Raw genomic sequence first — 56,966 nt, 5'->3', positions numbered from 1 at the left:
CCTTGATTCCGGAGGAACGGCTGATACCACGCCCGCGAACTCGAAGGACTCGTCCGGATGGAGTGCCCACCGGGATCTTCAGTTTCACTGGCGACTCGAGAGTCGGGACGGTGATGGTGCCACCAAGTGCGAGTTCGCCGAAGCTGACTGGAACTGCCACTTCTAGGTCATCGCCCTTGCGCTTGAAAACCTTGTCGGGTTTCACAGTGACGGTAACGAACAAGTCACCTGCTGGCTTGCCGTTGGGGCCGGCTTCGCCTTGTCCTGCCAGTCGCACCTTTTGACCGTCCTCCACACCCGCAGGAATGCGGACAGTGATGGATCGGGTACGTTGCGCGGTCCCCTTGCCGGAACAGGTCGGGCACGGATCGGTGATGACTCGTCCCGTGCCACCACACTTGGTACACGGAGCCGAGAACCCGAAGGCACCCTTGTTTTCGGAGATGAATCCGGTGCCGTTGCAATCGCCGCACACGGACGGGTTTCCGGAATTGGAGCCCGATCCGTGGCAGTCAGTGCAGGGCGCTTGGCCACTCAGTTGGATGGGAATCGTGGTCCCTTTGGCCGCTTCGCGGAATTCCAAGGTGATGGACGTTTCGACGTCGGCTCCCCGCGATGGCGCAGCTGATGGGCGGCTATGGCCACCGCGGTTGAAAAGGCCACCGAAGATATCCCCAAGGCCACCGTCGCCAGCAAATCCGCGGTCTCGGAGAATGTCCTCGAACCCGTGCGTACCTTGAAACCCGCCCGGGAAGCCGGGCCCTCCCGTTCCAAAGCCTCCGAGTCCGCCGGACTTCAGCATGGCCTTCAGTTCGTCGTACTCCGCGCGCTTCTTTTCGTCGCCAAGCACGTCATATGCTTCGGCGACCTTCTTGAAGCGCTCTTCTGCAACCGTGTCACCTGGATGCTTGTCCGGGTGATTGTCCCGGGCGAGCTGTCGGTACGCCTTTTTGATGTCGGCTTGCGATGCAGACGAGGAGACCCCCAAGTCCGCATAGTAATCTTTCTCCGCCCATTCGCGTTGCGTCATTGGGCATCTCCTCCTTTCTACAATTCGCTTCTCGACGCCACTTGCTAGGCGTCCTTATTGTCCTCGCCGGAGTCCCCTGCGACGGGATCAGCAATGATGACCATCGCGGTGCGCACGAGGCGCTCGCCAACGACATAGCCCTTGCGCAGGACGGTGCCGATGACCTTCTCTTCACCACTGGACAGGTCCTGAACTGCTTCGTGACGCTCGGGATCGAACGCATCACCTTCTTCGCCGTAGGCGACGAGACCTTGGCTAGTGATGACGTTGGTGAACTTGTCCGCGAAAGCCTTGAGTGGGCCTTCGGCGAGGTCGCCGTGCTTTGCAGCCAGATCGAGGTCGTCCAGGATAGGCAGGAACTTTTCGATGACCCCTGCCTTGGTTACCTCAATGGCGACAGAGCGGTCACGCTCGGTGCGCTTGCGGTAGTTGGCATACTCCGCGGTCATGCGGAGCAGGTCTTCGGTGCGTTCGGCCAGCTCGGCCTCGATGGTGGAGACGTTGCCGTCTTCATCAAGGTCGACATCGGCGAGTGCTTCATTGACCTGCGCCTCGAGATCAGCTTCTGCCTGAGCCTCCTCAGCGGCAGCCGCTTCAGCTTCAGCAGCCTCTGGAGAGGTAGCTTCAGGGTCGGTGACCTCTGGATCGCCGGGGTTCTGCGACATGTCGCGATTTGGCTCAGTCATTACTTCTTCTCTTCTTCCTCGTCGATGACCTCTGCGTCAACAACGCCGTCGTCAGCAGCGCCGGTTGCGGCCCCCTCAGCACCAGCCTCAGCGGCCTGCGCCTCGTAGATAGCCTTGCCCAGCTCCTGGGATTCGGTGTTCAGCTTCTCAACAGCGGTCTTGATGGCTTCGATGTCGTCACCCTTAAGTGCCTCATCGACGCCCTTGGCTGCTTCCTCGACCTTGTTGCGGATGTCCTCGGAGACCTTGTCGGTGTTGTCCTCCATGAACTTGCGGGTCTGGTAGGCAAGAGACTCAGCGGAGTTGCGGACTTCCTGCTCTTCGCGGCGCTTCTTGTCCTCTTCTGCGTGTGCCTCAGCGTCCTTGATCATGCGATCGATTTCGTCCTGAGACAGTCCGGAACCATCCTGAATCTTGATGGTGTTTTCCTTGCCGGTGCCCTTGTCCTTAGCGGTGACGTGGACGATGCCGTTAGCGTCGATGTCGAAGGTGACCTCGATCTGTGGCACGCCACGTGGGGCAGGAGCGATGCCACCCAGTTCGAAAGAACCGAGCAGCTTGTTGGCGGAAGCCATCTCACGCTCGCCCTGGAAGACCTGGATCTGTACGGAAGGCTGGTTGTCTTCCGCGGTGGTGAAGGTCTCGGAACGCTTGGTTGGGATGGTGGTGTTGCGCTCGATGAGCTTGGTCATCACGCCACCCTTGGTCTCAATGCCGAGGGAAAGCGGGGTGACGTCGAGAAGCAGCACGTCCTTAACCTCACCGCGGAGCACACCGGCCTGCAGAGCTGCGCCGACTGCGACGACCTCGTCTGGGTTAACGCCCTTGTTTGGCTCGCGGCCACCGGTGAGCTCCTTGACCAGCTCAGAGACAGCTGGCATACGGGTAGAGCCACCAACGAGGACGACGTGGTCGATGTCGTTCACGGAGAGCTCGGCGTCCTTGATCACCTGGTTGAAAGGCGCCTTGGTGCGGTCGAGCAGATCCTGAGTGATCTTCTGGAACTCAGTGCGGGAGAGGTTCTCGTCCAGGAACAGTGGGTTCTTGTCAGCGTCAACCGTGATGTAAGGGAGGTTGATGTTGGCAGACTGGGAGGCAGACAGCTCGATCTTGGCCTTTTCAGCAGCTTCGCGCAGACGCTGCAGAGCCATCTTGTCCTTGGTCAGGTCGATGCCGTTGGAAGCCTTGAACTTCTCGACGAGCCAGTCAACGATGCGCTGGTCCCAGTCATCGCCACCGAGTTCGTTGTCACCGGAGGTTGCACGAACCTCGACAACGCCGTCGCCGATCTCGAGCAGGGAAACGTCGAAGGTACCGCCACCGAGGTCGAAGACCAGAATGGTCTGCTCCTTGTCGCCCTTCTCCAGTCCGTAGGCCAGAGCAGCAGCGGTTGGCTCGTTAACGATGCGCAGGACGTTCAGACCGGCAATCTGGCCGGCTTCCTTGGTGGCCTGGCGCTGGGAGTCCTCGAAGTATGCCGGCACGGTGATGACTGCGTCGGTAACCTCTTCGCCGAGGTATGCCTCCGCGTCGCGCTTAAGCTTCATCAGCGTACGAGCGGAGATCTCCTGTGGGGTGTACTTCTTGCCATCAATGTCAACGGACCAGTCAGTGCCGACGTGGCGCTTGACGGAACGGATGGTGCGGTCGACGTTGGTGACGGCCTGGTTCTTCGCAGACTGGCCGACGAGGACCTCACCGTTCTTTGCAAAAGCTACGACCGATGGAGTGGTGCGTGCGCCTTCTGCGTTGGCGATAACAACTGGCTCGCCACCTTCAAGTACCGATACAACTGAGTTCGTGGTGCCGAGGTCAATACCTACTGCGCGTCCCATGTTTATTCCTCCTGTTTTGTTTCTATGGATCAAGTACAGGTTGATACCCATCGGCTCAACTTCGGCAAGTGTAGCAAACGCCTTGAGTCAATGTCACTCAACCTGTTCACTATGCATAACGACCCACACCGCAAAGTTGTTCCCACTTCGCTCAACTTTTTTAACTATGACTTGGAGCACAGGACAAAATTCGTTAGGCCTGGCACAATTAGTGCCCTGATGACTACTTCACCTGAATCCAGCACCGCCGACAACGCGGACAACCTAGACAAGCTGCTCAACGCCCCTGAACAGCTCGAATCCGAACCGATACACGCAGAAGTACTAGACCGATCTGCAATCCTCGGCCAAGACGGTCGCTGGGTCGCGGGCTGGGCTTTGCGATTCATTATCTTGGCCATCGCGGCCTTTATCCTGTGGAAAGGCCTGGGCAAGGTGTGGACGGGTCTGTTGCCTATCCTCCTCGCGATCCTGGTCTCCACAGTGCTCTGGCCTCCAGTGAAGTGGTTGCGCAGCAAAAAGTGGCCCTCCGCGCTCGCTGTCGCCTCGGTGCTGTTGGTGAGCATTGGCGTTATCGTGGGCACTTTCACCGCGATGGCGCCGTCGATTGCGTCGCAAAGTAAGGAGCTCGTCGATAAGGCAAGCGAGGGCCTGAACCGCCTGGAGGTATGGCTGCAAGGCCCACCGTTTAACCTCAAGATCGACCAGATCACGCAGTGGATTGACCAGCTCATGGCCAAGGCACAAGAGCAGGCGAGCAACATCGCTTCCGGCGTTGCGGAAGGCGTCTCCACCGCATCATCCGCCCTGGTCACCCTCGGCGTGATGCTGGTGCTAACCTTCTTCTTCCTCAAGGACGGCGACCGCTTCCTGCCGTGGATCCGCCGCACCACGGGCGCCAACGCGGGCTGGCACCTCACCGAAGTGCTCACCCGCACCTGGAACACCCTGGCCGGCTACATCCGCGCCCAAGCTGCGGTTTCGCTTATCGACGCCATCATCATCGGCCTCGGGCTGGTCTTCCTCGGCGTACCGCTGGCCTTCGTCCTCGCGGTGCTGACCTTCTTCGCCGGCTTCATCCCGATCGTCGGTGCCGTGACCGCCGGCGCACTGGCTGTACTGGTAGCACTGGTATCCAATGGCCCTACTACTGCCTTGATCGTGCTCGCCCTGGTTGTGGCCGTTCAGCAGCTGGAGGGCAACGTGCTCTCCCCGATCCTGCAGTCCAAGGCGATGAATCTGCACCCTGCGATCGTGCTGCTGTCGGTGACCGTCGGTTCGAGCCTGTTTGGTATCGTCGGCGCATTCCTGGCTGTGCCAGTGGCGGCATCCATCGCGGTGTGGCTGCGCTACCACGGCGACCTGGTTTCCCTGCGCTCCGGCGAGCTGACCGTAGACGAAATTCAGATTGAAACTTCTCGGGCGGCCGGAAACACGGGTTCTGCGGAGGAAGCTTTCGACGCAATTCGGGAGAAGTTCTCTCGTCTCGGTCGCCGCAAGCCAGAATCCGAAGATCCATCACTCGCGGTCAAGGCCGAAGAGTAATTCCGGAAGTCCACCAAAAGGCTTATGGTGGAAAGGTCGTAATCCATAAGCCTTCCAAAGGGATTTTCCTTACATGACTTCCACTTCCATCGCGCTGGGAATCTTCGGAATCCTCGCTTCGCTCCCCGCCTGGGTATTTTTCCTGCGGGGAGCGTGGCAGCTCTACCGCATGATCAGCGCCGGCCAGCCCACCACTACTCGCACGAATCAGCCGCTCACCCGCCTGATGTCTATGCTGCGCAAGGTCGTGCTTCATAGCGGTATGGCTCGCAAACCGTTCGTGGCGCTGGCCCACTGGTTTGTCATGTTCGGCTTCATAGTTGGCTCGGTGTTCTGGTTCGAGGCCTACATCCAGACATTCGCGCCTGCCAAAGGCTGGCCGATCGTTTCCTCTTGGCCGATCTACCACTTCGCGGAAGAAGTCTTCGGCCTCGGCACGGTCCTCGGAATCCTCTACCTAATCGGGGTCCGTCTGCGTGTGGGCTCGAACAACCGCTTCGACCGGTTCTATGGCTCCAACGCCCGCGCCGCTCACTTCGTGGAGGCCGTCGTCCTCATCGAGGGCCTCGGCATGCTGCTGGTCAAAGCCAGTTCCATCGCCACCTTCCGCGAAGGCTCCGTCTGGGCAGACTTCCTCACCCGATTGATTCCGCTTCCATCTTCCCCACTGCTGGTTAGTGTCTTCGCCCTGATCAAACTGTTGTCGGGCATGGTGTGGTTGTTCGTGGTCGGCAGGCAACTGCGCTGGGGCGTCGCCTGGCACCGTTTCCTCGCATTCTTCACCCTCTTCTTTAGCCGTAAGCCAGGCGAAAAATCTCTCGGCGAGCTCGCCCCGATGATGTCCAATGGTAAGGCTCTGACTCTCGAAAACGCAGATCCGGACGTCGATAAGCTCGGCGTGGGCACCCTCGCCGACGCTCCCTGGAAGATGCTTCTCGACGTCTCTGCCTGCACCGACTGTGGGCGGTGCCAGGAACAGTGCCCGGCATGGAATACAGAAAAGCCGCTGTCGCCGAAACTGCTCGTCACGGGCATCCGCGACGCGATCCCACACCAGGACCTGGATGTGCTCAAGCTTGTTGGTTCGGCTGTTGACCCGGATGCACTGTGGAGCTGCACAAACTGTGGCGCGTGCGTCGAGCAATGCCCAGTTGACATCGAACACCTCGACCACGTGACTAACCTGCGCCGCTTCCAGGTGCTCGCTGAGGCCGACTTCCCGTCCGAGCTCACCGGCATGTTCAAGAATCTGGAGGTCAAGGGCAACCCGTGGGGCCGGAACGCTTCCGAGCAGCTGTCCTGGGTGGAGGAAGCCAACCGCGACGGGATCCCAGTTCCGCTTGTTTCCTCAGGCGAAGAATTCGAGTACCTCTTGTGGGTCGGCTGCGCCGGAGCTTTCGATGAGAACGGCCGCAAGACTTCCCGAGCCATCGCCGAACTGCTCAACGTAGCTGGCGTGAAGTTCGCGGTGCTGGAAGGTACCGCCTGCACTGGCGACCCGGCGCGCCGGGCCGGCAACGAGTTCCTCTTCCAAATGCTCGCCGATGAGAATGTCTCTGGATTGAACAGTGCATTTGAAACGTACCCAGCTGGGCAGCGCAAGATCATCACCTCGTGCGCGCACTGTTTCAACACGCTACGCAACGAGTACCCGGCGTTCGGCGGTGACTACGACGTCATCCACCACACGCAGCTACTGAACCGGCTCGTCCGCAAGGGACTGCTCACCCCAGTGCCCCGACGCCCTGAAGACCGCAAACCAATCACCTACCACGACCCCTGCTTCCTCGGCCGCCACAACAAGGTCTTCGATCCGCCACGTGAACTCATCGAATCTGTCGGCACTCTCACCGAAATGCCACGCAACCGAGACACCGGATTCTGTTGCGGTGCCGGTGGCGCGCGCATGTTCATAGAAGAAAACTTGGGCACGCGCATCAACGAAAACCGCGCGACCGAAGCGCTTTCGGTTTCCAACACCGTGGCCACAAGCTGCCCATTCTGCACCACGATGCTCGAAGGCGGAGTGAAGGCAGTTTCTGGCGCGGGTTCTGCCTCCGTGAGGGACATCGCCGTCATGCTTCGCGACGCCGTGTTGGTTGACGATGCTCTACCGGAGTTCCGCACACCTGCATTCCTCGAAGAACCTCGTCGAGTCGCCGCTTCCCCAGTGGATGATGCAGATGACGCGAAAAATCCCCCGTCAGAACGTCAGAATCCGCCGAAAACCGTCGAATCCACGGGGGAAATTTCTGCACATCCATTGGCCACGCCACCTATAGCAGGACCACCGGTCGCAACTCCGCCTGTGGCAACTCCTCCGGTCGTGGCACCGCCCGTAGCCGGACCGCCTACAGCTGTACCGCCCGTAGCCGGACCGCCTACAGCTGTACCGCCAGTAGCAACTCCGCCTGTAGCAACACCTCCAGTTGCTACACCTCCGGCAGCTACGCCACCGGTCGCGACTCCTCCGGCAGCTACGCCACCTGTCGCAGCACCACCTGCGGCAGGACCGCCTACCGCTGTTCCGCCAGTAGCAACTCCACCCGTCGCTACGCCACCCACAACAACACGACCTACTGCGGCGCCACCTTCAGCGCAACCACCGGTTGCAGCCCCGCCCGTTGCAAAGCCTCCTGCTGCAACCCCACCAACAGCACAGCCACCAACTGCCCAACCGCCTACCGCACAGCCTCCTGGCGCTAAATAATTCCTCTCTCCCCCGTTCGGGTTCCGCTCTCGCGGAGACGACGGGGAGGGGTGACAAACCTGTTCGACATATTTATAATTGTCAATATGAAACCAGTTGTTGCATTCGTGTGCGTACACAATTCCTGTCGAAGCCAGATGGCAGAAGCACTCGGCAAGCACTTTGCAGGGGACAAGTTCGATTTCTACTCAGCTGGCACCGAACAGGTTCCGCAGATCAACCAGGATGCGGTGCGCATCATTAAAGAGCGCTACGGCATCGACATGTCCCAGCAACAATCGAAGCTCGTCGGCATGCTCCCCGAGGTCGACATTCTGGTCACCATGGGCTGCAACGTTGAGTGCCCATACCTGCCGTGCAAGCACCGGGAGGACTGGGGCTTGGACGATCCAAGTGGCAAGCCCGATGAAGAGTTCCACAAGGTCATCGACATCATCGAAGCTAAGGTGAAAGAACTCGAGAGCCGGTTCTAGCGATGAACATCGTTGACTTTATCCAGTACCAAATACTGGGTATGCGCTGGCTCAACGATCTGGTTGGCTCAACGCTCCGCGCACTGAGCATCGACACTGCGTCCCGCATCGGTGGCAGTCTGCAGTTCTTCATTTATGACACCATCAAGATCGCCATCTTGCTGTGCCTGTTGATCTACGGAGTCTCCTACCTGCAAAGCTACTTCCCTCCAGAGCGCAGTCGACGAATCTTAGGGCGGTTCCGGGGACTCAAGGCAAACACCATCGGAGCGTTGCTCGGCACAATCACACCGTTCTGCTCATGCTCCTCGATTCCGATTTTCATGGGATTTACGGCAGCAAAACTCCCCATGGGCGTTACCTTCTCATTCTTGATCTCCTCACCGATGGTGGACATTGCAAGCCTCGTCCTCCTCAGTAGCGTTTTCGGATTCAAGATCGCCTTTGCCTACGTAGTCGTTGGCCTCCTCATTGCGATTATCGGCGGCACAATCATCGAAAAGCTGCGGCTAGAAAACGATGTCGTCGGATTCAGCGCCCCACTACCTGAGCTAGACGAACCGCAGCTCTCCCGCGCAGAACGCCACGCCTACGCCAAAGAACAAATGCTGACCACGTTCAAGTCAGTGTTGCCATACATCCTGATTGGCGTAGGAATCGGTGCGCTGATCCACAACTGGATTCCGCAAGAATGGATCACCAGCCTCCTGGGCAGTGACAACCCCTTCGGCGTCATCCTCGCCACCTTGGTGGGTATCCCGATGTACGCAGACATCTTCGGCACTCTGCCCGTCGCAGAGGCCCTGCTAGCTAAGGGCGCGCAGCTCGGCACCATTCTCGCCTTCATGATGGCCACCACGACGCTTAGCCTGCCGTCTCTCGTCATGCTCAAGCGCGTGGTGTCTGCGCGGCTGCTCGGAATCTTCCTGGGGCTCTGCACCATAGGCATCATCGCCGTCGGATACCTTTTCAACTCAATTTAGGAGCACACAATGGGACTATTCAGCAAGAAAAAGCCAGAACCGGTCAACGCCCGAGTGAAGGTTCTCGGTCCGGGTTGCAAGAAATGCCAGGCGATGGAAAAGACCGTCACCACTGCCCTCGCGGAACTCGGCAGCACGGAAGAAGTTGCACACGTGACGGATTTTCCAGACATCGTGGCTTACGGAGTGATGAGCACCCCTGCATTAGTCATCGACGAGGAAGTCGTGAGCGTTGGAAAGGCGCTGAGCGTAGCGGATGCCAAGCAAATTTTGAGCGACAAACTAGGCTGAAACGCGTGAGCGAACACGAAACCTGCGAACACGAGTACTCCGCGTCAAGTTTGAATCAGTCGGCCCGCAAGATCGTCATGATCGTGGCGGGTCTGAACCTCTTCGGCTTCGCAGTCGAGTTCATCGTCGCCTGGGCTATCGGCTCTGCCAGCCTCTTCGCCGATGCCGCCGACTTCATGGAAGACTTCCTCATCGCTCTGCTGGTAGTCACCGCGTTGGGATGGTCGGTGGCAAGTCGTCGCAAAGCCAGCGTCGGCTTGGCCGCCCTCATTCTGATCCCCGCGTTTGCCGCGTTCGGCACCGCGATCTGGAAGATCATCAGCGGCGCCCCACCGGAAGGTTTCACGCTGTCCGCGACCGCGGTGTTCGCTATGGTGGTGAACCTCATCAGCGCACTGTTACTCATGCGGCTGCGGGGTGAAGGTGCACTAGTGCACGGCGCTTGGCTGGCAGCCCGCAATGACGTGCTCGCGAACGTGCTGATTCTGGCAGCCGGCATTGTCACAATTTTTTGGGCGACTATCTGGCCAGATGTGGTGATCGGCGTGATCATCGGCGTCATCAATCTGCGTGCGGCGCAGGAAGTTCTCGAGCAAGCTCGCGCGGAAGACCCTGAGCTTGAAATGGATGACGACTAAGCGTCACGCATCAAGGAACTCCCGGAGCGCCTCTGTATGTCCGGAGACCGTTAACGTCGGGCAACCAAGAAAGTCCTCCGCCACCAGTCGCGCGTGTACCTCCGGCCGGTCATGCGCACCGAATTCTGCACGGCCTACTACCTGGTACCCAAGCGCAGCGCTCACGCCACCCGATGCCTTGTTCATCGGATGCCACGCGGTACGCATCTCTTTTGCTGACAAAAAATCGAAGGCGTAGGCCGCCACCATCGCCCGCATCCGCGTACCAATTCCCTGTCCCTGAGCACGGCGCAGCACATACGAACCCGTCGATATACTGCGCTTTTCCCGAAAATCTGATGCCCGCATATCGATCGTCCCCACGTATGTGTCATCTACGTACGCTGCGAATGGCAGGACCCAGTTCTCCGGTTTATTGGACGCACGCAGTCCCCAGTGAAATTGCGCCGTGGATAGCGCCGTGTTTTCCTGAGACAACCACGGGAATTCCCACGGACAATTCGGCTCAAAGATGTCCGAAACAGTCACCGCACAGAGGTGCTTTAGATCGCAATCTTCAATGACTCGCAGGAGCACATGGCCGTCGAAAAGCTGCAGTCCAAACGGGGGGTACTTTATTTCCGAGGTCATGCGGTGGCATGATAGTACAGGTGAACACTCAGAAGCCACCCCGCATCTTTGATCAGTCCGACAAGCTCAAGGGCGTGCTCTATGAAATCCGCGGGCCGATCTCCGCGGAGGCTGAGCGCCTGGAGAGCGAAGGACACCGCATCCTGAAGCTCAACACGGGCAATCCAGCCGTGTTTGGTTTCGACGCCCCTGACGTGATCCTGCAGGACATGATCGCGGCGCTGCCGACGTCGCAGGGCTACTCCACGTCTAAGGGCATCGTGCCGGCGCGCCGCGCGATCGTGACGCGTTACGAGCTTATCGACGGCTTCCCCGAATTCGACATCGACGATGTTTTCCTGGGCAACGGCGTGTCTGAGCTGATCTCCATGGTGACGCAGGCACTGCTTAACGACGGCGATGAAGTCCTCATCCCTGCCCCGGACTATCCACTGTGGACCGCCGCCACGTCGTTGGCTGGTGGCAATCCGGTCCACTACCTGTGCGATGAAGAGGACGATTGGAATCCGTCCATCGAAGACATTAAAGCTAAGGTCACGGACAAGACCAAGGCGATCGTTGTTATCAACCCGAATAACCCGACCGGCGCGGTGTACTCCCGTGAGGTGCTGCAGCAGATCGTGGACATCGCCCGCGAGCACGAGCTGCTGATCCTGGCCGACGAAATCTACGACCGCATCCTGTACGACGATGCCGAGCACATTTCCATCGCTACGTTGTGCCCTGACCTGCTGTGCATCACGTTTAACGGGCTATCCAAGGCCTACCGCGTGGCTGGCTACCGCGCGGGCTGGATGGTGCTGACCGGCCCGAAGCACCACGCGCAGGGCTTCATCGAGGGACTGGAATTGCTCTCGGGTACCCGTCTATGCGCCAATGTCCCTGCCCAGCACGCGATTCAGGTGGCATTGGGCGGCCGTCAGTCCATTTACGGGCTGACCGGCAAGGGCGGACGCTTGTTGAAGCAGCGCAATGCTGCTTATGAAGCCCTCAATGAAATTCCGGGCGTTTCGTGTGTGAAGCCGATGGGTGCGCTGTACGCCTTCCCCAAGATCGACTTGGAGATGTACCACATCCACGACGACTCCCAGATGATGCTCGATCTGCTCCGCGCTGAGAAGATCCTCATGGTCCACGGCACCGGCTTCAACTGGGAACAGCCCGACCATTTCCGAGTGGTCACCCTGCCGCACGCCACAGAGCTTACCGACGCCATTCAGCGCTTCGGCAACTTCCTGAAGTACTACAAGCAATAGCAAATTGGCCCCGGCTTGAGCTGGGGCCAATTTTCGTTCTCACTAGTTGTGAGTGAGTTGACGGTGGTTGTGGGGAGCCACATACTCGCCCGGTAGCCGCACCTGCCAATCAACGCGGTGGGCCATCAGTCGGAGCATGATCTCCAGCGCGAATACGGCGTACATCGCCCAAAGAATAGGTAAAGGCAGGACACCGAATACTTGAGCGCTCCACACGGCGCCAAATACCAGCGCTTGCAGGAATCCAAATGCGAAGAACCGGTCGTCCTTCGTGCTCAGCCAGAAGCTCGCAGCCAACAGCGCCACGCACAGCACCCGCGCGACAAGCGCAACCATGTCTACGTCAAAAGCGTAGGCAGCCGGAACTGTGGCGAGCAGCGCGGCTTCACAAAGAAAAAACACGAACTTTGGCATCAACTAAACCCTCGAATATTGAAACGATCTATTTTCAACCTATCCGAGGAAAATCGTATTTACCAGGCAGAATGCGAGTTCTTTTCAACTTCTTGTGAAGGTCTTGGAATCGATAGCTGAGCCTGATAATTAACCAAATGTTCAATTAAGCAATGCGCCTGATTCGCTCATGATCGGGCACCTAGGTGGATCCAGTCGGCTTGGCTGAAGTCCACTCGACGATGAGCTGAATCACCACCAAAGCGACACCGAGGTACAGCACCAGCCCGGCGATGTTGATCACCGGATCGTCCGGTCCAAACTTCAGCGCGACCAACGTATCGTTCGCCCATCCGACACCGGCAAGCAGGGCCCCGATGATACCCACCGACCTGCGGGGCTGGAACGCATAGGCAATCAGTACCAGGAGTGAAAGTACAACACCGACTCCACAGTAGATTTCTCCGTGGTCGTACAACATTTGAAACGACGCCGGAGTCCAAAGGACGAAAAGGACTACAAGGATCGACCGAGCGCCTTGATATCCCATCCGGCTTCCTTCCAAGCGTCCACGGGCAGCACATTGCGACCGTCAAGGACCTTCTTTACTCGAACCAACGATGCCGCGTGCACCGGGTCGAGTTCACGGAATTCCTGCCATTCGGTGGCCAGAACCACCACGTCAGCGCCACGCAGTGCGTCATCGGTGGAATTCGCGTAATTGAGCGTTGGGAAAACCTTCCGAGCGTTCTCCATGCCTTGCGGGTCGTACACGGTGACCTGCGCTCCAGCTAGCGACAGGGAGCCCGCGATGGACAACGCCGGGGAGTCACGAACGTCGTCCGAGTTGGGCTTGAACGCAGCGCCAAGAACTGTCACGTTGTGGCCAAGCAGGTTGCCACCGCACGCCTCGCGGGCAAGGGTGACCATGCGGTCGCGACGGCGCATGTTGATCGCGTCCACCTCGCGGAGGAACGTCAACGCCTGGTCGGCGCCAAGTTCGCCGGCGCGAGCCATGAATGCGCGGATGTCCTTTGGCAGGCAACCGCCACCGAAGCCAAGTCCGGCACCGAGGAACTTGCGGCCGATGCGATCGTCGTAGCCAATGGCGTCGGCAAGCTTGACGACGTCCGCACCCACCAACTCACAGACCTCAGAGACGGCGTTAATGAAGGAAATCTTGGTGGCCAGGAACGCATTTGCGGAGACCTTGACCAGCTCTGCGGTCTGCAGGTCGGTGATTACAAACGGGGTTCCAGAGGCCAGCGGGGTGGCGTAGACTTCGCGGGCAACTTCTTCGGCGGTGGTGTTCTCGTCGCGCGTGCCCAGGACGATGCGGTCTGGGGTGATGGTGTCCTTGACGGCAAAGCCCTCACGCAGGAACTCTGGGTTCCAGGCGATCTCAACTTCGGTGCCCTCTGGGGCGAGTTCGTTAGCCATTTGTTGCAATTCGGCGGCGGTGCCTACCGGGACGGTGGACTTTCCGAAGATGACGTGCTTGCCCTTCAGCTTCGGTACGAGATCCTGGATGACGGCGTACACGTACTTCAAATCTGCCGCGTAAGAGCCACGCTGCTGCGGCGTTCCAACACCGAGGAAGTGAACGTTCGCAAAAGCGGCGGCTTCGTCATAGCTCGTGGTAAATGCCAGGCGGCCAGCGGCGATGTTGCGCTCCAGAACCTCAGGCAAACCTGGCTCATAGAAAGGCACTGTGCTGTTCTTTAGCGCCTCAATCTTCTTTTCATCAACGTCCACACCGAGGACGTCATGGCCAAGTTCCGCCATACAAGCAGCGTGGGTAGCACCCAGGTATCCGGTTCCGATGACTGTCATACGCATAAGATTCATTCTTACCGCGTTTCGCGCATCGGCGCTGCGCACGTTACCTAAAGTTCAGATATGCCTTGGACGGGGTTGGGCCTCGCTGCCCCTGGTACTTGGACCCTAGCTTGGAGCTGCCGTACGGCGTTTCCGCAGGGGAACTCATCTTAAACAGCGCCAGCTGGCCAACCTTCATCCCCGGCCAGAGGGAAATCGGCAGATTAGCAACATTGGACAGCTCGAGCGTGATGTGACCGGAAAAGCCCGGATCGATGAAGCCAGCGGTCGAGTGCGTCAGCAGGCCCAGACGACCAAGGGAAGACTTGCCTTCCAGTCGGCCGGCGAGGTGTGCCGGCAAAGTGAACTTCTCATACGTTGCCGCGAGCACGAACTCGCCAGGGTGCAGGATGAACGGCTCGTCCGGCTGCACCTCAATCTCACTGGTGAGCTCATCTTGCTGCTGTTTCGGGTCGATATGCGTGTACTTCTGATTGTTGAATACGCGGAAGAAGCGGTCCATTCGCACGTCAATCGACGACGGCTGAATCATCTCTGGGGCGAAGGGCTCAATGCCTAGTTCACCATTATCAATGGCAGCGCGGATGTCACGATCTGAAAGCAGCATGGTTATCAGTCTATTACCCCTAGGCCGAGCCGTGGGCGACTAGCTGATTGTTTCTCTCAAGGATCGCAGTGCTAAACTTGTCGCTACTGCTTAAGGCAGTTTGCCGATGTAATTCAATGGTAGAATGGCAGCTTCCCAAGCTGCACACGCGGGTTCGATTCCCGTCATCGGCTCCATTTACTTAGAAGGCTTTTGTTAGTGCATTCTGAACGATTCGCTCGCCTACACCTTTTGCTTGGCGACGACGGTTTAGACAATCTCAAGAACTCAACCGTCATGGTTCTCGGCCTCGGTGGCGTTGGTTCTGCTTGTGCGGAAGCTCTTGCCCGTGGCGGCGTGGGCACACTCATTCTGGTGGATCGGGACACCGTGGAAGAGAGCAACATCAATCGCCAGGCTTTGGCATTCACCAGCACACTTGGCCAGGTTAAGGCCGATGTGATGAGTCGAATGGTTGCTGAAATCAATCCCTCGTGCACTGTCTATGCACAGCAGATCTTTCTGACCCCAGACAATGTTCCTGCCGTGTTAGGCGAGCTCCCGCGACCGGACTACGTGTTGGACTGCATCGACACTATTTCCCAGAAGCTCGCCATCGCGCATTGGTGCGCTTCAGAGGGATTGCCACTGCTGTCTTCAATGGGCGCGGCAAATCGGATGGATCCTTCCCAGCTCAAGTTCGCTAACTTGCGCAAAACCACACAGTGCCAAATGTCCAAAGTGATGCGGTTGGAATGCGAAAAGCGGCGGATCAAGGGCGTTGAGGTTCTCTTCTCTACCGAGGTTCCCGTGAAGCTAAACTCGGGGCGAACCAAAGGCGAGAGTCTTGGCTCGATGAGCTACATGCCTCCGATCATGGGGTTAATGATCGCCGGCAAAGTGATCCAACGAATGGCGGGGCTGGAGCCAATGGCAAGGCCACCACGATTGTTCCGGACCCGCGAGGAAGCTCTAGCGGCCTTGGGCGAGGCGACGCCGTGCTCCTAGACACCCACTTTCACCTGGATTTTGTGTCCGCACCCCAGCGCGCCGCGTTGCTAGCAGAGCTCGCTGAGTCCGACGTGCAGGTGGTGGCTCAAACTGTGCTTCCTTCCGAATTTCAGGTTCAGCCTGGCGCTCTGCCTTCACTGGGATTTCATCCATGGTGGGTTACACCGACATTCGAATCCGAGTTAGAAGCTTTCGCCAGCCATCTCCCGCAGACTCGTTTTATCGGCGAAATTGGCCTGGATTTCAGCCCGCGCCGGGTTGGCTCGGCCCCGCTGCAGCTTGAGGCGCTGCGCCGAATCTTTTCCCTCTTGAAGGGCCACCCTTACGTGCTGTCCATTCATGCGATGCGGGCGGCGACTGAGGTGCTGGACCTGCTGCCCGACAACGTAATCCCTGTCTTCCACCGTTTCTCGGGAACGAGCGATGAACTCACTCGGTTAATGCAGATCGGCGGCTATATCTCCGTGCATCCCAGCATGTTGGAGAGCAAAAAAGGTCGGGCATATGTGAAGCAGGTGCCCGAAGATCGCTTGCTGCTGGAGACTGATTTACCGGCGTCGACAAACGCGGTGGTGAGCGCCCGGGACGTGGTCGCATCCTTGCAGGGCACTTTGGAGACGCTATCCGAGCTGCGCGGACAGGACATGACGCCTGTAATCAACCAGACGCAGCAGGATGTCTACTTTCCCTAGAGTGCGGGATTAACCAGCGCATTCTTGTAGGTAGCCCCAATCGAAGGTCGCCACATGACCACCTGGAAGACTAAGCATCCGAGGTTTGTCCAGCGAAGTTGTCTTCGGCAGGCAAATGAATCCGCAGCCCCTCTTTGTTGTCCTCGATCAGCGCCCCGCGAGGCGCGCGGAGAGCGACTGCCGTCATGAACCAATCCCCCACCGCACCGCCCAGTAACATTGCAGCTGGCACAACTAGCAATCCTGCAAACGGGCCGTGGAAAATGATCCACAGTGCAGGCACCACAGCCAGCACAATCCCCGGTAGCAACGCCACATAAGTGAACGCCTTCTTCGAGAGCAACGCACCTGGCGACGTGCAGTAAAACGCCGGCATCACCCCGCCGACCATCGTGGCACCATATTTCGGCTTGGCCCCCAAGGTCCGCAATGCGAAGCCATGCAACAGCTCATGCACCACAATGAGCAGCGCAAACACTAAGAACATCAGCAGTATAAGCACCAGCTCACGAGCGGAAATGACAAAGCTGTACGTTCCCGAATTGACTGTCGCATACAAGGTTGCGAACCCGACAAGCCCAGCAATCGTGGTTCCAAGACCGACCACGTTCATCCAGACCGTAGTTCTCCTATCAGGAGTCCATTCTTCGATCATTTCTACGCCTCGTTGCAGTCTCTCAAGCAAAGTTCCTTCACAATCCGGTCTACTGCAATTTCGAAGAGTTCATCCGATACCCCGCCAAAATCGGGCCCCAGATAACCAAACATTTCCGAGTTAATCGCACCAAGAAGCATCCCCCACGCGCTAGCACCAGCGGCAAGCTGCGCGGCAGTGAGTTCTAGCGGAACCTCGGAAACCAGAGGCTCGAAAGAATGGGCGTCGATACGCGGCGCACCTTGCTGCGCGATCTCTGCAAGGCGCATCAGCACCCGGCTACCCGGCGCAACAGTGCCCTGATCTGCATGAAACCCGGGAACTGGAGTTCCATAAAGCAAGGCATACTGCTCCGGGTTAATTCGCGCCCAGCCTCGCACGGATCCTGCTAAGGCGCGCAGCTGTCGCTCAGGCTGCTTCTCGACGCCCACAGCAGCATCAACCGCATCTGCCAAAGAATTGAAACCCCGCACGAGGAGCAGGGTGAGCAACTCATCTCGGCTAGCGACATAGCGATAGATCGCAGAGGAAGCGAGTCCGAGATCACGCGCGATTTCACGAAGCGACAGCGATTGTGCCCCGCCGTCGACTAGCTGTTCATCGGCAAGTTGGAGGATCTTACCCATCATTTCTTGGCGATGCAGCTCACGTTTTCCCAGTGCCATGCCTGCTATCTTCTCACAGAGAACGGGCCACCACTTCAGACCATGGTGACGGTTCAATTGGAATAGAGCTAGAGCCTAGAACAAACTCCGAATGCCACATCGGCGCAATCTCCGCGAGCTCGAAGCACATCCGGTTGATGCGGCCCAAAAACTGAATCGGCCAGTTGGGCACACCCCACACTGGTGGTTTCTTGCCGGTGGCATATGCCCATTCCCGCAAGGTATGCGTCACGCTTGGCGCATTGATCGCAGTAGGAAGTTCGTCGGCATGCTGCGCCGCGAAGATCATCGTGGCGCTGAGATCCGGAATGAACGTGGCACTGTGTTGCACGTCTGGATCGGCTAGGACGATAACCGGCAGACCCTTTTTCGCTGGCGCCAATACCGTCGACGTAATGACAGAACCGGCGGAGGTGGCGGTCGGACCAACGAGATCTGCGGCGATGACACTCACTGTTTGCGCCTCGTGTGCAGCCCGGGCAGCGAGCAATTCCGCCCGGACCTGCCCTTTTCCTTCGATCGGGTTGGGGGTTGCCCCTTCCATTACCGGGCCGGAACAACCTGCAAAGGCATACATTGATTCCGGGAACACCACCGGAATTCCCAGCTCGACAGCAGTACCCATCACTGCTGTTTCGGCTGGCGGAAGCAGTTCCCGCCATGCGCGAGAGTCGTAGGGAGCGTGGGTGCAGTGGAAAATTGCGGCGCAGTCAGCGACGGCTTGGGCCAGCAGTTGCCGGTCCGCAACATCTCCGGAAAAGACCGTTGCTCCGGAAACTGGTTTGCCAGACTTCCTAAGACAATTGACCGCGTGTCCTTGGGAGGTGAGATCGTGGACAAGTTGGGAGCCGATTTGCCCAGCTCCGGTGACGAGATACTTCATTGTTCTCCTTCAATTGAAATAAAGTGAGCACTGCTCACCAATTTCAACCTACCCCATATTTGAGAGCACCGCTCTCTTTTGTTCATTAACCCAAGATCTACATCGAATCTTTGTAAGCTAGGCCACATGAACACTCCGCAGCATTGGGAAGCCGACGTCGTCCTCAATGACGGCGATATCGTTACGCTGCGCCCAGTGCGCCCCGAAGACCGCGAAGAGCTCCAGAACTTTTACGCAAGGGTCTCGGATAAGTCCAAGTACCTGCGGTTTTTCGCCGCGCACCCGGTGCTCACGGAAGACGATCTCAAAAACTGGATGGACGTGGATCACCACGACCGAGTCACTTTGGTGATGGTTGATCGCGAAGACATCGTCGCCACCGCGAAATACGCACTTCTCCCCGGCGACACTCGAACCGCCGATGTCTCCTTCCTGGTCCAGGATGACCACCACCACAAGGGCGTAGCCAACATTTTGCTGGAGCACCTGGCCCAAATCGGCCGCGAATGCGACATCGAGACGTTCTTTGCGGAGATGCTGACCCAAAACCGCAACATGGTTCAGACCTTTATCAAGGCCGGCTACCAGGTCAATCCGGAGCTGGAAGACGGCTTCATCACCGTCAACTTCCCCATCGACCCCACGCAAACCTCCCGAGAGGTCATGGCCCGTCGCGAACTGCGCGCCGAAGCCAACTCCATCCGACGCTTGCTCCAACCCACGTCGGTGGCCGTGATCGGCGATGTGGATCGCATGCAATCCGTCGTCCCGAACCTCACCCAGGCCCGATTCCAGGGTGAGCTGCGTATCCTCACTGGCACCACCGATTACGAGAAAATCCCTGAGAACACGGACCTCGTCATCGTCGAGCACGACCCTGACACCTTCGAAGCTGCCCTTAAAAACGCCGCCGAAAAGAATGCCTTTGGTGTGGTGGCGTTGGCCGGGTCCAAGAATCCTGGAGTCACCCTCGAAGATGCGCGGACGTTCGTCGATAAGGCTCGCGATTATGGTCTGCGCGCGTTGGGTCCAGCTGCGGTCGGCCTGATCAACACACACACGCAGCTCAACGCATCCCCGGCGCCGATGCCACGCGCCGGCACGGTGGGGCTGTTCACGCAGTCAGCGGGCATTGCGACGCTCACACTGTCTTACGCATTGAAGCGCGGCTCGGGGCTCAGTTCCTTCATCGGCGCGGGCTCCTTTGGCGATGTCACCGGCAACGACGTCATCCAGTACTGGGCAGACGATGAGCAGACCGAAATCTGCCTGTTGTCGCTGGATACCATCGGTAACCCGCGCAAGTTCTTCCGTGTGCTCTCTCGCCTGGCGCTGGATAAGCGTGTGGTTGTCTTTATCCCCAGCCGAGCGCTTAAATCCGCACGTCACTACGCCAACCAGCAACTGGAAACTGCCTCCACGCAGGCGCTGGATGAAGTCATCCGCAACACCGGCGCGATGGTAGTCACCCGCCGCGAGACGATGTTTGACATCGCCCAACTCCTCGCCCGGCAGCCAGTACCCCGTGGCAAGCGGATCACTGTGATATCCAACTCCGCGGGCCTAACTGCGCAAATGACACAGTCGGCTCAGCGGTTCGGTCTCGAAGCCACGGCAATCACTGTGTTGAAGGACCCGGTCTCCGGGATTCTCGAAGCCACCCAAAAGGCCCTGGCCGAATCTGACGTGGTTCTCAGTGGCATCGTGGAGATCGGTGAGCAGCTCTTTGAAGCAGCGTACGACGGACTGAAGGAGCTCGCAGCAACCACCGAAACCACCCCGCTGATCAGTACATTCGTCGGTTTCAGGCCACTGGAAGAGGATCGACGGGGCGTCGAAAAGCTCGGTCAATTGCCGGTGTTTGGCACTTACGCCGACGCCATCGAGGCAGTATCGCTCATTTTGGCATCGGAGCAGCAGCGCGCCGCCGTCCGCCCGACCCCGACGGACGAATTTGGGCAGGGCGACAAGGCCGCAGCGTCGGCACTTGTGCAGCAGGTTCTGGCGAGCGAACCAGAGGGCCGGTGGGCTACCGACGAAGAATCCGCCGAGCTCCTACGCACGTACGGCATCGATCTAATCCCGTGGACCCCTGTCACTTCGCTCGACGAGGCGATCACAGCCGCGGACAGTTACGGCTGGAACGTGGTGCTCAAGAACATCCACTCGGCGGTGCGCGGGCGTCCGGAGCTATCCGCTGTGATGCGCCACATCACTTCGCGGTCCGCGCTCGAAGACGCGTGGGACACCCTGCAGACCATGGCTGCTGACTTAGGCATCGGTGCTGAGATGGTCGTGCAGCCGACCGTGAAGCCCGGCACCACGCTCACCATCCGCGCCATCGAAGATCCGGTGCTCGGGCCGATGGTCTCCCTCGGTGTGGCCGGACCACCATCCGAACTGCTCGGCGATACCGCCTGGCGCGTGCCACCACTGCGCCGCACCGACGCCCGCGCCATGATCGAACAACTGCGCGCTGCTCCGCTCCTCATGGGCTACCGAGGTTCCCTTCCTGCCCAGCTCACCGATATTGAGCAGCTCATCATGCAGGTAGCGCGCCTAAAGGACGACATCGCCGCAATCGTCGACGTGGAACTTACCCCGGTCATCGCCAGTTCTGACGGCACCACCGTCGTGGGCGCCCGCATTCGCCTTGCGCCGCTGGCCAACGAACGCGATCCCCTTGCGCGGTCGCTATGAAACCGCTGCTGCTTCTCGACGACGCCCTCTACGGATACAACCTAGGCGACACCCACCCCATGGGTGCCGACCGCGTTCGCCTCGCCGTGGAACTCGCGGATTACTTCGGGATCCTCTCCCAGTTCGATATCGAAGTGCCGCGGGTTACTCCTCGCTTGGAATTGGTGCATACTCCGGCTTACCTCGAGGCTGTGCGTTCCGGGGAGCCTTCCTTGGAACACGGCATCGGTGTGGAGGACAATCCGGTAATTACTCCGCGTATGGCAACTATCGGCGCGGCCATTGTCGCGGGGACGGTTAGCGCTGCCGAGGAAGTGTGGAGTGGGCGTCGCAAACGCGCCGTGAACATTGCCGGCGGCCTGCACCACGCGCACGCCAGCCGAATGTCGGGCTTTTGCATGTACAACGATGCCGGCATCGCGATCCGCTCGCTGTTAGACCAAGGTGCCCAGCGCGTTGCTTACATTGATGTGGATGCGCATCATGGCGACGGCGTGGAGCAAGAATTCTGGAACGACCCGCGTGTGCTCACAATCTCAATCCACGAATCCGGCTTGTATCTTTTCCCTGGCACTGGTTTCGCCCACGATATCGGTGGACCTTCGGCGCTAGGAACTGCCGTCAATATTGCTCTGGACCGCGAGGCAGGCGACGAGGAATGGCTGCGCGCCTCACATTCGGTGATTCCGCAGATTCTCAAGGTCTTCCGGCCGGAGATCATCATTTCCCAGCATGGCGCGGACCCTCATCGCGATGATCCGTTGGCCGACCTTCAACTGTCGGTTGATGCGCTCTACCGGGCATACTCTTCGATCGGTAAGTGGGCGGACCGCTATGCCTCGGGACGCTGGGTGGCCTTGGGAGGCGGTGGCTATCAACGCGACAGCGTGGCCCGGATCTGGGTTGCTTTGCTTGCTGCCGTCGCCGGGGTTCCGTTCGAGCCATCCGCACCGATGCCCCACAACTGGTCCCGGCGCGTCGGAGCCCCATGCTCGGTGACCTGGGGAGACCCTGAATCTCTCGCGGCGTCACTGTCGCTGAGCTCAATCTCCATGGACGGCACGGCCACCCCTGCTATGAAGGCAACGTCTAGAGCAGTGTTTCCCTATTGGGGTTTGCAGCCTTACGGGTAGGCCTCCAACGCTGCGCGAATGCAATGGTCGGCCTCCGCAGCGCTCAAGTCCCCGATAAGCACGCGCTGGACGAGGCCGTCGGCAAGCGCGATCATCTCGCGGGCCTTCGTCTCATTGCCAGGCTCAAGCCGCCGTGCGACTTCCTCTTCTTGACCTCGCTTTGCCTCCGCCAGGATGGTGGCGATTTCCGGGCGCACGAGCGATTCCGCGACGTAGTTGTTCCAGATGATCGCGCCACGTCTCGACTGTTCATCCCTCGGAATCACGTGAGCGATTGCTTCGAAGAGTTTCGTTTCCGGGTCGCCTTCCATAGCTTCATATTCTTGTTCAGCTAGCTGGGTCATCCCCCGGCAACTTTCAACGAGCAGGGCGTCTTTTGTTGGGAAGTAATACTGCACTCGACCAGCAGAAATCCCTGCCTCTTGCGCCACCACCCGGATACTGACCCCTGCTATGCCACGGGTCGCGATCACGCCCCACACTGCGAGGAGAATCCTCATGCGACTATCCATATTGCCAACTGTAGCAATACAGTCGTATTGTAGAAATCAATACGACTGTATTGGAGTTGTGTGTTATGAAGAAACGCATCATAGCGGTCTTAGTTCTCGCGCTCGCGATCGTCATCGCAGACCGATTCATTCTTGCACTCACAGAGAAACCATCCGTCGGCCATTTCCGTTCTGCCGAAGGCCGCTCGACATATGTCACTGCATACCAAGATGCGCTCGCGGCCTTCCCACCGGAGCAATCAACGCGGGTTCCCACTAGCTTCGGTGACGCATATCTGCACACCTGGAATACTGCTGCAACAGGCATACCGATTCTCCTCGTTCCAGGGCGAGCCTCCGGCGCCCCGATGTGGAACGAACTGCTGCCCCACCTCGGCACGAACCGACCAGTATTCGCTGTGGACGCCATCGGCGACGCAGGCTTATCGACGCAATCCACTCCGCTCACATCCATGCAGGATCAGGCAGCCTGGCTCGCCGAAGCCATTTCCCATCTAGGCCTCGACGAAGTTCACGTGGTTGGCCACTCCTTCGGCGGGGCCACCGCAGCCGCCCTCGCGATGTACCATCCCGACTTAGTTGCGAGCTTGACGTTACTGGAGCCTGTGTTCGTGTTGCGCAATCTCCCCGCTTCCGCATTCTTTTGGGCCACCGTTGCATCCACACCGCTTCCACAGTCGTGGGTCGATCGCGCGCTCGCTGAAATCGGCGGCACAACTGTGGAAGAGATTCGAGAACGCACCCCAGTTTCGGTCATGATTGATGCTGCCTCAAAGGCATATTCGGCTGCTCTCCCAACACCGAAAGTACTCACGGACTCCGAGCTAGAGCGGCTCAGCATGCCGGTCTACATCGGGATCGCGGATCACAAATCCCTCGCAGGAGGCGCGAAAGCGGCCGAGCGCGCCCAATCTCACCTGCCCGAAAGCACCGTGAAGGTCTGGCCAAACACTACCCACTCGCTTCCGTTCCAGGTCACCGAGAAGCTGGGAAATGAACTGCAGGAGTTCTGGCGCGCCAGCGAAAGTAGCGCCGAACAGCTCCGCCGCTAACTATTACCGCGGTGGCATACGCAGGCCGCCGTCAAGGCGAATCGTCTCGCCGTTGAGGTAGTTGTTGGCCACAATCTGCTCCACGAGCAGTGCATATTCCGATGGCTCAGCCATGCGCGATGGGAACTGCACTCGCGACTCCAACTCCTCGCGGAACTCGTCGGAGACTGACGCCATCATCGGGGTATTAACCACGCCTGGGGCGATGGAGCACACACGGATGCCGAGAGAAGCGAGGTCGCGAGCCGCGGTGATGGTCAGCGCATGAATGCCACCCTTAGAGGAAGCGTACGCAGCCTGACCTACCTGGCCTTCAAAGGCGGCGACGGAGGCCGTCATGATGGCCACGCCTCGCTGCCCATCTGAATCCAATGGCTCCAATTCCGCGACGACTGAAGAAAACGCGGTGAGCACGTTGAACGTACCGATCAGGTTCACCTGAATCGTCTTTGCATACAAGCCAAGGTCGTGCGGACCCTTGCGTCCCATGATGCGCTGGGATGGACAGATGCCAGCGCAGGCCACGAGCAAACGTAGCTCGGCTTCTGCAGCAACCTGTTGCACAGCGGAAGTCACGGCCTCCGGGTCGGTGACGTCGACAGTCCGATAGTTAACGCCCTCAATATCGCCTGCCTGCAGGTCGAATGCATAGACGTTGACGCCGGCGTCGATAAGCGCGCGGGCAGTGGCGGCACCGAGGCCGGATGCGCCGCCCGTGATGATGGCTGCTTTTCCAGTGATATCCATGTCAGTTCCTTAAACGAATGCGGAGGTGCCAGTGACGGCGCGGCCGACGATGAGGGAATTAATTTCGTAGGTGCCTTCATAAGTGAAAAGGATTTCAGCGTCGGACATGAGCTTGGAGGCCTCAAAGTCCGTGCAGATGCCGTTGCCGCCGAAGATGCCACGGGTCGCGGCCGCAGATTCGCGAGCCAGGCGGGTCGTGGTGGCCTTCGCCAGTGCAGCGTGCGGCATGTCCATGTCCCCCTCCTGCTGAATGCGGGCAACCTGGGCCATCATGCTTAGCGACGCCGTTGCGTTGCCAAGGATGCGCACCAGCGGCTCTTGGATGAGCTGGAACTTGGCCAGCGGTCGACCGAACTGCTCACGCTCGAGGGCGTATCTGCGCGCTGCATCGAACATCGCGAGCTGAATGCCAGCACCCTGCCAGCCGACCCACGCACGGGAATTGCGCAGCAGGACGTTGGTAGCGGCGAAGGAGGCGGCACCAGGCAGCTGGTTGGAGGCAGGGATTTCGACGTTCTCGAACTTCAGGTCCGCGTTCTGCATGATGCGCAGACCCATCTTGCGGGAGATTTTGGATTTGGATACGCCGTCGCGATCGAGCTCGACGAGAAAACCCTTGATCTCGTTGTCATCCAGATCGCGAGCGAAAACGAGCGCAAAGTCTGCGAATGTACCAGCGCCGATCCAACGCTTTGCGCCGTTGATGACCCAGCCGTCATTGGTCTTCTTAGCGGTGGTCGCAAGTCCACCCGCAATGTCGGAGCCGTGGTCCGGCTCGGTAAGGGCGAAGCAGCCGACCTTTTCAAACTTGCGCAGGCCGGGCAGCCAGGTGTCTTTCTGTTCTTGGCTGCCCATGGCATTGATAAAGTCCACGATCAGCTCGTTGTGGATGCCTACCAGCGCGGACAGGGACACGTCGGCGCGGGTGACCTCGGCATAGACGAGGCCCTTGAACAGGCGGGAGTCAGAGATGAAGTCGAGCTCGCCGAGGCCGTGCTCAGCCAGCTTGGGCAGCATGTCGAATGGGAGCTCTTCACGGTCCCAGTACTCTCCGACGTTCGGTCGTATCTCGGTTTGCAGGAACTCGTGGATCGACTGAAGCTGCTGCTGTTCCTCAGCAGAGAGCATGTCAGCGACACCGAGAATGTCTGCATGCGGGAACTGGACCTTCGGAAAATCCGCTGCGATGTTTGGCAGGATAGGAGGCATTGTCGTTCCTCTCGGGAGGGTGGAGTAACATAACTAGTACGGTTTCAAAGGTAAGCGTACAGGCTATTGTGCGCCAAGTCACTACTTTCAGGAGTTTTTGTGCTCACCGCACGCCAACGCGAGCTTTTCGACGCCCTCTACACCGACTTTCTATCCCAGGGCTTTCACGACTTCACCGTCGACGGCGCAGTGGCCACCTATCACTGCTCCAAGTCGACGATTTACGCGCTCGGCTCCTCCCGCAATGCCATTATCCGCCGGATCCTGGTCACCTTTTTCAAGGAGGTCACCAGGCAAGTTGACTCCCAACTCACAGGGCTGCGCAGTCACCGCGCGATCCTCGAGGCCTATTTCACGGCTATGACCAGCGCCCTTGAGCATGCCTCTCCTGCATTCATGCGCGACATGGCCACCGAACCCGTAGCGCGCGAGGTGTACGAGTTCAATACCACCGCGGCAACGAAGAAGATTGCTGCCATCATTGAAGAAGGGGTAGCCTCGGGGGAATTCGTAGTGGAATCCCCCGAATTTCTCACCCGCATCATCCAAGGCGCGATGACCGACATTCAGCAAGGAACATACGCCGCCACCTTGCCTTTTTCCGATGCTTACCGCCAGCTCGGACATATTGTCCTCTATGGAGTTTCCGCTTCGCGCTAACTATTTACCCAAACTTCTCGCTTTTAGTTCGATTTGCAACTAAGCTCGGCTGCGTCCTAGATCACAATTGCCCATTGTGGCGGAGCTGGCTCACTTTTAGCCCCGTTCCCCACCGAAGTTGAACTTCAAAGAGGAGCCAAAATGTCGACCCAAACCGAACAATTCCGCGCCGCGCGCGACACACTTATCGAGCACCAGCAGGACTACGCTGCCGCGCGCGAGGCATTTCAGTGGCCTCGCTTCGAGACCTTCAACTTCGCCCTCGACTGGTTCGACCACCTGGCCACTAGCGAAAGCAAGGACGACGAAGCCCTCGTCATCATCGAAATCGACGGCACCGAAACCCGACGCACCTTCGCGCAGCTGAAGGAACGTTCCGACCAGATGGCCAATTGGCTCATCTCCCTCGGCGTGCAGCGTGGCGATCGCGTCATGCTCATGCTCGGCAACCAAGTCGAGTTGTGGGAATCCATGCTCGCCTGCATCAAGGGCGGCTTCGTCATGAACCCAGCCACCGCAATGCTCGGCACCGCGGATCTCCAAGACCGCACTGAGCGCGCAGAGGTCTCTTGGGTGATCGTGAATCCTGAGGATGCCGAGAAGTTCCAGGACGTCACCGGCGACTTCACCGTGATTCAGTGCGGCGACCAAGCCCCGACCCAGGATGCGCATCCGACGATCCAGTTCAATGATTCTTTCCAGGCTCCGGTGGAGTTTGAACCGACCGTCGAAACGCGCGCCGACGAGCTGCTCTTCCTGTACTTCACCTCGGGCACCACCTCGAAGGCCAAGCTGGTGCAGCACACCCACACGTCGTACCCGGTCGGACACCTGACCACCATGTACTGGATTGGTCTGACCCCGCAGGATGTGCACCTCAATGTTGCTGCCCCTGGCTGGGCGAAGCACGCGTGGTCTAACTTCTTCGCCCCTTGGATCGCCGGCGCCACCATCTTCATCTACAACTACACCCGCTTCGACGCTGCCTCCCTCATGGACACCATGGCCCGCGAAGGTGTGACCAGCTTCTGTGCCCCACCGACCGTATGGCGCATGCTTGCCCAAGCTGATCTTTCCCGCTTGAAGACCCCACCGGTTAAATTGGTTGCCGCTGGCGAACCACTCAACCCGGAAATGATCGCTACCGTTGAGCGCGCCTGGGGCACCACCATTCGCGACGGCTTCGGTCAGACCGAATCCTCCCTCCAGATCGCCAACACCCCAGGCCAGCCAGTAAAGCCAGGCTCCATGGGACGCCCACTTCCAGGCATGGATGTGCACCTCATCGACCCAATCACCGGCGAAGAGACCAATCACGGCGAGATCTGTTTGGGGCTCGACCCGCGACCAGTCGGGCTCACCCCGGGGTACTACCAGGCGGATGACAAGAACGAAGAGGTCTTCCGCGACGGCTACTACCACACCGGCGACATCGCTGAGCGTGACGACGACGGGTACATCACCTACGTCGGCCGTGACGATGACGTGTTCAAGGCTTCCGACTACCGGCTCTCGCCGTTTGAGCTCGAGTCCGCAGTAATCGAGCACGAAGCCGTGGCAGAGGTTGCAGTCGTGCCTTCGCCAGATCCGATCCGCCTTGCAGTTCCGAAGGCATACGTGGCGCTTGCTGCGGGATTCGAACCGACGGCGGACACTGCTGAGTCCATCATGAAGCACTGCCGCGAAGCCCTTGCTCCTTACAAGCGCATCCGACGCATTGAGTTTTACGAGCTACCGAAGACGGTCTCCGGCAAGATCCGTCGTGTGGATCTGCGCAAGCGCGAGAACGAAATTCACGCAGCCGACGGCGGTGCCACGTCAGTGTCCTGTGAGTTCGCCGACACGGATTTCCCTTCCCTGAAGGGCTAATCTCGTTGTATGCCCGCTGACCTAGCCATCGTCTCCTCGTTCGTCCGAAACGGACGGCTGCTTGAGGACCGCGCAAACGCGGTCCTCAAGCCCTACGGGATCACATTCTCCCGCTTTGAACTGCTGTCATTGCTACGGCATTCCCGCTTAGGCGCCTTGCCGATGAAAGAAGTCAGCACTTCGTTGTCACTGCCACCAGCATCGGTCACCCATACCGTAGCTTCGCTGGAAAAGGCCGGGCTCGTCTCACGGACACCTTCTCCCACCGATGGGCGGGGCGTCTTGGTGTCGATCACCGACCAAGGCATCGTCCTGGTTTCTGCTGCGACCCCAGTGCTCGAAGAGTGTTTTCGCTTGGTTGAGGTGCCGGGAGTCGGATGACACCGATGAAAGATGCACCACTAACAGCCGCTACCACGGCTAAGAGGCCAGTACAGATCTGTACTGGCCTCTACGCGTGATAACCGAAAAGAGTTACTGACCCTTGAACTCCGGATCGCGCTTGTCCACGAACGCGGCCATGCCTTCCTTCTGGTCTTCGGAGGCGAAGATGGAGTGGAAGGTGCGACGCTCGTACATGATGCCCTGGGTAAGAGTCATCTCGTAAGCAGCGTTGATCTGTTCCTTGACCATGCGCGCGGCCACGAGCGACTTGGAGGCGATGACTTCTGCGGTCCGCATGGCTTCATCGAGCAGGTCAGCAGCTGGCACCACTCGCGCAACGAGCCCCGAAGACAGGGCTTCGTCAGCGTCCATCATGCGACCGGTCAGGCACATTTCCATGGCCTTTGCCTTGCCCACAGCGCGAGTGAGGCGCTGGGAGCCACCCATACCTGGGGTGACACCGAGGTTGATCTCTGGCTGGCCGAACTTGGCGCGGTCGCCTGCGATAATGAAGTCACACATCATGGCTACTTCACAGCCGCCACCGAGGGCGTAGCCGTTGACCGCTGCGATGATCGGGGTTCGCACGGCAGTGAAAGCATCCCAACCCGCGAACCAATCGAGGTTGTACATTTCGGTAGCGCCCTTGGACGCCATCTCCTTGATGTCAGCTCCGGCCGCAAACGCCTTCTCGGAGCCGGTCAAGACGATGCATCCGATCTCTGGATTGGCATCGAATTCACGCGCAGCAGCAGCCACCTCGTGCATCGTTTGATCGTTCAGCGCGTTCAGCGCCTTCGGGCGATTGAGGGTGATGACGCCAACGCGCCCTTCGGTGGTTACCAGAATGTTTTCCATTACAGCTCCTTTTCCAGTGGCGCGAATGCAGCCTCGACCATGTCCGGGGTGACGCCCTCGAGGGTAGCCGGTTGCCACTGTGGCTGCCGGTCCTTATCGATGATCTGCGCCCGCACGCCTTCGGCGAAGTCAGGATTCTTCTGCATATGGCAAGACACCCGGTATTCCTGCGCCAGGGCCTCGGCCAGGGTGAGGGAACGCGCCCGGCGAATCGATTCCAGCGTCACCTTCAGCGCCGTTGGCGAGTTGCGGCGGATCCGCTTGGCGGCATCCGCGGCCCAATCGGAGTCGTGGGCGTCGAGAAGCTCCAGGATTTCCTCGACGCTCTCGGCGCCATAGATGCGGGCCATCTCGACGCGGCGCGGACCGACGCCTACCGTGGCCTCTTCTGCATGCTTTTCGACATCCCCGACCTGGCCGGACTCGCAAAGGTCAGCGACGAGGGCTTCGATCTTTGAATCGGGAACCAGGTAGTCGGCCATGCCGGCCTCGATAGCCTCGGCGCCACCCTCATGGATGCCGGTGAGCCCATAGTGAATACCCAAGTTATCCGGGGCGTGGCCCAGCAGCCACGTTCCCCCGACATCCGGGCAGAATCCGATGCCGGTTTCCGGCATACCCAGTCGGGTGGAGTCGGTGACGATGCGGTGCGAGCCGTGCGCGGAAATACCTACGCCGCCACCAAGAACAATGCCGTTCATGATCGCCACGTACGGCTTCGGAAACTGCGAAATGAGCAGGTTGAGGCGGTATTCGTCGCGCCAGAAGTCGGCGCCAGCGTGGCCGTCGTTCAGTGCGTCTTCGCGTAGGGCGGCGACATCGCCACCGGCGCACAGACCTCGGTCGCCGGCACCGCGGACGATCACGAGCTGGACGGTGTCGTCATCACGCCAGTCCTCCAGGATGCGTTCCATGTCGAGAGCCATTTCGTGGCTGAGGGCATTCAGGGCCTTCGGGCGATCGAGGGTGATGATCCCGGCGTGGCCTTTGATTTCACTGCGGATCATGGATTTGCCTCCAGCAAAATGGCCTCGCCTTGGCCACCGCCACCGCACAGCGATGCGCCGACCTTCTTTGCCTCACCGTTGGCGAGGCGGTGCGCGAGGTGTGCGACGAGGCGAGCACCGGATGCACCGATCGGGTGACCCAGAGCAATCGCGCCGCCGCATGGGTTGACCTTGTCCAGGCTGATACCCAGCTCACGGGCCGAGCAGATGCCGACGGCGGCGAAGGCTTCATTGAACTCAACAACGTCAAGGTCTGCCGCCGTCCAGCCTTCGCGGTCGAGCGCCTTCTTGATCGCGTTTGCTGGCTGTAGCTGCAGGGATGCGTCCGGACCTGCAACCTGGCCGACGGAGCGGAGCACAGCCATGATCGGCCAGCCTTCCTTGTCTGCGCGCTCACGCGTGGTGAGAACGACGGCGGCAGCGCCATCAGAAATCGGAGAAGAGCTGCCGGCGGTGATGGTGCCGTCCTTGGTGAATGCCGGGCGCAGACCAGCCATCGATTCCTTGGTGGTGCCAGCGCGAATGCCCTCATCCTCGGAAACGGTGACATCTCCCTTGCGGCTGGAGATGGTCACGGGGACGATCTCACGGGCGAGCTTGTCACGGTTCGCCTCGGCCCGGATGTGGGAGTTAGCCGATACCTCGTCCTGCTCTTCGCGGGTGGCCTGGTAGGTCTCAGAGAACTGCTCGGTGAGCTCACCCATGGAGATCTCCTGGGCAGCATCGGTGAGGCCGTCCCATGCCATGTGGTCTTTCATGGAAACATCGCCGTACTTGGTACCGGTACGGGACTTGCCGAGCAGGTGGGGCGCGTTGGACATGGACTCCATGCCGCCAGCTACTACGACCTCGGCTTCGCCGGAGCGAATGAGGCGAGCGGCGTCGATAACCGCAGTCAGGCCAGACAGACACACCTTGTTCACAGTGTTGGTGTGCGCTGTCGCCGGAACGCCTGCGCCGAGAGCGGCCTGCTTGGCCGGGTTCTGACCCGCGCCAGCCTGCAGCACCTGGCCCATCACCACGGCCTCGACCAGGTTCGGATCGATCTTGTTTTGAGCTAGAGCACCCTTGATGGCGTGAGAGCCGAGCTCTGTGGCCTTCAAGCTGGACAAACCGCCGAGGAGCTTGCCGAACGGGGTTCGGGCTGCACCAACGATGACAACTTCACTGGTCATGACACACCTTCTTCTACGGTACGAATTTGTTTCCAACCGTACCGCCCTTACGTGATCTGCGCCACTACTTTGAGTGAATTGTTAGAAATTACGCCACCGAGCAACCCGGAAAGCAAACAAAAATCACCCCTACCTGGCATCAGAGTTCACGAATCGATGCCGGGTAAGGGTGATTTTTAGCCACAAACAGACTTGCCGGGATTAACCGCACTTCACGATCGGCTGCGGGTCATACACAGTGGTGAAAGTTTCGCGGGAAACCTCTACGCCGGAGAGGTTACGAATCACGCGAGTGTCGGCGGTAGTGAACCCCGGCGCGCCACTAGAAGGCGAGCAAGATTCGCCCGGCACTTTCATTTCCTTTGGCTGGGTTGGCGCCCAACGCCCACCGGAAATCGATTCAACATCGACGGTCTTCACGCCCTTGAGCGCGACCGTGACCGAATCGCCGGACACTCCTGCAGAGATCATGACTGGGTACTGGGAGGTGTTCTTAAACACCAAGTCGATGGCACCGTCGTAGACGGTGGCCTCGCGACCAGCTGGGTAACGGGAGATGTAATAGCTGTGCGGCGTGTGGGCCACATCCTCCATGCCGGCGAAGTAATACGCGTTGTACAACGTGGTGGCGAACTGCGAAATGCCACCACCAATAGCTTTGTCGGCGTGGCCATTCATGATGATGCCGGACTCGACAAATCCTTGGGCAGCGCCACGAGGGCCCGTCCAGTTATTGAGGGAGAAGGTCTCACCTGGGGCGACGATGGCGCCGTCGACAAGCGCTGCGGTCTTGGCGATGTTCACACCAGACGGGCCAGAGAATCCGCTGGTCGTGAACGAACCGATGGTGTCATTGAACGTGGCCTTCTCCGCCATTTCGGTGGTGAAGGTCGCCTTCTCATCGATGTACACGGCTTCGAAGGTACGCGGCTGATCGCCGGTCACCCGCTGTGGGAAGTCGGCCATGACCTTTTCCCAATCCACCTTTACGCCATCTGCGGAAGGGGTGATAGTTCGGCTGCCGCCCGAGTAGGAGATGGTGGCGTTTTTCTTCTTGACCTCAGTCTTGGACAGGTTCTCTGCCAAGATCGCCTGCGCAGTCTCTGCGTTAATCTCGGTCTTTAGCCCGCCTTCGAACGGCACAAAGGCGACAACTTCGTGCATGCGGTCCAGCGGAATCTCACCCTTGATCCCGTCCCGGCCGGTCGCCACAATCGGTGCTGAGATCGCCTTGGCAGCATCCCCCTCGGCGATCTTCTTCATGTCCGCCGCATCAATGTCCGGGGTGACTACCTCGGGTTCAACTAAAACTCCGGCAGGATTGAGCCAATTTTCCACCAGTTCAGTGCGCAGGGAATCGATAGCAACGTTTTGGCCGTCGATAGGCGCGCTCTGGTTCACCTTCCCGCCGTGAACACTGACTGCGCCATCGACGGGCGCAACGGTTAGGTCCCGCTTCACGCGCTCCAATTCTGGGGCCAGCGCCGCTTCGGACACGTCACTCGCGATGCCCACCTCGTGCTCCGTAAAGAACGAGGTCACTCGGTCGATCGGGTTCAGCGAAGGCTTGCCCGCGGAGCGGATCGTCTCTTCCCAGTTCACGGTGAGACCTGCAGCCGCCGGCTCGAGCCGAGACTGCTTCATCCCAGCGGTGACCATGACGGGCTCGTTCACGCGGGCGGACAGTTCCGCGGACAACTTCTCACTCGCAGCTTCGGGAGACATACCACCCACGGACACTCCCGCGACGGTCGTGCCACGCGGAACCTGATCCTGAGTCAGCAGGAAATCAGCGCCGTACAAGACGGCGCTCAGGCCGAGGAGACCACCGACGACAGCAGTGGTGATCTTCAGGCCGCGTCGCTTGGACGGAGCAGCCTTTTGAGAGTTCGTCATACGCGTTCCAGGGGATCAGTGACAGTAAGTTCCACTCACTTTAGTAAGTCACCTCGCGTTTGTCCTAGTCAGTGTGCAGTTGTAGGCGCACCCGCAGCGCAGAATCCTCCAGCTGAGGGAGCGGATACACCCCATTCGATACCGCCGCATCAACCTCATCGATGGCGCGGGGGAGATTCGCCGTGGAGATCCACAGCGCGCAATCCGCACCAGCTTTCAGCGATGCCAGCACTGCTGCCGGAGTGCCCATCCGGTTGGTAATGGCTCGCATACCGGAAAGGTCATCAGTGTAAATCACTCCCCGATACGGCTCACCACCTGGGTAATCACCGCTGCGGAGCAAGGCATAGGCCGCCGGGTTGATGCTGGACGGGCTCGCATCACCGAGCCCGGGCACGCGCACATGCCCGACCATGACGGCTCCTGGAGCTTCCCGCAGCGCAGGGCCATAGGGTGCCAGGTCAACTCGCTTCACGTCTTCCAACGGGGGCGAGGTGACATCTTGGAAGTGTGAATCTCCGGAGGCCCGGCCATGGCCTGGAAAATGCTTATAGACGGGGCGGACTCCGGCGTCGTTAAGCCCGCGTGCAAACGCAGCGCCGTAGGTCGCAGCAACGGCTGGGTCGGCGGAGAAGCTGCGGTCGCCGATCGCGCCATTCGACGCGCCATTATCGACGTCCAGCACCGGGGCGAAATCCACTGTGATGCCCTTAGCGCTGAGCCCTTGCCCTAAATGCTGCGCGATGGCGCGCGCTTCTTCAGGGCTTTTCGTGTTTGCTATCTCGCGGGGTGACGGGACGGAACCGAACAATGCGGGTTGGCGCTGAACCCGCCCGCCTTCGGCATCGATCGACACCTCGAAGGGCCGGCCGATTCGCTCGCGGAGCGCAGCGATGTTGCGGCCGGGCTCGGTAAGCAACGCCGGGTCGGTCCAGGAACCGATGAAGATTCCGCCCACGCCCTGTTCGAGAGCAAAGACGGCGTCATCGAAGTTGCGCACGCCCACCATCATGAGCGACGCCACCTTGGCGCGCTGGTCAGTGGGCAGTTCAGCGCGGGCGCGCTGCAGCGCGGCCACGCTGACCCCAAAGCGCTCGGCTTCCTGCAATTCAGCGTGTTCCCTGGTGATGCGCTGCTGCTGGGCAAGCATGGTGACCAGCGCAGAATCCGGGCCAAAGGTCTGTTCCGGCTCGTCTGCAGTTTCTACAGCTGCGCACCCACCGACACTGACGGAGAGGGCTGCGAGCAACGCGATCAGTCGCATTTTCTCGTCCTTTCCGGGTTGCCTTAGGGATTCGTGCAGGTTTCAAGTTTGCCAGACATCGCCCCGATCGGTTGATTAGGCTTTGCTATACAAGGACTACCCCAACCCAAGAGTGAGAATATATTTCATGCACCCGTCTAGTGAACCCGTCATCCTCGTCGCCTTCGATGGTTCAGCCGAGTCCAGGCGCGCACTGGAATACGGTGCCAAGTTGCTGCGTCCTTCCCACGTGGAGATCCTCACGGCGTGGGAACCCTTGCACCGCCAGGCCGCTCGCGCCGCTGGAGGGGCCGGAATGATGCAAACCGATTTCTCCAGCGCCGTCGAATCCGCTGACAATGACGACCCCGCCTACGTCCACGCGCTCGAGACCTGTCAGGAGGGCGTTGCACTCGCTGAGTCACTTGGACTGAAAGCTCACGCCCACCTCGTGGAATCCGCCACCTCAATCTGGAGCGCGCTGGTGGACGCCGCCAAGGAACTTTCCCCCGATGCCATCGTTACCGGTACCCGTGGCATCAAAGGCATTCGTTCCCTATTTACTTCTTCCACAGCGGACAACCTGGTGAGCAACGCGGGTTTGCCGGTATTGATCGTTCCTCCTGAAGAGTCAGACTTGGTATAGTTCGCCCTATGGCTTTGGAAACCGATTCCCTTACCCGCCGCAGCATCGGCCCCGCGCTGGCTAGCGCCGTGGTCGGTCTTGTCGTGGGCGTGGCCGCCGTTATCGGCGTGGCTACGGTGTCGAATCAGGACTCCCTCCCTGCTGGCCCTGTCGCCAATGCGGATACTGCGCTGCTAGGCGGCCCGGAGTATGGCTCGCGCCAGTAAGCACATTCTCGGCTGGTTACTGCTCGGCATCATCAGCTTCCTGCAAACCCCGGGCCGTACAGTTGCCGATACCAAACACGACCTTGTTGCCAACCCGGGTGGTTTCCTGAGCGGTGCCCTCCACGCCTGGACTGACATCTTCCCGTTGGGGCAGCTGCAGAACCAGGCCTATGGCTACCTTTTCCCCCAGGGACTATTCTTCCTGCTCACTGACCCGCTCCCAGACTGGGTCGCGCAGCGCCTGTGGTGGTGGCTCGTACTCGGCGTCGGTTTCTCCGGCTTTTTGCTGCTCGTGCAACGCCTGCGCATCGGGCAACCGTGGTGGCAGTTCCTCGGCGCATTGCTCTATGCCCTGTCTCCGCGCACAATCAGCACCCTAGGCGCGATCAGTTCGGAAACCTGGCCGATCATGCTGGTGCCATGGGTACTGCTTCCCCTGGTCGGTCATCGCCCGCGCGCCCGCGATGTGGCGGCATCGGTACTAGCAGTGGCGTGCATCGGCGCCGTGAATGCCACTGCTACGGCGGCGGCGTGTGTGCCTGCTTTCCTCGCACTGCTACTGGCCCGCGCATGGCGACCGTTGGGACTGTGGCTGCTCGGCTGCGCCACTGTGTCCCTCTGGTGGCTCGGACCGCTGCTGATCCTAGGCAAGTACTCCCCGCCGTTTACCGACTTCATCGAAAGCGCCTACGTCACCACCCGCTGGCTCTCACTCGTCGAAATACTGCGCGGCGCCAGCTCTTGGGCACCCTTCGCCGACTCCGAACGCCTCGCGGGCACCCTCCTTGCCACCAGCCCCTACTTCGTCATTCTCACCGTGGCGGTGGCAGTTATCGGTCTCGCCGGGCTTATCGACGCCCCCCACCGGCGCCTCTGGCTCACCATGGTGTGCGTCGGCGCGCTCATCATGGGCGCCGCCCACGGCCCGGTTAGCGAGGCGTACCTCAGTTTCCTCGACGGTGCCGGCGCACCGCTGCGCAACGTCCACAAGTTTGACGCGCTGGTTCATCTGCCAGTGATCGTGGGCTTCGTGCATCTGTCATCGACGATCCGGCTGCAGGATCGAGGGCGTCGATTAGCTGCTGCTGCCCTGCTGACCTTGGTGGCGGTGGGTTCGATGGCTCCGGCATGGACCGGACGATTAGCCCCACGAGGCAGCTACGAGCAGGTTCCGGACTACTGGATGGCGGCCGCCGATTGGCTCAATGAGAACGCCAGCGGCACCCGAACAGTCATCCTGCCGCAAAGTTCTTTCGCCCGGCAGCACTGGGGTTGGACGCGCGATGAGCCACTGCAACCGCTCCTGGATGTGCCGTGGGTGGTGCGCGATGCTGTTCCGCTGGTGCCTCCAGAGGCGATCCGCGGGCTGGACGGGCTGATGGCCGAGCCGTCAGCGGAAGGGTTCGCACGCCTCGGTGTTGGTGTGGCAGTGGTGCGCCATGACCTGGCGGGGCTGACGAACTCGCATGCACTGGTTCAGTCGTTTGAAGACGAGGGTTTTCCAGTGCATTCTTTTGGCGAGGTGGACATCGTGGAGTTTGATCGCGCCCTGAACATGCAGGTAGCACCTGCTGAAACGGTGCGTGTCGCTGGCGGTGGCGAATCCCTCGCGTTGCTGGATCCGAGCGCCTATGAGCTGGTGTCTGAAAAAGCGGAGATCGTCACCGACACTCCGCAGCTGGTCAGCCGCAACTACGGCAGCGTATGGAACGCGCAGTCGGCGCCCCTGGCATCGCCTGACGAAGGCTCGGACGTGCGCAACAAGGTGCGCGACTATCCTTCCGTCGGCCCACTGTCGCGCATCCGGGAGGGCTCCGCTGCGGTGGAAGTGTCCTCCTCCGGAGCCGATGCCACGGCCTTTGGTGGTGCGGACCCGGCGCGCGCCGCCACCGCTGCGGTCGACGGGTCCGCCGATACCGCCTGGTACCCGGCCCCCGGCCAGCAGGAGGGCGCAACATTCACCATCCGTGGGGAATTTGTGGATCCGGTTGTGGAGGTGCTCACCGAGGGCTCTCCGGTAGTACTCACTTTCAGTAGCGGCGACATGCGTGTGAACAAGGTCGTGCACCCAGGGCAACGGATGCGGGTGGAACTGCCACTGCAGCACGCCACCGACATCCGCATCACACTCGGCGCATCGGCAGAGCCAGTGGGGCTGGCGGACGTCAGCGCGCCGGGCCACGATCTACGCCGGGTGTTGGAGGTTCCCGACACCTCCCCGAACGTGCAGAAGTTCCTCTTCCAGCGGGCATTTGTGGACACCGGCTGGATTCATCGCGTCTTCACCGCTCCCCGCGAGATGAGTGTTCGCATCGATGCTGCCTCCTGCGACGAGGAACCCGCCACCGCCAACCCGACCGGCGTAACCGACGATTTCCTCCTCGACGGTTCTCCAGTGTCCTGCGGCCAATCGATCACGTTGAGCCCCGGTCAGCACGAGCTGTCCACCACCGCTCGTTGGATCACCCTCACCACGCCGGATTTCTCGCTGCCGCCAGCGCCGACCCCGATTGCTGGATCTGTACCGGTTTCGGCCGCTCCGCAGCTACTGATCACGGGCCGGGCATTCAACGAAGGCCTGCGCGCCACGGTCGGCGGCGCCACCGTTGAGCCTCGCCTTATCGACGCCGCCACCCAGGCCTACCTCATCCCTCCAGGGGTGCACGGGCAGGTGGAGCTGTCCTTTGTCGGCGACAAGGCTTACCGGCTTTCCCTATTCGGTGGCCTGGCTCTCGCTGCGGCGACTGCGTTGTTATGTCTAGTGGTGCTGCGGCGGTCACCGCGCCGCGACGAGCCTCTTGAGTTGGGCGGAGCGCCCACCGCCTTGGGACTCATAACGCTACTCATCGTGGGCGGCTGGGTTGGCGCAGTAGCTGTTGCACTGGCCTGGGCCATCGTGGGCTTCACCCTGATTTCCGATCGGCTGCTGGCTGCCCTCGGAATGGGGCTGGCTGGCCTGTGGCTGGCACATGCGCCGTGGCCAAGCGCGGGATACGCGGGCGATCAGTGGTTCGTGACGCTGGCCTGCTGTGTGTCCTTGGCTGCGCTGTTGATGCCTGCGCAGCTCCGGAGGACAGTCACTGAAGCAGTGTGATCGCTAGGCTTCCGCACCCCGGGGTGCCCGCATTGCTCCGACAAAGAGGAATACCAAGCCAATGGCGGCCACGATGCAGAGCAATCTCGCGGTGCTCGTCACTGGGCCGGAACCCATGTAGAGGATTTCGCGGCCAGATTCTGCGATCATGCGAATCGGGTTCCACGGGTAGATCCAGTCCCGCCAAAAGGCCGGTACGAATTCCTTTGGCAGGGACATGAACCCCATTCCGGAGATGAGAGTCAGAGCAGGGATGGCGATGCCAGCCTTGCCGAACAGTGCGATCGAACCAACACTCAATGAGCCCACGACAAAGCTAGCGAACGTGAGGAAGAGGAAGGTGGTGAGGTAAGGAACACTGATCGGGGAAAGGACTGCGAAGATCCCGATTCCGACCAAGCCCACGATGAGGTTCATGGTGAGCAGCGCTGCTAGTCGCTTGCCTAGGCCTTTGACGCCGCGGGCCAGCAAGACGCTGCCGATGAGGGATGGGATGAAGGTGAGCAGCACGAAGAGTGCGGGCAGGAAGGATCCGGCCAGGCCAAGGTCTGAAGGGATCGGGTTGGTGTAGCTCACGATGATCTTCGGGTTGGCCTTGGCGGCGGCGTCGAGAAGCTGGGAGACCATGGGATGCTTGCCCTGATTGATGTCCATGTGGATGCCGTCGGGGCCAGGCTCGTAGATGGCGTAGTAGTCGGCGATTTCTGGGCGTTGGTCCACGACCGTGGCCTCCAGCAGTGGGTTCTGCTCGAGTGCGACAACGAACGGGCTGGCTGCTGGGGCGACCACGGCCACTGGAATGTTCGCTGGCTTCATGCCAATCATGGGGGCGAAGACGCAGCTCAGGGCGATCATGATGAGGGCCGCGATGGCCGATGGCTTGATGAGGTTTTTGATCACGTTAACTCCTTTAAGAAACGGTGCGTATCTAAACATAACTCCCCACTTTAAGAAACGCAACGTATCTTATGTATGCTGGGGATATGAGCCAACAGACCCGCCGCACTGGAGAGCAGCTTCTCGACGCCATCGCCGACGCCGTCCTTTCCGAAATCAAAGCCGTCGGCTACCAAGGGGTCACGTACGAGGGCGTCGCCCGGCGCGCCCAAACGAGCAAACCGGTGCTCTACCGGCGCTTCCCGACCCGCCCCGAGATGGTTTACGCCGCCATCGCTCGGCGTGCGACCTTCCAGTTGGCCTCTCACAACTTCCCCACGTTGCGGGAGAACCTCATCGCAACGCTGCGCTTGGTGCGCGCCAACGTCGATGAATTGGGAATCGACACGTCAATGGGTTTGATTGCTGAGTCGACTCCAGAGCTGCGAGCCAAGATTTCCGGCAGCGCGTTTTCTCCCGCCCTGCAAGCAATCGGCCACCATGTAGCCAGCGCGGTTGAGCGCGGTGAACTCCCGTGCCCAATAACGTCAGAACGCCTGATTCGGTTGCCGTTTAGCTGTCTCATGATCGAACTGCTGTCCCAGGGAACCGCTAGCGATGACACCATCGAGGACATCGTCGACACGATTGTCCTGCCTACCTACCGCGCCGTCCCCACCGAGCAACCGGACGCTCCACAAAGTAGTAACTAGCGGCCGCCACCGGCACGGTCAGCAACACCGTCACCAGCAGCACCAACCAGAAATTCCCACTAAAGGGCAGGATTCCGAGCAGCGGAAACACCCAAGACAGCATCGGCACGTGCCACAGAAAAATGCCGTAGGACCAGGCGCCCAGCAATCGCATGGTACGAGAGCTCAGCACACCTGGGCGTTGCCCCCAGGCCACAGGTAGAAAGAACAGCGCGCCGAAGACAGCGCCAGCGAGGACGCGACGCAAGAATTCCCCTGGCGTTGGGTGAACCAAGCCAAGCGGACCGAACCAAGGCTGGGCCGCTACCCACGCCACCACCAGTGCTAACACCCAATACGGCCAGACCGGCCCCGGCACAAACACCCGACCTTCCAACTCAGCAGCGATGAGCCCTATGGCAAACCACAGCGCGTAGGAAATGGGGAAGATTTGTAGGTTTGCCATGCCCGGCGCAGGACTGGCCACCACGAAGGGCAGAAAAGACCAGCCGAGGGAAAGCGCGCTGAAGGTAAGGATGAGGGCGATGCGGTGGCGGGGTTGGTGGCGTCGTAAAGCGAGCGCGATGAGGGGCAGCACCAGGTAGAACGCCGCCTCCACGCAGAGCGACCACAAGTGGGTGAGGCCCGGCGCGAGGGCATCAGGGACGTAGATCTGCGCCAGAAACAGGTTCGCCACCACTGCTGCTGAACCGGTGCCGAAAGCATCAGGAAGCAGGAGGAACACGCCGGCCACGGTGAGCCAATAAGCAGGCAGAATGCGCAGGGCGCGGTGCCACAGGTAGCCGCGCCAATCAGCTGTCATTCGGTAACGACGCCACAGCAGGAATGCGGACAGCGCAAAAAAGACGGGAACAAAGAAATCGAAGCGCGCGAGGATCGAATCCGGGCGCACACCCGTCTGGAAGGCAACGTGGGTGAGCATGATGCCGAAAGCCGCCACGGCGCGCAGCCCCTCGAGCGAGGGGATGAATGAGGAGGACGCCCGGTAAGCTTGACCCGTTGACACTTGTTCCTCCTTTGACCTCTTGGATCCTAACGGAAAGGCGCGCCCGGTGACGAAAAAAGCCAAAGCTGCGTTGGCATTCACCCTGGCACTGGCGCTACTTCTACTCAGGTCAGTCGGACCGAACCTGGCCACTGAGCAGGTGCGCCTGCTGCCCGTCGATGAATCCCTGCAGATCACTTCGGAGCCGGCCGACGCCACGCTTTTCGACGCCACCGCCTGGAACAACCGCACCCCACTCGTGGACTCACCTGAGTGCGTCACTACTCTTGCTCTCGATTGCTTCCTTGCCCACCCACTGGTGAGCAACTCGAAGAAGATTACCGCTCACCAGAGCGATAATCCCAAGGAAGCGCTGTATGTGGTGGATGAATCGATGAGCACCGATTCTGGTCAGACCTTGTTCACCTCACAGGACAGTGTCCGTTTGATCCGACACTCGTCCTTTCCTGTGGACCAGCCGGTGGCTTCCCTGAAGTCCGAGTCCCCGTTGCCCGGCTTTACGCACGACTCCTCCGCGCAGGTCCGTGATGGCCTGCAGTATTCTTTCCCGTTCGCTACGGAATTCCGCAGCTTCCGTTACTTTGACAAATTCTCGGCCACTACAACCCCGATTGATTTCCAAGACCGTGAAACCATTGGCGGCGTGACGGTATACCGCTTCCATCAAAAACTTGACCCCATTGAGTTGGGGACCGGTACTATCAAAGGCCTGGCGAACCAGTTCTACAGCCCGGAAGAAATCGCGACGCAGGGACTGACTGCAGGCAACACCGTGGTGATGAACCAGTACTACTCCATGACCCGAACACTGTGGGTCGAGCCCAAAACCGGCACGATCGTCGATAGCCTCGAGATCCCGCACGTTTTTCTGGCACGAGACGCAATCGAAGCGCAGCAGGTATCTGTTGATTCCGGACTTACGCTGTTCAACGCAACGCTGCGTTGGGACGAGCCGACCACCAAGGCGATGTGGGAGCGCGCTTCCGATGGCCTGACCACCCTTAAGACGGTGTCCGTCGCACTGCTCTTCGCGACCATCGCTTCGGCCGCCCTTGTTGTGCTTGGAATCTACTACCTGCGTCGCCGGGACTAAACGTGGTGCAGCGCATGAAGCTCTCGCTGTGGCCCGGTCTGGCGGTGGCCTGGTCAGTGCTGCTCATCGGCTCACTGCTGTGGCCGTTCGCGCTGCCCGGAATATTGCTGCACCGGGACATGGCGGTGATCGCCCACCCGGCCTTGTCCGAATCCGCGCTTGGCTTCGGTGACCTCCCTGCCCGCAATGCTCCGCAGGACGGACTGCTTGCACTCGTCGGCACGGTGATCGATGCCTCCTGGTTTGCCCGCGGTCTCCTCGTCATAGCCGCCACACTCGGTGCCCTCGGCGCTGTCCACGTCGCGCGTCACTGTGCTGCCAGCAAGCCCGCGACCCTGCTGGCTCTGACGATCACCCTGGTTAACCCCTTCGTGGTCGAACGCCTGCTGCAGGGACAGTGGTCGCTGGTGATCGCCGCCTGGCTTCTGCCGGGAATTGCCGTGTGGTCGCTCTCCGGCACCTACCGTCTGCTCCTTCCTGCGATGTGGCTCGCCTCCCTCACCCCAACGGGCGCCGTTGTCGCGCTGATTGTCGCGCTCACCGCCGCTTTTCGACGCCCCATCCTCGCCTACGGGCTCCTGCTAACGCTCCCCTGGCTCATCCCGAGCATCCTCGCCGCTCCCCCGGCCCTCCCCGCAGGTGGCAGCAGCTTCGCAGCGCGCGCCGAGCACCTCGTGGGCACGGTCGGCGCCGTCCTGGGCTTGGGCGGAATCTGGAATAGCGCCGCAGTCCCCGCTTCCCGAGAGTCCGGCTTCGCCTTGGCAGGCGTGCTCCTGTTCGTCATCCTGGCTAGTCAGATGCGTCGAATTCCGAAGCGCCTGACCGCGCTGGCCATTTTCGGCATCTGCGGGGCGATCCTCCTCACCTTTGCGCCCCGCCTGGCGGAAACCCTCGTCGGCGCTGTTCCCGGCGCGGCGCTGTTCCGTGACTCCCACAAACTCGTTTTGTTCGCCATCCCGGCGTACGCGTTCCTCGCCGCGCGCGTCAGGCCCGTTTCCCTCGTTGTGGTGGGACTGCTAGCTGCGGTGCTGCACGTGTGGGACGCGCCGTTGGCCGTCGACAAGCTACAGCCGGTGCCCGAACCGCCCACCCTGGCCACGCTGCAGGAAGCGGCGAAGGGACGCGATGTGTTCGTGCCTGGGCTCGGCACCTTGACCCGCGATGGATCAGTGAACCCGCTGGTCAAGGCGGTGTCGATGGTGGAAAATGGGGAGCTGCGCGTGGATGGCACGCTTGTCGACGCCCCGTCCCCCCGCTTCACCCAAGCCACCGAGCTCTACAATCGGGGCGACCTCGAGGGTCTCGCTTCGCTCGGCGTTGGGGTGATCTACGACGGCGCAGTGACCGAACTGGCACCGCCGACTCGGCCGAGCTGGCGCTGGTGGCTGGGCCTTAGTTTGCTGCTGAGCTGGCTTGCTTTGGGGGCAGCGAGCCTGCTTGTACCCGCTCGAGCACGTCGAGCACCTGCTGGCCAGTAAGCTCCCAGGAAAACTCCGCCGAACGTTCCTGAGCGGCGCGGCCGAGATTTTCACGGCACTCCGGATCCGTGATCAGATCAAAGGTTGCGCGGATGAGCTCGGCTTTATCGCGGACCAGAATGCCGGTGCGACCATCGTGGATGGAATCGCGCAAGCCAGCCGAATGTCGGTAGCCGATGGTCGGCACGGCGTGCTGCCCTGCCTCCATGACTGCCAAACCCCATCCTTCTTTACGACTCGGCATGAGCTGAACCGCCGCGCGATCAAGGAGGGCATGCTTGGTCTGCTCGGACACATGACCGTGGAAGATCACTCGATCACTCACCCCGATGGACTTCGCGTAGTCGCGCAGTTGCTTCTCCCACCAGCCCGAACCGATGACGTCTAGGACGACGTAGTGCTGCGGTGACAGGGCAGCGACCACGTCCATCGCGTGTTCAATTTGCTTGTGCGGCACGAGGCGCGACAATGTCACCAGGTGCAGTTTGTCGTCCTGCTTCAACGGTTCGAATACTGGCAGCGGATCGAGGCCATTTCGGACAATGGAGATCCGCTCAGAGGCGACTCCGAGCTCGGTGAGCTCCTGCGCCGATGGCTCTGACACCGTGATGTACTGCGATGCCCGATATGCCCACGGCGCGATTCGGCTTTCCAAGAACCAGCCCACGCGGGCGAGAAACGGGCCGGCTACCGGCCACTGTTCGCGGTGGCAATGGTGCGTCAGCACGACGGTCGGGCGACGCAGCCACCACGTGGCAAAGAACGGGATTCCGTTTTGGGTATCCACCACAACGTCTACATCCCGGTACCGGCCAAGCAGCATCTCCAGCGCTGCTGTCACATATACGGACATCCGTCCGCCCCGACGCAGGAACTGCACCCCACCCTTGTATTGTCGGTGTGGCTGACCGGGGATGCTGGCCGTGCGGTAGCGAACGCGGTGGCCCTGAGCAGCTAGGTACTCGGCCACCCGTTCCAGGTATCGTTCGCTGCCGCCACCTTGAGGGTGTTCGGTGTCGCGCCAGCACAGCAAAAGAATGTTCATGACTGTGCACAGCCTACAATGCTCTTGTGCCGAAACTGAATCACGCCCGCCGCTTGGCGACGCTGGGTCGATCCCTCCGGTTGCTCAGCTCCTTCCCCACCGAGCAAACGGCCCCCAACCGCTTTTACAGTGATCTGGCAGCCGACACCTACGCTCAGCTCGATGCCCTGTCTAGAGATATTCGCGGAGTCGAGCTGGCTGGCTCCCGCGTCCTCGATGTCGGCGGCGGCCCCGGTTATTTCGCCGATGCTTTTGCCAACACTGACTACGTCAGCGTGGAACCATCCGCAGTCGAACTCCATGCAGCCGGGCTGCCTCATGTTTCCAGTGTCCGCGCTGACGGCCAGTGCCTGCCCTTCGCAGCTGATTCTTTCGACATGGTTTATTCCTCCAACGTGGCCGAGCATGTGCCTGAGCCCTGGACAATGGGCTCAGAAATGCTGCGAGTTACCCGCCCCGGCGGGCTCGTCGTCCTCAGCTACACCGTCTGGCTCGGGCCATTCGGCGGGCACGAGACGGGGCTGTGGCAACACTACGTGTCAGGGGCCTGGGCACGTGACCGCTACACGCGGACGCACGGACACCCACCCAAGAACGTCTTTGGGGAATCTCTGTTTGATGTGTCTTGTGCCGAAGGCATCCGCTGGGCGCGCTCGTTGCCTGGCGCCACCTGCGTCGGACTGTTCCCCCGTTACCACCCGCGGTGGGTCTGGTGGCTGGTCCATATTCCTGTGCTCCGCGAATTCCTGGTCAGCAACCTGGTTATCGTGCTTCAGAAAGACTAGAAATGCCGAATCTGGTTAAGCAAACCATCGCATTTCGGCGATTTCTACAGTCTGCTTAACCAGATTCGGCGGTGGGTGCTAGGAAGCGTCAGCGATGCGCTTCTTCAGAGCCTCGAACTGTGCGTGGATCTCTGCAGGAACCTTTGGTCCCAGGAAGGTGAGCCACTCTTCATTGTCGGCGACATCGTTTGCCCACTGCTCGGCTGGAGCAGACAGGGCTTCCTTGACGTCCTCGACTGGGGTGTCCAGGCCGGTGAGGTCCAGATCCTCAACTCGTGCGGTAAGACCAGCAACGGTCTCTTCGGCTTCGACGCGGCCTTCAACGCGGTCGATGATCCACTTCAGCACGCGGGAGTTGTCGCCGAAGCCAGGCCACAGGAAGCGACCGTCTTCGCCACGGCGGAACCAGTTGACCAGGAAGATAGCTGGCATCTTGTCGCCACCCTTGCGGCCCATGTCGATCCAGTGCTGCAGGTAGTCACCGGCGTTGTAACCGATGAATGGCAGCATGGCCATTGGGTCGTGGCGCAGGGAACCAACCTTGGCTTCAGCAGCGGCAGCGGTCTGGCCGGAAGCCAGCAGGGTACCGATCATGGTGCCGTGCTCCCAGTCGAATGCCTGGGTGACCAGTGGCACGGTGTCTGGGCGACGGCCACCGAAGAGGATGGCGTCCAGTGGGACACCCTTCCAATCGTTGTACTCCGGTGCAGCAACTGGGCACTGTGCGATTGGGACGCAGTAGCGGGAGTTCGGGTGAGCTGCGAGCTCGCCGGACTCTGGGGTCCACTCGTTACCCTTCCAGTCGATGAGGTGCTCAGGCTTGCCCTCGAGACCTTCCCACCACACATCGCCGTCATCAGTGAGCGCAACGTTGGTGAAAATTGCGTTGCCCGGCTCCATGGTGCGCATTGCGTTCGGGTTGGAAGCGTAGTTGGTGCCTGGAGCAACGCCGAAGAAGCCATTTTCTGGGTTCACAGCGTAGAGGCGACCATCTTCGCGAATGTGCAGCCATGCGATGTCATCGCCGAGGACCTCTGCGGTCCAGCCTTCAATCGTCGGCTGCAGCATGGCCAGGTTGGTCTTGCCACATGCAGATGGGAAGGCAGCGGCGACGTGGTAGCTCTTACCCTCTGGGGAGTTGAGCTTCAGGATGAGCATGTGCTCAGCCATCCAGCCTTCGTCGTGTGCCATAGCAGAAGCGATACGCAGTGCGTAGCACTTCTTAGCCAGGATGGCGTTTCCGCCGTAGCCGGAACCGTAGGACCAGATCTCGCGGGTCTCAGGGAACTGGGTGATGTACTTGGTGTCGTTGCATGGCCATGCAACGTCTTCCTGGCCTGGCTCAAGTGGAGCGCCGACGGAGTGCAGGGCACGCACGAACTCGCCGTTCTCGCCGATCTTGTCCAGTGCTTCCTTACCCATGCGGGTCATGATGCGCATGGACATCACAACGTAGGCGGAGTCAGTGAGCTGGACACCGAGCTTTGGTTCTGGATCGTCGATAGGCCCCATGCAGAAAGGAACGACGTACATGGTGCGACCCTTCATCGCGCCCTTGTAGTGCTCCAGCATCTCTTCCTTCATGGCAGCTGGCGGAGCCCAGTTGTTGGTAGGGCCAGCGCCCTCCTCGGTCTCGGTGCAGATGAAGGTGCGGGACTCAACGCGAGCCACGTCAGATGGGTTGGAACGTGCGAGGAAAGAGTTTGGTCGCTTTTCGTCGTTGAGCTTGGTGAAGGTACCGGCTTCGACCAGCTCCTGACCGAGTCGTGCCCACTCTTCCTCGGAGCCGTCAGCGAAGACGACCTTGTCCGGGGTGAACAACTGAGCCGCATCTGCAATCCAGCTCAGCAGCTCTTCGTTTTTAGTTGGGGCGGTACCCTCAAGGCCCTTAATTGCAGCAGCGGTCATCGCTTCTCCTGACTTTTCGATACCCGACTCCCAACCGATCGCTGGGTCGACGAATACCGGCTCGTTTACCGTTCTCTAAACAAGACTAGTCACATCCACAACATTTTTGTGCAAGGTCGATGAGACAACAACCACAATTTGTCATTACCGGTCCACTACCCCCACTCTACGACTCCCCAACCGGGGTCTTGTGGAGTTCCATCGGATTCAATTCTCCCCCTTTCGGGGGTTGCCCCTCGTTGCGGACCATCCTGCCGCACACCCCACTCCGACAGATCTACCGTGCATGATGTCCCCGAATAGTCCATCCGAGATACCCGGTCGATCAACCCGTCCCCATCCAGATCCGAGACGACCGTCAACCCTTGTTCGTCGTAAGTGATGCTGGTGTCGTCGACAAGCTCCCACGAACCTGCAGCGTCTGTGGACGCAATCTCCGCACCCAACACCTGTTCAACAAAGTTGAGCCACTTCATCCCTCACATCACCCCCAGCCGAGCCCTGCCATTTTGCGGCGAAGCCACACCCCGCGCGAACGCGCCCCGGAAAGTCGCAGGAGTGGCTCCCCTGCCAACTGCGCTCGAACCAATCGGAGGACCCCAAGCAGCAGCGCCAACACCACGGCCACCCCGACGGGGAGCACCCTAATCAGCCCCACCCCGACCAGAAAGGTTATAACCAGGGCATCGATGAGCGCCGGTCGTGCAACCAATAATTGCCGCTCCAGCCGGTGAGCACATCTTTCCCAGGCCGCGGGATTGACTTCAGGAAGGGGTGCTAGTGGAGGTAACTGCGCTTGTCGACGCACCTCGGCCACCGCCTCCTCTTCCGAGGCCACCACGGCTTCCCCGCACACCGAACGAGGCAGTGGCGCAGTGATGACCATCCGCCCCACTCGAGCAAACGCCGCCTCAAGACGCGGATAGTCCTGCGGATCCCATCCACGCTTTGGCGCAACTGCCACCACCACGTCAGCACCGAACCCGGATTCAACCACGATTCCAGCCGCTGCCAGAAGGGCAGCAACGCGCAGCCTGTCATCCTCCTCAGGGCCTATCACGACTGCCGAGCACTGCCCAGCAGTCAATTCAGGCATCTCCGGTGGCTGCAGCCCAAGGCCTGCCAGCCCTTGCCACAGGCTCCGTGCGCGAGCGAGCTCTAGCCGCTCCGGATCGAGCGCATCCCACGCCATCGGTATATCAGTGACGGCAGGCACCACGACGAACTCCGCGGGACCCACCGCGATGCGGTCGCGGGTCTTGGCATCAAGGGGGCCGTCATGCACCAGGAAGATGACATCCACATCGACGCCGATGGCGGGCCAGGTGAGGTGCACAGAATGGGCGTCGCTAAGCGTGATGCTCAGAGGAACCTCCAGGGTGCACGCCCCAACCCGCGGCACCTCTCGGCTCCTCTCGATGAGCGCACACACCGCCGGGTCCGACCTGAATTGCATCGCGTGGGCACGCATGCGCTGCAGCGCCGATTCGCCCATATAACCCCCTGACAGAATCCAGCCCCCACTGAATTTTTCCTTGCCAGATTATTGCACCCCATCGGCGCGTCCTCCGCAACTGAAGGAGCCATGTTGAGTATGAGACTTTCGACGGGCAAAATAGATGTGATGCATAATTCTGATACCCCTAATTCCCCTGATTCCGTTGGCGGCACCCGCGAAGGCAACGTTCCTTTCGGTCGCCCATTGCAGTCCGAGTTCGAAGACGGGCTGGACTACCCACGCCTCGGCTCAATGAGCTTTCGCCGTGGCACCCTCACTTCCAACCAGACCAAAATGTGGGACGAAAACTGGCCCCACATGGGCAAAGTGCTCTCCGACGAACGCATCGACCTAGCCGAATGGTTCGGCCGTTCTGATGCAAAAACCATCCTTGAGATCGGCTCCGGCACCGGGACCTCCACTGCCGCGATGGCCCCACTGGAGGCCGACACCAACATCATTGCCTGCGAAATCTACAAGCCGGGTCTGGCCAAGCTGATGGGCGCAGCCGTGCGCGAGGGACTGGATAACATTCGCATGGTCCGTGGCGACGGCGTCGAAGTTCTCAACCGCATGTTCGGCGAAGAGTCCTTGGACGGCGTTCGCATTTACTTCCCGGACCCGTGGCCCAAGGCACGTCACCACAAGCGCCGCATCATTCAATCTGGTGTGCTGCACCTTATTGCCACCCGACTAAAGCCAGGCGGCGTGCTCCACGTGGCCACCGACCACGCCGACTACGCCGAGTGGATCAGCGAGCTGGTCAATGTCGAACCACTCTTGGAGTACAAGGGCTGGCCATGGCCGGAGTGCCCGCAGCTCACCGACCGCCAGGTAATCACCAAGTTCGAAGGCAAAGGCCTGGAAAAAGACCACGTGATCACTGAATTCCTGTGGGAGAAGAAGGCTTAAAACATGGGCACCCACGAATTTATTCACAATTATTCCGAGTCCTCCGCCGCCATCGAACAGCCAGAAACGCTGCTGCTGGTGTGGGACGCGCCGAACATTGACATGGGTCTGGGCGCGATTCTCGGTGGCCGACCTACGGCCGCCTTTCGCCCGCGTTTCGACGCCATCGGTCGCTGGTTGCTCGGCCACAGCGCCAAGCTCAGCGAAGAACTAGGCTCACGCATTGAGCCTGAGGCCACGGTATTCACCAACATCCCACAGGGTGGCGCTGATGTCATGCGCCCGTGGGTGGAGGCGCTGCGTAACGTCGGTTTTGCGGTCTTTGCTAAGCCAAAGGTGGGCGAGGATTCCGACGTTGACCCGGATATGCTCGCGCACATCAAGCGCCGGTTCAATGAGGGCATCCTCCACGGCGTGATCGTGGCATCCGCGGACGGGCAGAACTTCCGGGAGCTGCTGGAAACGCTGGTTCGCGAAGGCATTCCTGCCACTGTTATCGGCTTCCACGAGCACGCCTCCTGGGCTGTGGGCCACCCATCGATCACTTTCCTTGATCTTGAGGAAATCCCAGGTGTGTTCCGAGAGCCACTGCCACGCATCAGCCTGGACAACCTGCCTACCGAGGGCGCGTGGCTCCAGCCATTCCGACCACTGTCGGCGCTGCTTTCCGCTCGCTAAATTCCGCTCTGTCACGAAAGGAAACAACTCGTGTTCTATCGTTGGGGCGAAATTGCCTACCGGTTCCGTATCACCGTGCCCATCCTCATCGTCGCCGCGATCCTGGGGCTGTTTATGCTCCAGGGCACCAAACTCGGCGACCGCATGAGCCAAGAAGGTTGGGACGACCCGCACTCGGCTTCCACGCAAGCTGCCCAAATCGAGCTCGAGACTTTCGGGCGCGATAACTCCGGCGATGTCATCCTGCTCTTCGAGGCGCCCGAGGGCAAAAACCTGGATGATCCGTTCATTTTCACCGCCGCCCAGCAACACCTGGAGCAGTTGGCAACCCAGAATCCGGATCAGATCGACCATGTGACCAGCTACTTTGATAAGCGCAACGCACAGTTGATCACGCCAGATCACCGCACGGCTTTCGCAGCGATCGGGCTCAAGGGCGATGGCGAAGACACGTTGAAGGCCTTCCGCTCAGTGGAAAGTGCACTCTTGCCAGCAGAGATGCCGGGCGGGGCGACCGTCGAGGTCGCTGGTGCCACCGCAGTAGCTGACGCGCTTGACGACGGCATGGGTGGCGACATCAAACGCGCTGAAATCTACGCCCTGCCGCTGGTCGCGCTCCTCCTACTGTTCGTCTTCGGATCAGTTGTGGCCGCCTCCATGCCGCTGATCGTCGGACTCCTGTCGATTGCAGGTTCCCTGGGCGTGCTGTCTCTCCTGGCCACGCACGCCCAGGTGAACGTATTCGCCCAGTCTGTCGTCACCCTGCTGGGCCTCGGCCTGGCCATCGACTATGGCCTGTTCATGGTCTCCCGCTTCCGTGAGGAAATGGCGCTGGGTAAGGACATCAAACCGGCGGTGGCCACCACCGTCGCCACGGCCGGGCAGACAGTGGTCTTCTCGGCATTAATGGTAATGGTGGCCCTCTCCGGCTTGTTCGTGTTCCCGCAAGCATTCCTCAAGTCCATCGCCTACGGCGCTATTTCCGCGGTCGGTCTAGCCGCATTCCTGTCCATCACGGTGCTGCCAGCGCTGTTCGGCATGCTCGGCCCGAAGATTGATAAATGGTCGATCCGGAAAACCACCCGCGACGAAGAAAAGTGGGAGCAAACCCTGTGGGCGCGCATCCCAGCATGGTCTATCAAGCATTCGAAGTTGGTCACCGTCGGCATCGTCGGCCTGCTTCTGGCCCTGACGTTCCCACTCGTAGGCGTGAAGTTCGGCGGCATCAACGAAACCTATCTGCCGCCGTCCAATGACGTCCGCGTGTCCCAAGCCAAGTTCGACGAATCCTTCCCGACCTTCCGCACCGAACCCATCAAGCTCGTGGTCACCAATGCTGACAACCAACAGCTGGTGGAGATCTACCAGCAGGCCAATGCTGTGGAGGGCTTGACGGGCCGCTTCTCCCCTTCCCACGCTACGAAGGAAGGCACCACCGTACTCGCCGCTGGCATCGTGGATCGTGAAGACAACGAGGCCGTCGTGAAGCAATTGCGCGCGCTTGAGGTACCGGAGGGAGTGAACGTCTACATCGGCGGCACCCCGGCGCTGGAGGTGGAGTCTATTGAGGCGCTGTTCGATAAGCTGCCGTGGATGGCGCTGTACATCGTCATTGCCACCTTCGTGCTGATGGCGCTGGTATTCGGCTCCCTAATCCTGCCCGCGAAGGCGATCATTATGACGATCCTGGGCCTCGGCGCCACGCTCGGCATCTTGACCGCGATGTTCGTTGATGGCATCGGCAGCTCCTTGCTCAACTTCAGCGCTGGCCCGCTGATGTCGCCGGTGCTGGTGCTCATCATGGCGATCGTCTACGGACTGTCCACGGACTACGAAGTCTTTCTGGTCTCCCGCATGGTGGAGGCCCGCAAGCGCGGCGATTCGACTGACCAGGCGATCAAGTATGGCACCGCCCATACTGGCTGGATCATCACCGCTGCCGCGCTCATCATGATCGTGGTCTGCGGCGCGTTCGGGTTCTCCGAGATCGTGATGATGAAGTACATCGCTTTCGGCATGATCGCTGCCCTCGTGCTCGACGCAACCATCATTCGCATGATGCTCGTCCCAGCAGTCATGCACCTGCTCCGCGAGGACAACTGGTGGGCTCCACGCTGGGTCAAGGCCGCGTCCGAACGTATGGGCCACGGCAAGGAGCCAGTCCGCCCGCTGCCCGGTGAGACATCCGTTCACGAGGCTGTGGTCGCCGATGCCCCGATCCGCGGTGGCCGTACTCCGGACACCGATGACTCTCTGGTTCCATTTTCCGAACTCATGAAACGACTGGGCCAGGAAAACAACTAGTGGACGCGCTCAGCAGGCTTTTCCGTGCCCGCTGGGCGCGATTGTTATTCGCACTATTGCTGGCGTCCGCGGTGGCCTTCTTTTTCCGCGACCAGCTAGGCTTCATTTCCGACGGCATCGCCGCCCTGCGATCCGCCTCCCTGCTGTGGGTGCTCGTCGCCGTCCTGCTGTGCGCCCTGTCCTTCGTGGCGATGACCGAGGTCATGGTCGAATTGCTACGCGCCGGAGGGGTCACCGTGCGTCGTCGTTCCACGCTAGCCCTGGTCTTGGCCGCCAACTCCTGGTCCAACAGCCTCCCCGGCGGCCCCGCGCTCTCCACCGTCTTGCAATACAAAGTGCAGCGCGCGTGGGGCGCCTCTGTGATGGTTATCAGCTGGTTTGTGGTGCTCTCGGGCGCCTTATCGACGCTCTGGCTCGTCATACTCGGACTCCTTGCGGTCGCCCTGTTGGGGGCCACCTTCTCCATCTGGTCCCTGGTTTCCACCGGGATTGGCGTGCTCGTGCTCGTGTTCTTCGTCTACTGGGCAGCCAACAATCCGCACTTCCTGGAGCGCTGCGCAGGACTCGCTCTCCCCTTCTTGAACAAAATGCTGCGACGCTCTCCCGATACAGGGCTCGAGGCCGTGGTCGGCCAAATTCGCCAACTGCAGGCCGTCCGCCTTTCCTTCCCGCGTTTTGTGTCCATCTCCCTGATGTCACTGCTCAATAGACTGTTGGACCTGGCCAGCCTGTGGGCCGCCGTGGTCGCTGTCGGCGGGGTCGCCTCCGGGCCTGGGGTGACACTGTCGTTTCTGTCTGCCAAGATCGTAGGCGCAACCGGCATTACCCCGGGCGGCTTAGGGCCGTTGGAGGCCGCGCTGACCGCATCCCTGAGTGCCGCTGGTCTCACCGCCTCGGTCGCACTGGCAGCCGTCCTGGTCTACCGCATGGTGTCCTTCATCCTCGCGACGATGATTGGCTGGGTAGTGTATCTAGTTGGACTAAAGGAGAAACCTTGAAGTACTTTTTCGTTGACGCACTAGCTATCTTGCTATTTGCCATCTTCGCGCGCATGGCCCACAAATCCGAACCATTTACCGTTATGAACGTTCTGAACACCTGGTGGCCATTCCTGATCGGCGTGGTCGTAGCGTGGGCCTACTTCACCCTTCGACGCCTATCGGGGGTCACGCTGAGTTCCGGAGTGATTGTTTGGGCCTGCGCGGTCTTTGCCGGCCTGGGTATGTGGGCTGCAGAGCACGGTCGCACCCCACACATTTCCTTCATCATCGTCGCCACCGTGATGTCCGGGCTGCTGCTCCTGGGATGGCGGGGCATTGCTCGGTTAGCTGCTCGTAGGTAGCTGGTGCTGCACTTCGCGGTGATTCCAGCTGCTCGTAGGTAGCTGTTGCTGCATTTAGCTGTGATTCCATGTAGCCGATTTTGCCCCCCCACAGACCACTAACAACGCCGAAACCCGGCCGCCCCTCACTAGGGCGACCGGGTTAGCTAGATATTTCTCCCCTAGCTGGCATCAGGTGCCACAGCGGGGTTAAATCTCCAAAGTCCCAAAGACTAGCGGCTCAACATCTGTGCGATGAAGGTCTGGATCTGGTTCATGACGACGAATGCCAGGCCGAAAACATCTCCGGCAAGGTCTACAACGGTGCTCAGCATGTCTTATGCCTTTCAATTTGGTTCTTAGATGAATTTCATATGAACTGTCGCGACTATAGGCAAAAACGTTACATCGGCATAATCGTATGCTTTTTGGGCAGATCCCGTTCTTCCTTGGTGGAGAGCTGGCGCAGCGCCTGACGCAGGGCCAGACGAGTCTGGTTCGGCTCGATCATTGCGTCGATATAGCCACGTTCCGCCGCTACATATGGAGATGTCATGTTTTCGTCATAGAAATCCATGAAGACCTTCTTCATGTAGTTCCGCTGGTTTTCATCCTCGATCTTCGCCAGCTGCTTGCCCTGGATCATAACCACGGCGGCTGCCGCACCCATGACGGCAATCTGGGCGGTCGGCCAGCCTAGGTTGATGTCACCGGAAAGGTTCTTGGAACCCATGACGGCATATGCTCCGCCGTAGGCCTTGCGCACAATCAGGGACACCTTGGGAACGGTCGCCTCAACAAGAGCAAACGCGAACTTTGCACCACGGTGGATCAGGCCGACTTTCTCCTGCGCCACGCCTGGCAGGTAGCCCGGCGTATCAACCACGTACACCAATGGAATGTTGTAGGCATCGCAGATGCGGATGAAGCGAGCGCCCTTGTCGGCAGCATCGGCATCGATGCAGCCTGCGTAGACGAGAGGCTGGTTAGCAATCACGCCAACAGACTTGCCGTCTACCCGCGCAAAGCCCACGATGAGGTTTTGTGCAAAGTTCGGTTGAATCTCCAGGAAGTCATTGGAATCGAAGAGCTTGGCCAGCAAGTCGTGCATATCGTAGCCAGCGTTGGTGTCGTCCGGCATGAACACGTCCAACTCGGTGGCATCTGCGATGTCTTCATCGGCCGGTGCCCAGAATTCTGGGCCGGGATCGTTGCAGGTCAGCGGCAGATGATCGAGGAGATCCTTGACGTAAGCAAAGGCATCTTCCTCATCCGTGGCTACGTAGGAGACGTTGCCATTGAGTTCTTGCTGGCGCGCGCCTCCCAGCTCAGCCGAGGTAATGTCCTCGCCGGTTACTTCCTTAATCACGGCGGGGCCGGTGACGTACATTTCGGCGCGCTCATCGACGGCAATAACAAAGTCAGTGGTGACCGGGGCATACACGGCGCCACCGGCGGACTTGCCCATCATGATGGAGATCTGTGGGCTCCGACCAGACAAGGGCAGCTGACGACGTGCAATCTCGGAGTACATGGCAAGCGACGTCACGGCATCCTGAATGCGGGCACCGCCCGAATCCTGAATACCGATCACAGGGCAGCCGACGCGGATAGCCATGTCCATGACCTCGCAGACCTTACGGCCGAAGGTCTCGCCCACTGAGCCCCCGTAAACCGTCTTGTCGTGTGCATAAATGACCACGGGGCGGCCCTCAATGCGACCGTAACCGGTCACCACGCCATCGGAGTACGGGGCTTCCGGATCGTCCGGAGTACGGCCAAGAGCGCCGACTTCGACGAACGAGCCTGGATCGAGCAGACGGTCGATACGCTGACGTGGAGTCGTCAGCCCAGCCTCATCGCGCCTCGCACGTGCACGCTCGCTACCTGGGTCTTTCGCCTGTTCAAGGCGAGCGCGAAGGTCAGCGAGCTTGTCTGCCGTCGTTTGTCCAGTCACGTTCTACGCTACTCGTTTCTACTACTTGTTAAGCTCCGCGATTCGGCGAGTCAGGTGAGCACCCACCGTCGCGATTTCCGGCTCGTCCACCACGGCAAGGTGGTCGCCGTGAAGGTGTACTATCTCTAGATCTTCCACGATAGCCGACCAACCGCCGTCTTCCTTAATTGTGGCATAGCGAGGCTCTAATTCAATCGCGC

At 60.1% G+C, this 56,966-nt stretch carries 53 protein-coding genes and 1 tRNA gene (2 of these 54 running past the window's edge); 28 read left to right on the top strand and 26 right to left on the bottom strand.

Features of this window, described 5'->3' with window-relative positions; translation table 11 throughout:
• The 3 genes in view from dnaJ to dnaK are tightly spaced (at most 44 nt apart) and all read right to left on the bottom strand, a layout consistent with a single transcriptional unit that may run on beyond the window.
• Positions 1-1,030: the 5' portion of a molecular chaperone DnaJ gene (dnaJ, locus tag CKALI_RS01365; RefSeq protein WP_156191603.1), read on the bottom strand. It extends 137 nt beyond the left edge of the window; only the first 1,030 of its 1,167 coding nucleotides appear in the window; it begins with the start codon at positions 1,028-1,030; its stop codon lies off the left edge, out of view.
• 44 nt (positions 1,031-1,074) lie between these two features.
• A complete protein-coding gene (gene grpE / locus CKALI_RS01360; RefSeq protein ID WP_156191602.1) occupies positions 1,075-1,716 on the bottom strand; it encodes a nucleotide exchange factor GrpE in 642 nt (213 codons plus the stop codon).
• Positions 1,716-3,551: a molecular chaperone DnaK gene (dnaK, locus tag CKALI_RS01355; RefSeq protein ID WP_156191601.1), complete on the bottom strand. Its 1,836-nt coding sequence runs from the start codon at positions 3,549-3,551 to the stop codon at positions 1,716-1,718. Before dnaK ends, grpE begins: the two co-directional genes overlap by 1 nt.
• A 219-nt stretch (positions 3,552-3,770) precedes the next feature.
• Here dnaK and CKALI_RS01350 point away from each other — a divergent pair, with 219 nt between their 5' ends.
• The 6 genes from CKALI_RS01350 to CKALI_RS01325 all read left to right on the top strand — a co-directional run bounded on the left by CKALI_RS01350 (position 3,771) and on the right by CKALI_RS01325 (position 10,191).
• Entirely contained in the window at positions 3,771-5,096 is a 1,326-nt protein-coding gene (locus tag CKALI_RS01350) for an AI-2E family transporter (protein WP_156191600.1), read from the top strand.
• A 73-nt stretch (positions 5,097-5,169) separates the two neighbouring features.
• Entirely contained in the window at positions 5,170-7,806 is a 2,637-nt protein-coding gene (locus tag CKALI_RS01345; RefSeq protein ID WP_156191599.1) for a (Fe-S)-binding protein, read from the top strand.
• Positions 7,807-7,892: 86 nt separating this feature from the next.
• Complete coding sequence (locus tag CKALI_RS01340; protein WP_156191598.1) at positions 7,893-8,279, top strand: arsenate reductase ArsC; 387 nt, start codon at positions 7,893-7,895, stop codon at positions 8,277-8,279.
• A 2-nt stretch (positions 8,280-8,281) separates the two neighbouring features.
• The gene (locus CKALI_RS01335; RefSeq protein ID WP_156191597.1) at positions 8,282-9,262 is read left to right on the top strand and encodes a permease; all 981 of its coding nucleotides are present in this window, start codon (positions 8,282-8,284) and stop codon (positions 9,260-9,262) included.
• 9 nt (positions 9,263-9,271) lie between these two features.
• Positions 9,272-9,553 carry a thioredoxin family protein gene (locus tag CKALI_RS01330; protein WP_156191596.1) on the top strand — a complete coding sequence of 94 codons (282 nt, stop codon included), beginning with the start codon at positions 9,272-9,274 and terminating at the stop codon, positions 9,551-9,553.
• Between the two features lie 5 nt (positions 9,554-9,558).
• Positions 9,559-10,191, top strand: a complete 633-nt coding sequence (locus CKALI_RS01325) for a cation diffusion facilitator family transporter (RefSeq protein ID WP_326519802.1) — start codon at positions 9,559-9,561, stop codon at positions 10,189-10,191.
• A gap of 3 nt (positions 10,192-10,194) precedes the next feature.
• Here the strand turns inward: CKALI_RS01325 and CKALI_RS01320 are convergent, their stop codons facing one another.
• Positions 10,195-10,821 (bottom strand): GNAT family N-acetyltransferase, encoded by a 627-nt coding sequence (locus CKALI_RS01320; RefSeq protein WP_156191595.1) that lies wholly within the window; start codon positions 10,819-10,821, stop codon positions 10,195-10,197.
• 20 nt (positions 10,822-10,841) lie between these two features.
• Between CKALI_RS01320 and CKALI_RS01315 the strand changes: the two genes are divergently transcribed.
• Positions 10,842-12,077 carry a pyridoxal phosphate-dependent aminotransferase gene (locus CKALI_RS01315; RefSeq protein ID WP_231580501.1) on the top strand — a complete coding sequence of 412 codons (1,236 nt, stop codon included), beginning with the start codon at positions 10,842-10,844 and terminating at the stop codon, positions 12,075-12,077.
• Between the two features lie 42 nt (positions 12,078-12,119).
• On the opposite strand, the gene CKALI_RS01310 is transcribed toward CKALI_RS01315, so the two are convergent.
• The 4 genes from CKALI_RS01310 to dcd form a co-directional block, all read right to left on the bottom strand.
• Positions 12,120-12,491, bottom strand: coding sequence for a hypothetical protein (locus tag CKALI_RS01310; protein WP_156191593.1), 372 nt, complete (start codon positions 12,489-12,491; stop codon positions 12,120-12,122).
• A gap of 181 nt (positions 12,492-12,672) precedes the next feature.
• Entirely contained in the window at positions 12,673-12,951 is a 279-nt protein-coding gene (locus tag CKALI_RS01305; protein WP_156191592.1) for a hypothetical protein, read from the bottom strand.
• Between the two features lie 35 nt (positions 12,952-12,986).
• Positions 12,987-14,309: a UDP-glucose dehydrogenase family protein gene (locus CKALI_RS01300; protein ID WP_156191591.1), complete on the bottom strand. Its 1,323-nt coding sequence runs from the start codon at positions 14,307-14,309 to the stop codon at positions 12,987-12,989.
• A gap of 43 nt (positions 14,310-14,352) precedes the next feature.
• Entirely contained in the window at positions 14,353-14,916 is a 564-nt protein-coding gene (dcd, locus tag CKALI_RS01295) for a dCTP deaminase (RefSeq protein ID WP_156191590.1), read from the bottom strand.
• Positions 14,917-15,018: 102 nt separating this feature from the next.
• Here dcd and CKALI_RS01290 point away from each other — a divergent pair.
• The 3 genes from CKALI_RS01290 to CKALI_RS01280 all read left to right on the top strand — a co-directional run bounded on the left by CKALI_RS01290 (position 15,019) and on the right by CKALI_RS01280 (position 16,598).
• Positions 15,019-15,092: transfer RNA gene (locus CKALI_RS01290), tRNA-Gly, on the top strand.
• 22 nt (positions 15,093-15,114) lie between these two features.
• Positions 15,115-15,903 (top strand): tRNA threonylcarbamoyladenosine dehydratase, encoded by a 789-nt coding sequence (locus CKALI_RS01285; protein ID WP_156191589.1) that lies wholly within the window; start codon positions 15,115-15,117, stop codon positions 15,901-15,903.
• On the top strand, positions 15,894-16,598 hold the full coding sequence (locus CKALI_RS01280) for a TatD family hydrolase (RefSeq protein ID WP_156191588.1): 705 nt from the start codon (positions 15,894-15,896) through the stop codon (positions 16,596-16,598). Before CKALI_RS01285 ends, CKALI_RS01280 begins: the two co-directional genes overlap by 10 nt.
• Before the next feature lie 70 nt (positions 16,599-16,668).
• Here the strand turns inward: CKALI_RS01280 and CKALI_RS01275 are convergent, their stop codons facing one another.
• Genes CKALI_RS01275 through CKALI_RS01265 form a run of 3 tightly spaced genes read right to left on the bottom strand, consistent with a single transcriptional unit; the run spans position 16,669 to position 18,801 of the window.
• Positions 16,669-17,253 carry a DUF3267 domain-containing protein gene (locus tag CKALI_RS01275; protein WP_156191587.1) on the bottom strand — a complete coding sequence of 195 codons (585 nt, stop codon included), beginning with the start codon at positions 17,251-17,253 and terminating at the stop codon, positions 16,669-16,671.
• Positions 17,254-17,255: 2 nt separating this feature from the next.
• Positions 17,256-17,918 carry a TetR/AcrR family transcriptional regulator gene (locus CKALI_RS01270; RefSeq protein WP_156191586.1) on the bottom strand — a complete coding sequence of 221 codons (663 nt, stop codon included), beginning with the start codon at positions 17,916-17,918 and terminating at the stop codon, positions 17,256-17,258.
• 13 nt (positions 17,919-17,931) lie between these two features.
• Positions 17,932-18,801, bottom strand: a complete 870-nt coding sequence (locus CKALI_RS01265; RefSeq protein WP_156191585.1) for an NAD-dependent epimerase/dehydratase family protein — start codon at positions 18,799-18,801, stop codon at positions 17,932-17,934.
• Positions 18,802-18,927: 126 nt separating this feature from the next.
• Between CKALI_RS01265 and CKALI_RS01260 the strand changes: the two genes are divergently transcribed.
• Positions 18,928-21,501 (top strand): GNAT family N-acetyltransferase, encoded by a 2,574-nt coding sequence (locus CKALI_RS01260; RefSeq protein WP_156191584.1) that lies wholly within the window; start codon positions 18,928-18,930, stop codon positions 21,499-21,501.
• Complete coding sequence (locus CKALI_RS01255; protein WP_156191583.1) at positions 21,498-22,634, top strand: acetoin utilization protein AcuC; 1,137 nt, start codon at positions 21,498-21,500, stop codon at positions 22,632-22,634. Before CKALI_RS01260 ends, CKALI_RS01255 begins: the two co-directional genes overlap by 4 nt.
• On the opposite strand, the gene CKALI_RS01250 is transcribed toward CKALI_RS01255, so the two are convergent.
• Positions 22,625-23,134, bottom strand: a complete 510-nt coding sequence (locus tag CKALI_RS01250) for a TetR/AcrR family transcriptional regulator (RefSeq protein ID WP_231580500.1) — start codon at positions 23,132-23,134, stop codon at positions 22,625-22,627. The two genes, CKALI_RS01255 and CKALI_RS01250, sit on opposite strands and share 10 nt — an antisense overlap.
• A 77-nt stretch (positions 23,135-23,211) precedes the next feature.
• On the opposite strand from CKALI_RS01250, the gene CKALI_RS01245 reads away from it, so the two are divergent.
• Positions 23,212-24,198, top strand: a complete 987-nt coding sequence (locus tag CKALI_RS01245; protein WP_156191581.1) for an alpha/beta fold hydrolase — start codon at positions 23,212-23,214, stop codon at positions 24,196-24,198.
• Positions 24,199-24,201: 3 nt separating this feature from the next.
• Here the strand turns inward: CKALI_RS01245 and CKALI_RS01240 are convergent, their stop codons facing one another.
• Together CKALI_RS01240 and CKALI_RS01235 are read right to left on the bottom strand one after the other, a co-directional pair.
• Entirely contained in the window at positions 24,202-24,945 is a 744-nt protein-coding gene (locus tag CKALI_RS01240; RefSeq protein ID WP_156191580.1) for an SDR family NAD(P)-dependent oxidoreductase, read from the bottom strand.
• Between the two features lie 9 nt (positions 24,946-24,954).
• On the bottom strand, positions 24,955-26,154 hold the full coding sequence (locus tag CKALI_RS01235) for an acyl-CoA dehydrogenase family protein (protein WP_156191579.1): 1,200 nt from the start codon (positions 26,152-26,154) through the stop codon (positions 24,955-24,957).
• A gap of 99 nt (positions 26,155-26,253) precedes the next feature.
• Between CKALI_RS01235 and CKALI_RS01230 the strand changes: the two genes are divergently transcribed.
• The 3 genes from CKALI_RS01230 to CKALI_RS01220 all read left to right on the top strand — a co-directional run bounded on the left by CKALI_RS01230 (position 26,254) and on the right by CKALI_RS01220 (position 29,064).
• Complete coding sequence (locus CKALI_RS01230; protein ID WP_156191578.1) at positions 26,254-26,814, top strand: TetR/AcrR family transcriptional regulator; 561 nt, start codon at positions 26,254-26,256, stop codon at positions 26,812-26,814.
• A 141-nt stretch (positions 26,815-26,955) separates the two neighbouring features.
• A complete protein-coding gene (locus tag CKALI_RS01225; RefSeq protein WP_156191577.1) occupies positions 26,956-28,683 on the top strand; it encodes an AMP-binding protein in 1,728 nt (575 codons plus the stop codon).
• Positions 28,684-28,692: 9 nt separating this feature from the next.
• Positions 28,693-29,064 (top strand): MarR family winged helix-turn-helix transcriptional regulator, encoded by a 372-nt coding sequence (locus tag CKALI_RS01220; RefSeq protein WP_156191576.1) that lies wholly within the window; start codon positions 28,693-28,695, stop codon positions 29,062-29,064.
• Between the two features lie 93 nt (positions 29,065-29,157).
• On the opposite strand, the gene CKALI_RS01215 is transcribed toward CKALI_RS01220, so the two are convergent.
• The 5 genes from CKALI_RS01215 to CKALI_RS01195 all read right to left on the bottom strand — a co-directional run bounded on the left by CKALI_RS01215 (position 29,158) and on the right by CKALI_RS01195 (position 35,267).
• Positions 29,158-29,925, bottom strand: a complete 768-nt coding sequence (locus CKALI_RS01215; protein WP_156191575.1) for an enoyl-CoA hydratase — start codon at positions 29,923-29,925, stop codon at positions 29,158-29,160.
• Entirely contained in the window at positions 29,925-30,932 is a 1,008-nt protein-coding gene (locus CKALI_RS01210) for an enoyl-CoA hydratase/isomerase family protein (RefSeq protein WP_156191574.1), read from the bottom strand. The genes CKALI_RS01215 and CKALI_RS01210 overlap by 1 nt, the downstream gene beginning before the upstream one ends.
• Positions 30,929-32,107, bottom strand: coding sequence for an acetyl-CoA C-acetyltransferase (locus CKALI_RS01205; RefSeq protein WP_156191573.1), 1,179 nt, complete (start codon positions 32,105-32,107; stop codon positions 30,929-30,931). Before CKALI_RS01205 ends, CKALI_RS01210 begins: the two co-directional genes overlap by 4 nt.
• A 201-nt stretch (positions 32,108-32,308) precedes the next feature.
• A complete protein-coding gene (locus CKALI_RS01200) occupies positions 32,309-34,003 on the bottom strand; it encodes a VanW family protein (RefSeq protein WP_156191572.1) in 1,695 nt (564 codons plus the stop codon).
• 64 nt (positions 34,004-34,067) lie between these two features.
• Positions 34,068-35,267 (bottom strand): glycoside hydrolase family 3 N-terminal domain-containing protein, encoded by a 1,200-nt coding sequence (locus CKALI_RS01195; RefSeq protein ID WP_156191571.1) that lies wholly within the window; start codon positions 35,265-35,267, stop codon positions 34,068-34,070.
• A gap of 127 nt (positions 35,268-35,394) precedes the next feature.
• Between CKALI_RS01195 and CKALI_RS01190 the strand changes: the two genes are divergently transcribed.
• Genes CKALI_RS01190 through CKALI_RS01180 form a run of 3 tightly spaced genes read left to right on the top strand, consistent with a single transcriptional unit; the run spans position 35,395 to position 39,192 of the window.
• The gene (locus CKALI_RS01190; RefSeq protein WP_156191570.1) at positions 35,395-35,892 is read left to right on the top strand and encodes a universal stress protein; all 498 of its coding nucleotides are present in this window, start codon (positions 35,395-35,397) and stop codon (positions 35,890-35,892) included.
• An 8-nt stretch (positions 35,893-35,900) separates the two neighbouring features.
• Positions 35,901-36,098: a DUF2613 domain-containing protein gene (locus CKALI_RS01185; protein ID WP_156191569.1), complete on the top strand. Its 198-nt coding sequence runs from the start codon at positions 35,901-35,903 to the stop codon at positions 36,096-36,098.
• A complete protein-coding gene (locus tag CKALI_RS01180; RefSeq protein WP_156191568.1) occupies positions 36,082-39,192 on the top strand; it encodes an alpha-(1->3)-arabinofuranosyltransferase domain-containing protein in 3,111 nt (1,036 codons plus the stop codon). Before CKALI_RS01185 ends, CKALI_RS01180 begins: the two co-directional genes overlap by 17 nt.
• 3 nt (positions 39,193-39,195) lie before the next feature.
• Here the strand turns inward: CKALI_RS01180 and CKALI_RS01175 are convergent, their stop codons facing one another.
• Positions 39,196-40,092: a hypothetical protein gene (locus tag CKALI_RS01175; protein WP_156191567.1), complete on the bottom strand. Its 897-nt coding sequence runs from the start codon at positions 40,090-40,092 to the stop codon at positions 39,196-39,198.
• A gap of 83 nt (positions 40,093-40,175) precedes the next feature.
• Between CKALI_RS01175 and CKALI_RS01170 the strand changes: the two genes are divergently transcribed.
• Complete coding sequence (locus CKALI_RS01170) at positions 40,176-40,781, top strand: TetR/AcrR family transcriptional regulator (RefSeq protein ID WP_197079734.1); 606 nt, start codon at positions 40,176-40,178, stop codon at positions 40,779-40,781.
• On the opposite strand, the gene CKALI_RS01165 is transcribed toward CKALI_RS01170, so the two are convergent.
• The gene (locus CKALI_RS01165; RefSeq protein ID WP_231580499.1) at positions 40,726-41,787 is read right to left on the bottom strand and encodes an acyltransferase family protein; all 1,062 of its coding nucleotides are present in this window, start codon (positions 41,785-41,787) and stop codon (positions 40,726-40,728) included. The genes CKALI_RS01170 and CKALI_RS01165 overlap by 56 nt on opposite strands.
• A 46-nt stretch (positions 41,788-41,833) precedes the next feature.
• Here CKALI_RS01165 and CKALI_RS01160 point away from each other — a divergent pair, with 46 nt between their 5' ends.
• Positions 41,834-42,880 carry a DUF3068 domain-containing protein gene (locus tag CKALI_RS01160; RefSeq protein ID WP_197079733.1) on the top strand — a complete coding sequence of 349 codons (1,047 nt, stop codon included), beginning with the start codon at positions 41,834-41,836 and terminating at the stop codon, positions 42,878-42,880.
• 14 nt (positions 42,881-42,894) lie between these two features.
• Positions 42,895-44,358 carry a hypothetical protein gene (locus tag CKALI_RS01155; protein ID WP_156191564.1) on the top strand — a complete coding sequence of 488 codons (1,464 nt, stop codon included), beginning with the start codon at positions 42,895-42,897 and terminating at the stop codon, positions 44,356-44,358.
• On the opposite strand, the gene CKALI_RS01150 is transcribed toward CKALI_RS01155, so the two are convergent.
• A complete protein-coding gene (locus tag CKALI_RS01150; protein WP_156191563.1) occupies positions 44,273-45,403 on the bottom strand; it encodes a glycosyltransferase family 4 protein in 1,131 nt (376 codons plus the stop codon). The two genes, CKALI_RS01155 and CKALI_RS01150, sit on opposite strands and share 86 nt — an antisense overlap.
• A 35-nt stretch (positions 45,404-45,438) precedes the next feature.
• Between CKALI_RS01150 and CKALI_RS01145 the strand changes: the two genes are divergently transcribed.
• Positions 45,439-46,188 carry a class I SAM-dependent methyltransferase gene (locus tag CKALI_RS01145; protein ID WP_156193612.1) on the top strand — a complete coding sequence of 250 codons (750 nt, stop codon included), beginning with the start codon at positions 45,439-45,441 and terminating at the stop codon, positions 46,186-46,188.
• Positions 46,189-46,266: 78 nt separating this feature from the next.
• Here the strand turns inward: CKALI_RS01145 and CKALI_RS01140 are convergent, their stop codons facing one another.
• Positions 46,267-48,096: a phosphoenolpyruvate carboxykinase (GTP) gene (locus tag CKALI_RS01140; protein ID WP_156191562.1), complete on the bottom strand. Its 1,830-nt coding sequence runs from the start codon at positions 48,094-48,096 to the stop codon at positions 46,267-46,269.
• 484 nt (positions 48,097-48,580) lie between these two features.
• Positions 48,581-49,591, bottom strand: coding sequence for a hypothetical protein (locus tag CKALI_RS01135; protein WP_156191561.1), 1,011 nt, complete (start codon positions 49,589-49,591; stop codon positions 48,581-48,583).
• Positions 49,592-49,720: 129 nt separating this feature from the next.
• On the opposite strand from CKALI_RS01135, the gene trmB reads away from it, so the two are divergent.
• Genes trmB through CKALI_RS01110 form a run of 5 tightly spaced genes read left to right on the top strand, consistent with a single transcriptional unit; the run spans position 49,721 to position 54,830 of the window.
• Positions 49,721-50,506, top strand: coding sequence for a tRNA (guanosine(46)-N7)-methyltransferase TrmB (gene trmB, locus CKALI_RS01130; protein ID WP_156193611.1), 786 nt, complete (start codon positions 49,721-49,723; stop codon positions 50,504-50,506).
• A 3-nt stretch (positions 50,507-50,509) separates the two neighbouring features.
• Complete coding sequence (locus tag CKALI_RS01125) at positions 50,510-51,184, top strand: NYN domain-containing protein (RefSeq protein ID WP_156191560.1); 675 nt, start codon at positions 50,510-50,512, stop codon at positions 51,182-51,184.
• A 30-nt stretch (positions 51,185-51,214) separates the two neighbouring features.
• Positions 51,215-53,488 carry an MMPL family transporter gene (locus CKALI_RS01120; RefSeq protein ID WP_156191559.1) on the top strand — a complete coding sequence of 758 codons (2,274 nt, stop codon included), beginning with the start codon at positions 51,215-51,217 and terminating at the stop codon, positions 53,486-53,488.
• Positions 53,488-54,486 (top strand): lysylphosphatidylglycerol synthase transmembrane domain-containing protein, encoded by a 999-nt coding sequence (locus CKALI_RS01115; RefSeq protein ID WP_231580498.1) that lies wholly within the window; start codon positions 53,488-53,490, stop codon positions 54,484-54,486. The genes CKALI_RS01120 and CKALI_RS01115 overlap by 1 nt, the downstream gene beginning before the upstream one ends.
• Positions 54,483-54,830: a DUF3054 domain-containing protein gene (locus tag CKALI_RS01110; RefSeq protein WP_156191558.1), complete on the top strand. Its 348-nt coding sequence runs from the start codon at positions 54,483-54,485 to the stop codon at positions 54,828-54,830. The genes CKALI_RS01115 and CKALI_RS01110 overlap by 4 nt, the downstream gene beginning before the upstream one ends.
• A gap of 382 nt (positions 54,831-55,212) precedes the next feature.
• Here CKALI_RS01110 and CKALI_RS01105 read toward each other — a convergent pair whose 3' ends face one another.
• Both CKALI_RS01105 and CKALI_RS01100 read right to left on the bottom strand, forming a co-directional pair.
• Complete coding sequence (locus CKALI_RS01105; protein ID WP_156191557.1) at positions 55,213-56,766, bottom strand: acyl-CoA carboxylase subunit beta; 1,554 nt, start codon at positions 56,764-56,766, stop codon at positions 55,213-55,215.
• A gap of 21 nt (positions 56,767-56,787) precedes the next feature.
• On the bottom strand, positions 56,788-56,966 hold the 3' end of the coding sequence (locus CKALI_RS01100) for a type I polyketide synthase (RefSeq protein ID WP_156191556.1). The gene runs 4,561 nt beyond the window's last position; 179 of the gene's 4,740 nt are visible here — the last part of the coding sequence; its start codon lies off the right edge, out of view; the stop codon is at positions 56,788-56,790.

It is taken from the genome of Corynebacterium kalinowskii (assembly GCF_009734385.1).
Lineage (GTDB): Bacteria > Actinomycetota > Actinomycetes > Mycobacteriales > Mycobacteriaceae > Corynebacterium > Corynebacterium kalinowskii.
This window is presented reverse-complemented; position numbering and strand designations above follow the sequence as displayed.

Bases quoted from the DNA above. Each gene is read 5' to 3' on its own strand.
- grpE (WP_156191602.1), bottom strand. From the start codon at position 1,716: ATGACTGAGCCAAATCGCGACATGTCGCAGAACCCCGGCGATCCAGAG.
- dnaK (WP_156191601.1), bottom strand. From the start codon at position 3,551: ATGGGACGCGCAGTAGGTATTGACCTCGGCACCACGAACTCAGTTGTA.
- CKALI_RS01350 (WP_156191600.1), top strand. From the start codon at position 3,771: ATGACTACTTCACCTGAATCCAGCACCGCCGACAACGCGGACAACCTA.
- CKALI_RS01345 (WP_156191599.1), top strand. From the start codon at position 5,170: ATGACTTCCACTTCCATCGCGCTGGGAATCTTCGGAATCCTCGCTTCG.
- CKALI_RS01340 (WP_156191598.1), top strand. From the start codon at position 7,893: ATGAAACCAGTTGTTGCATTCGTGTGCGTACACAATTCCTGTCGAAGC.
- CKALI_RS01335 (WP_156191597.1), top strand. From the start codon at position 8,282: ATGAACATCGTTGACTTTATCCAGTACCAAATACTGGGTATGCGCTGG.
- CKALI_RS01330 (WP_156191596.1), top strand. From the start codon at position 9,272: ATGGGACTATTCAGCAAGAAAAAGCCAGAACCGGTCAACGCCCGAGTG.
- CKALI_RS01320 (WP_156191595.1), bottom strand. From the start codon at position 10,821: ATGACCTCGGAAATAAAGTACCCCCCGTTTGGACTGCAGCTTTTCGAC.
- CKALI_RS01310 (WP_156191593.1), bottom strand. From the start codon at position 12,491: ATGCCAAAGTTCGTGTTTTTTCTTTGTGAAGCCGCGCTGCTCGCCACA.
- CKALI_RS01305 (WP_156191592.1), bottom strand. From the start codon at position 12,951: ATGTTGTACGACCACGGAGAAATCTACTGTGGAGTCGGTGTTGTACTT.
- CKALI_RS01300 (WP_156191591.1), bottom strand. From the start codon at position 14,309: ATGCGTATGACAGTCATCGGAACCGGATACCTGGGTGCTACCCACGCT.
- dcd (WP_156191590.1), bottom strand. From the start codon at position 14,916: ATGCTGCTTTCAGATCGTGACATCCGCGCTGCCATTGATAATGGTGAA.
- CKALI_RS01275 (WP_156191587.1), bottom strand. From the start codon at position 17,253: ATGATCGAAGAATGGACTCCTGATAGGAGAACTACGGTCTGGATGAAC.
- CKALI_RS01270 (WP_156191586.1), bottom strand. From the start codon at position 17,918: ATGGCACTGGGAAAACGTGAGCTGCATCGCCAAGAAATGATGGGTAAG.
- CKALI_RS01265 (WP_156191585.1), bottom strand. From the start codon at position 18,801: ATGAAGTATCTCGTCACCGGAGCTGGGCAAATCGGCTCCCAACTTGTC.
- CKALI_RS01260 (WP_156191584.1), top strand. From the start codon at position 18,928: ATGAACACTCCGCAGCATTGGGAAGCCGACGTCGTCCTCAATGACGGC.
- CKALI_RS01255 (WP_156191583.1), top strand. From the start codon at position 21,498: ATGAAACCGCTGCTGCTTCTCGACGACGCCCTCTACGGATACAACCTA.
- CKALI_RS01250 (WP_231580500.1), bottom strand. From the start codon at position 23,134: ATGAGGATTCTCCTCGCAGTGTGGGGCGTGATCGCGACCCGTGGCATA.
- CKALI_RS01245 (WP_156191581.1), top strand. From the start codon at position 23,212: ATGAAGAAACGCATCATAGCGGTCTTAGTTCTCGCGCTCGCGATCGTC.
- CKALI_RS01240 (WP_156191580.1), bottom strand. From the start codon at position 24,945: ATGGATATCACTGGAAAAGCAGCCATCATCACGGGCGGCGCATCCGGC.
- CKALI_RS01235 (WP_156191579.1), bottom strand. From the start codon at position 26,154: ATGCCTCCTATCCTGCCAAACATCGCAGCGGATTTTCCGAAGGTCCAG.
- CKALI_RS01225 (WP_156191577.1), top strand. From the start codon at position 26,956: ATGTCGACCCAAACCGAACAATTCCGCGCCGCGCGCGACACACTTATC.
- CKALI_RS01220 (WP_156191576.1), top strand. From the start codon at position 28,693: ATGCCCGCTGACCTAGCCATCGTCTCCTCGTTCGTCCGAAACGGACGG.
- CKALI_RS01215 (WP_156191575.1), bottom strand. From the start codon at position 29,925: ATGGAAAACATTCTGGTAACCACCGAAGGGCGCGTTGGCGTCATCACC.
- CKALI_RS01210 (WP_156191574.1), bottom strand. From the start codon at position 30,932: ATGATCCGCAGTGAAATCAAAGGCCACGCCGGGATCATCACCCTCGAT.
- CKALI_RS01205 (WP_156191573.1), bottom strand. From the start codon at position 32,107: ATGACCAGTGAAGTTGTCATCGTTGGTGCAGCCCGAACCCCGTTCGGC.
- CKALI_RS01200 (WP_156191572.1), bottom strand. From the start codon at position 34,003: ATGACGAACTCTCAAAAGGCTGCTCCGTCCAAGCGACGCGGCCTGAAG.
- CKALI_RS01195 (WP_156191571.1), bottom strand. From the start codon at position 35,267: ATGCGACTGATCGCGTTGCTCGCAGCCCTCTCCGTCAGTGTCGGTGGG.
- CKALI_RS01190 (WP_156191570.1), top strand. From the start codon at position 35,395: ATGCACCCGTCTAGTGAACCCGTCATCCTCGTCGCCTTCGATGGTTCA.
- CKALI_RS01185 (WP_156191569.1), top strand. From the start codon at position 35,901: ATGGCTTTGGAAACCGATTCCCTTACCCGCCGCAGCATCGGCCCCGCG.
- CKALI_RS01180 (WP_156191568.1), top strand. From the start codon at position 36,082: ATGGCTCGCGCCAGTAAGCACATTCTCGGCTGGTTACTGCTCGGCATC.
- CKALI_RS01170 (WP_197079734.1), top strand. From the start codon at position 40,176: ATGAGCCAACAGACCCGCCGCACTGGAGAGCAGCTTCTCGACGCCATC.
- CKALI_RS01155 (WP_156191564.1), top strand. From the start codon at position 42,895: ATGAAGCTCTCGCTGTGGCCCGGTCTGGCGGTGGCCTGGTCAGTGCTG.
- CKALI_RS01150 (WP_156191563.1), bottom strand. From the start codon at position 45,403: ATGAACATTCTTTTGCTGTGCTGGCGCGACACCGAACACCCTCAAGGT.
- CKALI_RS01140 (WP_156191562.1), bottom strand. From the start codon at position 48,096: ATGACCGCTGCTGCAATTAAGGGCCTTGAGGGTACCGCCCCAACTAAA.
- CKALI_RS01135 (WP_156191561.1), bottom strand. From the start codon at position 49,591: ATGGGCGAATCGGCGCTGCAGCGCATGCGTGCCCACGCGATGCAATTC.
- trmB (WP_156193611.1), top strand. From the start codon at position 49,721: ATGCATAATTCTGATACCCCTAATTCCCCTGATTCCGTTGGCGGCACC.
- CKALI_RS01125 (WP_156191560.1), top strand. From the start codon at position 50,510: ATGGGCACCCACGAATTTATTCACAATTATTCCGAGTCCTCCGCCGCC.